Origin of the sequence: Mangrovicoccus ximenensis, from assembly GCF_003056725.1 — a bacterium.
GTDB lineage: Bacteria > Pseudomonadota > Alphaproteobacteria > Rhodobacterales > Rhodobacteraceae > Mangrovicoccus > Mangrovicoccus ximenensis.
The window spans coordinates 505,753-561,357 of the sequence record NZ_QBKZ01000016.1; the positions used below are offsets into that span (position 1 = coordinate 505,753).

The window sequence follows — 55,605 nt, forward strand, 5'->3', positions numbered from 1 at the left end:
GCGGAGCGCCGCGCATTCCGGGCGTGACGCATGTGTCCCGCACGCGCAGCGGTTGACCTCGGCAAGGGGCGCATCTACCGAGGTCGGCAGCGACACATTCAGGAATTCCGCCCATGCGCCACCGCCCGGAGATTGACGGCCTGAGGGCCTTTGCCGTTCTGCCCGTCATTCTCTACCATGCGCATCTGGGCCCGTTCACCGGCGGCTATGTCGGCGTCGACGTGTTCTTCGTGCTCTCGGGCTTCCTGATCACCTCGCTCCTGGCGGAGGATCTCGAGAAGGGGCGCTATTCGCTGGCGGGCTTCTACGAGCGCCGCGCGCGGCGGCTGGTCCCGGCGCTTGCCGTCGTGCTTGCCGCGACCACGATCGCCGCCGGGTCGATCCTGTTCCCCGCCCAGCTCGAAGGCTATGCCCAGAGCCTGCTGGCCTCGGCGCTGTTCTATGCGAACATGCATTTCTGGCTGACCAGCGGCTATTTCGCGCCTACCGCCGAAGAGCTGCCGCTGCTGCACATCTGGAGCCTGGCGGTCGAGGAGCAGTTCTACCTGCTCTTCCCGCCGCTGCTGGCCCTGCTGTGGCGGATGGCGCAGAAGCAGCGGCTCCGGCTGCTCTGGGGGGCGGCGGCGCTGTCCTTCGTTCTTTGCGTCGCCGGGATCGCCGACTATCCCACCGCCACCTTCTTCCTGCTGCCGACCCGCGCCTGGGAACTTCTGGCGGGCAGCCTGCTGGCGCTGCACCTGCACGGGCGCGAGCGCAACGGCCGCGGCCTTCCGGCGGCGATCGGGCTGGGCCTGATCCTCGTGGCGGTCTTCGCCTTCAACGAAGGCACGCCCTTCCCGTCGCATTTCGCGCTGCTGCCAGTGCTCGGCACGGTGCTGGTGCTGCGCTACGCGGCGCCCGGCCAGGCGGTGTTCCGCGTGCTGACCTGGAAGCCCTTCGTCTGGGCCGGGCTGATCTCCTACAGCGCCTATCTGTGGCACCAGCCGGTCCTCGTGCTGGGCCAGGCCGCAAGCTATGACCCGCTGGGGCATTGGGCCCGCGCCGGCCTGGTCCTGCTGTCGCTGGCGCTGGCCGCTCTGACCTGGAAATTCGTCGAACAGCCCTTCCGCGGCCGTCCCGCAAAGCTTCTGCCCGGCCGCAACGCGATCCTCGGCGCCACCGCCGCCGTGCTTTGCGCCATCTCGCTGGCCGGAGCTTCCGGCATGGCCAGCGGCGGCTGGGCACGGCTCTGGGAAGCGGCGCGCTCGAAGGACATCGTCGCGACCTACCGCCTACTGGCCGCGCGCAACTACACCGCCGACGATCCGATGCCGGGCGACTGCCGCTTCGGCCTCTACGTGACCGAAGACGATCGGGCGGAGGTGTCGATGATCGCGCAGCGCATCCGCGACTGCCAGAGCCGCCACGGGCCCGGGATTGCGGTGCTCGGCGACAGCCACGGCTCGGATCTCTACCGCGCCGTGCTGGCCAGCAGCGACGAGCCCTTCATCGTCGGCCTCGCCCGCGGAAGCTGCCGGTTCCATGACGGCAAGCCCGGCTGCCCCTACGAGTCGCTGGCGCGGTTCCTGCGCGAAAGCCCCGATGCCTTCCGCGCGATCATCTTCGAGCAGGCCGCCTATCCGCTGCTGCGCTCCGAAGAGTTCGGCGAGTCCACCCGCGACATGTTCACCCAGCTCCCCCTCGATGCCGAGGTTCCGGACTACAAGCCGGTCCGCAAGCGCATCGCGGAGCCGCGCGACTACCTCGCCGAGCTGCCGGGCAATGCGCGGATCATCTGGTTCGGGCCGCGCCCGGTCCATTACATCCCCGACCAGTTCATCCTGAAGAAGGGCTGCGAATATCCCTACCGGCTGCGCACCAATATCGAAGGGCCGATCCGCAATCTCGACGCGGCGATCCGCAAGGCCGTCGAGGGAACCAGGATCGAATACGTCTCGCAGCTCGAGCTGATGCAGCCCGACTTCCCCGGCGACCTGCTGGATTGCAGCGCGATCTACTGGACGGATGGCGACCATTTCAGCGCCGAAGGCGAGGTCCGCTTCGGCAAGCGCTACGATCTGGTCAACCGGCTGGGTCTCTGACCCGGCCGGTCACTCCCCGCCGGAGGACGGTCCGCGGCGCAGCACCGGCTCGGCCCGGCCGCGCGGATCGCGCGGTGCAGGCGCCGGCGGGACCGCGGCTCAGCCCGCGCCGCCCTGCCGCGCGTCGCGGATCTCCTGCTGGCGCAGCGGCAGCTTGTCGATCACCCGGGTCAGTTCGCGCACGTCCCAGGGCGCGGGCTTGCGCAGCTCGACGCGGCCGTCCTTGCCGATCAGCACCACCGAGAAACCGCGCGGGCGCAGCTGCTTGCGCAGCGCGCTGACCGTGTCCGGATCGGTGTCGGTCAGCACGACCACGTCGCGTTCGATCAGCGGATCGGGCCGGGCGCGCAGCATGTCCATCTGCAGGACGAAGCGCGGGTCCTCGGGCGTGTCGGCAAAGACCACGACCGGCCGCTTCAGCCAGAGGAAGTCCGACAGCTCGGCCGGTCCCTCCACGAAGGGCCCCTCGGCCGGGGCGGCCGAGGCGGAGATTGCGAGGGCAAGGGCGGAGAGCAGGGAACGGATGCGCATCTTCATGCTCCAGATATAGGCGCTCCGCGAACTGAAACGAAATACAAAGCCGCGTCAGGACGGTGACAATCGCGTTGGCGCACATTGCATCGTGGCGCGGTTCCGGCATAACCGGCGCCATGTCGATCTGGTCCCGCATAGCCCAAGCCCTGTCTGCGCTCGCCTCCGGAGAGCCGCTGGCGCGGCTTTTCGAGCGTCTGCGCACGCCGCCGGAACGCTCGGTGGCCTTCACCATCGCGGTGATCGCGCTGGGGGCGAAGATGGCCAAGGCCGACGGCCAGGTGACCCGCGACGAGGTCCGCGCCTTCCGCGAGGTGTTCCAGATCCCGCCGGGCGAGGAGGCCAATGCCGCCCGCGTCTTCAACCTGGCGCGCCAGGACGTGGCCGGGTTCGAGGAATACGCCCGCCGGGTGCGCGCGATGTTCGGCGCGGGCGATCCGGTGCTGCGCGACCTGATGGAGGGGCTGTTCCACATCGCCGTGGCCGATGGCGACTACCATCCGGAAGAGGCCGAGTTCCTGTCGCGTGTGGCATCGATCTTCGAGCTGGGCCCGCGCGAGTTCCGCGCCATGCGGGCGCGCTTCGTCCGCGATGCCGATGCCGATCCCTATGACGTGCTGGATGTCGATCCCGACGCGCCGATGCCCGAGATCCGCAGCGCCTGGCGGCGCCTGGTGCGCGAGACCCATCCCGACCGGATGATCGCCCGCGGCGTGCCGGAGGAGGGCGTGAAGCTGGCCGAGGCGCGGCTGATCGCGATCAACCGCGCCTGGGAAGAGATCTCCGGCTCCGACCGCGCCGCCTGAGACGGCTCCGGCCGGGAGCGTCCCCGCCGCCGGAACCCACACCAGGCGTGCCGCCGGCGCGGCCGTGAGTCGCCCGGCCTCCGGCGGCCCGGGTCAGCCGGCCCGCCGGAATGCCGCCCTGCCGGACCCCGCAAAACTCGTTTGTACAAAAACGAGTATTTTGCGGGCAGACCTGCCCGAATTTCGGCCTCGAGGGGTGGAATCGGGCAGAAAAACCGGTCCGGAGCCTTAAAAATGATGCAAATCAAATATCGTTTGTGTACAAACAAAAAAGTCAGAGGACTTCAGGAAGGACAGACAGAATGACGTCGGTGGAACAGATCGATATCGCCGTGATCGGTGCGGGCCTCGGCGGGGCTGCCGCCGCCGGGTTGCTGGCCAAGGCCGGCTTCTCGGTGCACAGCTTCGAGCAGGCCCCGGAATTCACCCGTCTCGGTGCCGGCATCCATATCGGCCCGAACGTGATGAAGATCTTCCGCGAGCTCGGCCTCGAGGAAAAGCTTTCCTCGATCGGCTCGCATCCCTCGCACTGGTTCTCGCGCGACGGCAATACCGGCGAATACCTCTCCGAGATCCCGCTGGGCGAGTACGCGCTGAAGGAATACGGCGCGCCCTACATCACCATCCACCGCGGCGACATGCATGCGGTGCAGATCGAGGCGCTCGACCAGTCGCGCGTCCATTTCGATCACCGCCTGACCGATATCGAGGAACGCGACAGCGACGTTCTCTTGAGCTTCGCCAACGGCAAGCAGGTCGCGGCCAAGCTGGTGGTCGGTGCCGACGGCATCAATTCGGTGATCCGCGAGAAGCTCCTGGGCGCCGAAAAGCCGCGCTTCTCGGGCTGGGTCGGGCACCGGGCGCTGGTCAACATGGACAAGCTGCGCGCCACCGGCCTGGAATACGAGCGCTGCGTGAAATGGTGGTGGGAACACTCGCGCCACATCATGGCCTATGCCACCAAGCATGACGCCTCCGAATACTACTATGTCACCGGCGTGCCGGTCGACAGCTGGGACCACGAGACCGGCTTCGTCGACAGCTCGCGCGAGGAGATGGAAGCGATCTTCGGCGGCTCGCACCCGATGGTGCAGGGGCTGATCGACGCGACCGAGACCGTCACCAAATGGCCGTTCTGGAACCGCGACCCGATGGGCCTGTGGTCGCGCGGCCGCCTGGTGATGATCGGAGATGCCTGCCACCCGATGCGCCCGCACATGGCGCAGGGCGCCTGCATGGCGATCGAGGACGCGGCCGTTCTGGCGCGCTGCCTGTCGGAGACCGGAACGGGGGATTACGCCACGGCCTTCGGCATGTATGAGCGCACCCGCAAGGACCGCGCGACCAAGGTGCAGACCATTTCCAACGCCAATACTTGGCTCAAGGAGCCCGAGGACCCGGCATGGGTCTATGCCTACGAGCCCTTCGGCGTCGAACTCGCCTGATCCATGACGCGGGTCCGGCGGGAGGTTCAGCCCGCCGGACCCGGAACAGACCAACAAACCGACAGGGAAACGCAATGACCCGCAAGACAGCCCTGGTGCTGATGGCAGTGCTCATAGTCGCCTGCTACGCCGTGCCCTATCTCTTCATCGGACAGATCGCCTCCTGGCAGGCGAGCTTCCTCTTCTGGTCGCTGGCCGGCGTCGCCGTGATCATCCTCAACGCAGTGGCCATGGCCGGCTACGGAAAGGACGGCGAATGACGACCTCTCTCGTGATCTGGGGGATCGTGATCTACATTCTCCTCTCCTGCGTGGTGGCCTACCTGTCGCGCGGCGGCTCGGACAAGGCGACCTCGACCATGTCCGAATACTTCCTCGGCGGCCGCGGCATGGGCGGCATCCTGTCGGCGCTGTCCTATTCGGCGACCACCTACTCGGCCTTCATGATGGTCGGCCTCGCGGGCCTGACCTATCGCGGCGGCGTCGGCGCGCTCGGCTTCGAGATCGTCTATTTCGCCGGCGTCTCGCTGGTCGCGATCTTCGGGCCGCGCTTCTGGAAGGCGGGCAAGCTGCATGGCTATGTCACCCCCTCCGAGATGCTCGGCCACCGCTACGGCTCGCGCTGGGTCGCGGTCGCGGCCGGGATCACCAGCCTGGTCTTCCTGATCCCCTATTCCGCCGTGCAGCTTTCTGGCGTCGGCTACCTGCTCTCGGGCATGACCGACGGCGCGATCTCCTTCTCGGCCGGCATCATCGTCGCGACCGTCCTGGCGATCTTCTTCTCCTATGTCGCGGGCATCCGCTCGGTCATGTGGACCGACAGCCTGCAGGCGCTGGTGATGATCGTGGCCTCCGTGCTCGTCGGCGTGCTGGTCGTGTCGGAACTGGGCGGCTTCACCGGCATGTTCGGCACCATCGCCGAAACCCGTCCGGAGATGCTGCAGGTCCCCGGACCGGGCCTCTTCTCCTTCACCACCTTCCTCGGCCTGACCCTGCCGTGGTTCTTCTTCTCGATCTCCAACCCGCAGGTCAGCCAGCGCCTCTTCATGCCGGCGTCGCTCGGCGCGCTGAAGCGCATGCTGCTGATCTTCCTCTGCTTCGGCCTGGTCTACACGATCGTGTCGGTCACCTGGGGCTTCTCGGCGCTGGTCGCCTTCCCGGATCTGGAAAGCCCGGACCTCGCCACCGCGACGCTGCTGTCGTCGGATTACGTGCCGCCGGTGCTGGGCGTGGTCGTGATGGTCGGCATCCTGGCCGCCGCGGTCTCCACCATCGACTCGATCCTGCTGACGCTGAGCTCGATCTTCGCCCGCGACGTCTACGGCAACCTGGCCCAGGACACGGATGACGCGCACCAGCTGAAGATCGGCAAGTTCGTCATCCCGGTCATCTCGGTCCTGGCGCTGGTCTTCGCGGCAATGGAATTCTCGATGATCGCCATCCTCTCGGTCGCGGCTTCCGCAGGCCTGATCGTCGCCGTCCCCGCCATCATCGGCGCCTTCTTCTGGAAGCGCGGCACGGCGGCAGGCGCGCTGGTCTCGATCGTCGGCGGCGTGGCCTTCGTGCTGTGGATGTACATCACCGGCGTCAAGCCCTTCGGCCTGAGCGCCGGCATCCTGGGCCTGCCGGTCTCGGCGATCCTCTTCGCCGCGGTCAGCCTGGCGACCCGTCCGGCCGCGTCTGCGGTGACCTCGGGCTTCCTCGACGAGGAAGGCGCCGCGCCGGGCGCGGTGGCCTCTCCGGCCGAGTGACCTGATCCGCTGCCGGGCCTGCGGGTCCGCGGCCGGAAAGCCCCGCCATCTCCGGATGGCGGGGCTTTTTGCCGTCCGGCCGGGATGCAGGAAGCGGCGGTGAAACATGCGCCGCCGCCGGGGCTTGCGCGAAAACCGGGCAGCGTGGCAAGATTCGCTGCGGAAACCTGTTTCGCGGGAGAAAGCCGACATTTTTCGCGAAATTGTTGTTGTAGCAGCAAGCGGGACCGCCGCGCCAAGACGGCGGACCGATCCGACCCAACAGCGGAGCGAACATGACGAACGACTTTTCCGGCAGCCGGGGCGTGACGCGCCGCCGCCTGCTTCGGGGCGTGGCCGCGGGCGGCGCCGTCCTGGCCGCGGCCGCCCGCTGACCGGGCGCCGCGTCCTCAAGCGTTTCGGCTTCGGCGGAGGCTGCTCCGGCATCCGCGAAGAGGTCGCCGAGGCCGTCCTCGGCGGCGGCCTGTTCGTAGGCATCCTGGAATGTGGCGGGCGGATGGGCGCCGGGCTCCGCCGCAGCCTCGCCTGAAGGGAGGTCTTCCTCCCGGCGGGGATCGTCATCGTCCGCCGCGCCGCAGATTTCGTCGGCATCGTTCTGCGCAGGCGCGGTCGGCGGTTGCCATTCCGGCGCCTCCGGCTCCGGCCCGGCGGTTGCGTCAGAGGCTTCGGGAAGCGGGACTGCACGGTCTCCGGGCGGGGAGGCGTCCTGTCCGTCCGACGGCTCCTGCCCGCGGGATCCGGCCGAAACGCCTGGATGGTCTGCCTCTGCATCCTGCTCGCTGCCGGCGGAATGCGCCGCGAAATTCAGGCGGTGGACCGGGCGGCCTGCCGCGCCGCTTTCCAACGCGGCAGGCGGTGCCATGTCCGCGACGGCGCCGGCGCCTTGGGCGGCGAGCAGTTCCTGCACGTCGCGGATGCTCTGGCCGCGGACATGCAGCAGCTCCTTGATGCCGCCGAGCAGGCGCACATCCTCGGGCCGGTAGTAGCGGCGGCCGCCCGCGCGCTGCACCGGCGCCAGTTCGGGAAACCGGCTTTCCCAGAACCGCAGCACATGCGTCGGCGTGTCGAGCCATTTCGAGACTTCGGAAATGGTGCGGAATGCGTCCGGGGACTTTTCCATGATCTGCCTGCCAGCCAAATGTCTAAAGGCCCGCCGCCGCGGGGGCGGCGGCCGGCCGGGTCATGGATTGTTAACCGGGATCAGGTTTCCGAACGGTTACCTTGGGCCACGCGTTCCTTCATCAGGTGCGAGGGCCGGAAGGTCAGGACGCGGCGCGGATGGATCGGAACCTCCTGGCCCGTCTTCGGATTGCGGCCGACGCGGGCGGCCTTCTCGCGGACGTTGAACGTGCCGAAGGAGGAGATCTTCACGCTGTCGCCGGAGGCGAGCGCATCGCTGAGATGCGCCAGCACCGACTCCACGAGCTGCGCGGATTCGTTTCGGGACAGCCCGACTTCTCGGAACACGGCTTCGCTCAGGTCCATCCGTGTCAGCGTCTTTCCGGTCATGCTGTCCCCCCGTCTTTTGCGGTCTTCGGTTTCAGGAGCATAGGAACGGCGCGGATCGAGAGTCAATATCCCCGGAACTCAATGGCTTGGGGGAANGACCCTCTTTACCACCGGATGACCGCCGATCCCCAGGCCAGTCCGCCGCCGATCGCCTCGACAACGACGAGGTCGCCTTGCTTGATCTTGCCCTCGGCCTTGCCGACCGAAAGCGCCAGCGGAATCGACGCGGCGGAGGTGTTGCCGTGGTCCTGGACGGTGACGATGACGCGCTCCATCGGCACGCCGAGCTTGTGCGCGGTGCCCTTGATGATCCGCAGGTTCGCCTGGTGCGGGACGATCCAGTCGATGTCGTCGCCGCTCAGCCCCAGCTTGCCGAGCGAGGTTCTCGCCGTCGAGGCGAGCTTTTCCACCGCATGGCGGAAGACTTCCTTGCCCTGCATCCGCAGATGGCCGGTGGTCTGGGTCTCGGAGACGCCGCCATCGACATAGAGGATGTCCTTGTAGCGGCCGTCGGAATTCAGGTCGGAGGCGAGGATGCCGCGATCCGCGACGCTGCCCGCGCCCTCGGCGGNCCTCGAGGATCAGCGCGCCCGCGCCGTCGCCGAAGAGCACGCAGGTGCCGCGGTCGGTCCAGTCCATGATGCGGGAAAAGGTCTCGGCGCCGATCACCAGCACGCGCTCGGCCTGGCCCGACAGGATCAGCCCGTTGGCATTGGTGAGCGCGAAGATGAAGCCCGCGCAGACCGCCTGGACGTCATAGGCGAAGCCGCGGGTCATGCCCAGCTTGGCCTGGACCATGGTCGCGCAGGAGGGGAAGGTAAGGTCGGCGGTGGAGGTCGCCACCACGATCGCGTCGATGTCGTCCGGTTCCAGCCCGGCATCCTTCAGCGCGGCCTGTGCCGCCCGTGCCGCGAGATCGGAGGTCTTTTCATCCTCGGCAGCGAAATGCCGCCGTTCAATGCCGCTGCGCGTCCGGATCCATTCGTCCGAGGTGTCCACAAGGCTTTCGAAGTAGCTGTTGGGGACGATGCGTTCGGGAAGGCAGTGGCCCACCCCCCGGATCATCGCGNCGTGTCGTCATTTCTGGTTACCGTATAACTGCCCGAGTTGCTGCNGCACCTTGGCGCGCCTCGTCGAGGGATGCAACCCGATGGGCCAGCTGGCCGGGCAGGTCCGCCTTGGCCAGCTCGAAGGCGAGCTTGACGGCGGACTGCACGCCCATCGCATCCGAGGAGCCGTGCGATTTCACCACGGTGCCGTTCAGCCCGAGGAACACCCCGCCATTGACCCGGCGCGGGTCGATGCGCTTCCTCAGCCGCAGGAGCGAGGTCAGCGCCAGGAGCGAGGCGATGCGCGACAGGATGGAATGGCGAAAGGCCTGCTTCAGCGCGTCCGAGATCAGCCGGGCGGTGCCTTCGCCGGTTTTCAGCGCGATGTTGCCGGTGAAGCCGTCGGTCACGACCACGTCGATCTTGTCCGAGGGAATGTCGCCGCCTTCGACATAGCCGACATAGTCGAACAGGCCGGATTTCGCGGCCTCGATCAGCATGTCATGCGCGACCTTCAGCTCGGCGCGGCCCTTGTGCTCTTCGGTGCCGACATTCAGCAGGCCGATGCGCGGGCGCTCCAACTCCAGCGCGATCTGCGNCATAGAAGGCGCCCATCAGCGCATACTGGACCAGGTCCTCGGCCTCGGCGCGGATATCGGCACCGACATCGAGCATGACGTTGAAGCCCGCCGCGTTGCGCGACGGCCAGAGGCAGGCGATGGCGGGACGGTTGACGCCGGGCAGCTTGCGCAGCCGGATCATCGACAGCGCCATCAGCGCGCCGGTATTGCCGCAGGAAACGCAGGCGCTGGCTTCGCCCTCGCGGACCGCGTCGACCGCAGCCCACATCGAGGTGCCCTTGCCGTGGCGCATCACGTGGCTCGGCTTCGAGTCCATCGTGACCACGCCTTCGACATGGCGGATCTCGCAGCGTTCCCGCAGAAGCGGGCGCTTCTCGAGAAGCGGCTCGAGCTCGGCCTTGTTGCCGAACACGAGGAAGCGCATGCGCCTGTTGCGCCAGAGGGCCTTGTTCAGGCCGCTCATCACGACGGCGGGGCCGTTGTCCCCGCCCATCGCGTCAATGGACAGGACGATAGCACCGGAGTCGCCGTTGCCCTTTCTGGGCTGTGCCGCCTTCNGTCATGTCCTNGCTTCTGCGCGTGGCTTATGCCGCGTCGTCTTCGAGATCGACTTCTTCGGCTGCCGCGACGACTTCGCGGTCGTCATAGTGGCCGCAGGCGCCGCAGACGTGGTGCGGGCGCTTCAGCTCGCCGCAGTTCGGGCATTCCGCGGGGTTGCCGGCGGTCAGCGCGTCGTGCGAACGGCGCATGTTGCGGCGGGATTTCGTGACTTTATTCTGGGGGACTGCCATGTCTCAACCTCAGGTAGGCCGGGGCATGCCCGGGTTTGCTTGCGTTCTGGACCCTCGGGGCCCGGCGGATAGGGACGGCAACAGGGCCGGGGCCCATGGCTGACCAGCCCTGAAAACGAGACCGGTTCAATACTCTTCTCCGGCANGAAGTGCAACCGTTTTTTTTTTTTTTTTGGCCGGATCCNGGGCTATTCTCCGNCCGTCTTCCCCGGNAATTCCCGTCCGAAAGCTTGCTGCGCAGCGCGGCAAGCCCGGCAAAGGGCTTCACTTCCTCGTCGGTCATCGGCGCCTTGCCCGGTTCGGTGACGGCGGCGGAGCCGAATCCCGCCCCTTCGGCGCGCGGATAGAGCGGCAGCGCCAGCGCCAGCGCCTGGGCATGGCTGACGTGATGCCGCTGTCCTTGCCGGACAGCACCGCGGCAGACGGCGGGACGATCCTCGCGGCGACATGCTGGCCGCGCAGCAGAACTGCGTGTTCCACCTTGGCCGCGCGGACCGCATTCCCGCCCATGGCGTCTTCCTGAGCGCGGAAATGGGCGGGCAAAACCGGCATTTCATCGTGGCGCGGGCCGCGGGCCGCTCAGCGCTGACATCGCTGCGGCAGCAGATCCTGGCGGCGACCCGCGGGCGAGGAACCTGCGCGAGAAATGCGCCGGGCCGCTCCTTTCAGTGGAGCCCGACGAAGTCGCCCCGGGATGGGCGCGGCGGATCGGCCGGAGAAGCGGCCCCGCGTTTCCCGGCGAAGGGCGCAGTCCGGTAGCAGCGGGCAAGCCGGTCCGGAGCCGAAAGCCGTCCTTGACGGGATGGCCGCCGGACCCGGTGCGCCGGGCCTTGGCGGGGACTGTCCCGTTGCCCTGAAGGATCGGGGCGCCGCATCGGACCTTGGGACCGCCGGGTCCGTTCGGAGCCTTCCGGCGGCAGCCGGCTCCGGCATCCGTGCGAAAGCTGCCACCCCGCTCCGGCGCTTCGGGCGATTGCCGAGGTCTCCGGCAAGCCGTCATCCGGTGCGCCGCGCCGGTTCGCGCCGCCTGACGCCGGCCGCCCCGCCCGGTCCCGCCGCGGGCGAAGACCCGCGGCCTCCCGGCTGCTTCCCCTTGCCACTTCCGCAGCGATAGGCCAAACCGCCTGCAAGGACGACGGGAGACCAGCATGACACGGATCGACGACACCTTTGCGCGCCTCAAGACCGAAGGAAAGAAAGCCTTCGTCGGCTATGTCATGGCGGGCGATCCCGATTTCGACAGCTCGCTCGAGCTGGTCAAGGGCCTGCCCTCCGCTGGCGTAGACATCATCGAGCTCGGCCTGCCCTTCACCGACCCGATGGCCGACGGCCCGACCATCCAGCTCGCCGGCCAGCGCGCGCTCGACGGCGGCATGACGCTGCTGAAGACGCTGGAACTCGCGCGCCGCTTCCGCGAGACCGACGCGACCACGCCGATCGTGCTGATGGGCTACTACAACCCGATCTATTCGCGCGGCGTCGACCGCTTCCTCGAAGACGCGAAAGAAGCCGGGATCGACGGGCTGATCGTCGTCGATTTGCCGCCCGAGGAGGATTCGGAGCTCTGCATTCCCGCCCAGGCCGCCGGGCTGAACTTCATCCGCCTCGCGACGCCGACCACCGATGACAAGCGCCTGCCGAAGGTGCTCACGAACACCTCGGGCTTCGTCTACTACGTCTCGGTCACCGGCATCACCGGCGCCGCCGCCGCCGTGGCGGGCGATGTCGGCCCCGAGGTCGCGCGGATCAAGGCCAGGACCGACCTGCCGGTGATCGTCGGCTTCGGCATCCGCACGCCCGAAACCGCGCGCGAGATCGCCTCGGTCGCAGACGGCGCCGTGGTCGGCTCGGCCATCGTCAAGCAATGCGAGGAAAAGCGGCCCGTCGCCGAGATCCTCGCCTTCGTCAAATCGCTCTCCGACGGCGCGCACAGCGCCTGACGGCTCAGGGCCGGCAGTCGAGCTTCACCGTGTCGGCGAAATATTCGCCGACCTCCGGGAAGGGATCCTCCGGCCCCGCCTCTGCCGTGGGCAGGCCCATCGCCTCCAGCGCCTCGCCGAGCCGCCGCCCGGCCTCGTCCAGATCGGCTGGCTCCAACGACACCGCACAGGCCTCATCCGGCCCGGCCAGTTCCGCACCGTCGAGCGAATAGGCCGTGTAGAAGCCCGGATCGTAGACCTTGAGCAGCACCGGCCCCGCCGCCGGATCGAGAGGCGCCGCCAGCCGCCGGACATGGCGCAGCGTGATCCGCTCGTTCTCCCAAAGCGCCACCGGCTCGGCGATCGGCCCCAGCTCCAGCGCCCGGCCTGCCTGCTCCGCCGCCAGGTCGCCCGGCACGACCGCCCAGTCGATCTCGCGCGTGGCCAGCGCCTCAAGCTCCTCCGGGGTGACCACGCCATCCTCCAGATAGCCGCGGGAGCCGAGGATCTCCCGGCTGTCGGCGCCGCCATAGGCCCAGTCGACCTGCACCGCCACCAGCCGCCCGGCCCCGTCGGTCACCAGCGCCAGCGCCGCGTCGACATAGGCGTGCGGATGCGCAAAAGCCGCCGCCCCGCAAAGGGCAGCGGCCATCGCCACGGAGGAGATCCGGATCAGCCGAGGCATCCGGCCATGTTCCCGGCCAGCGTGCCGAGCAGCGCCGGATAGAAGTCCGGCCCCGGCTCCAGCCCCGCGCCCAGCGGGTCGAGCACCGCGTTGCGGACCTCGGTGCCCTCGGTCACGGTGCCGATCAGCCGCGTGTTGAACTGGGGCTCGGCAAAGACGCAGACCGCGCCGATCTCCGCGATCAGGTCGCGCACCTCGGCCAGCCGCGCCGGGGGCCGAAGGCGAAGCCAAGCCCGCCGCGCCGCGCCGCCGCCGCACCCCGCCGGCCGCGCCCAAGACCGACGGCACCAAGTAACCCGGAGATCCTTAGGATTTTCAGGGTTTTCCCGGAAGGCGTGTCATTCTTGGCACGCCTTTTCCCGTTCCCGGGCCTTGCGACATCACGGACTGGCAGGAAACGTCAACAAGTTTGCCATACTCTCGGGCAGCACGGTCCGCTCCGGGCCGGAAGGAGTTGCCATGTCCCTGATCGAGTCCCACTCCGAGACCGAGTACGCCGCATCCGTTCCACATGATGTCCTGAAGCTGGGCTTCGATCTGATGTGGCTGGGCGTCGAGTCCCAGGCGGTGATCGCGATGCGCCTGCTCGGGCTCGGGGGGCTCTGGCACATCGATGCCGGCGAGCCGGGCCTGATGGTGCTGGAAAAGCCGTTCGGCTTTGCCGAAGCCGCCGGGGCGGCACTGGCCGCGGCGCATCCGGGCGCGCGCCTCGACCAGGTGCTCTCGGCCGCGGTGGAGCCGCTGCCCGAGACGCTCGATGCGGCGGTGCGCGCGGCGCTGCCGCTGGCGGCGGCACCGGGGATCATTGCCGCGGTTCAAAGCCCCGAGGGCCGCTGGAGCGCCGCCTATGGCCTGGCCGATCCGGAGGCCGGCACGGCGATGGCCGAGGGGATGCATACCCGGATCGGCTCGATCACCAAAACCTTCACCGGCACCGCGCTGATGCAGCTTGCCGAAGAGGGCAAGCTGTCGCTCGACGATCCGATCTCGGACTATGTCGAGGGCGTGCCGAACGGCGACCGGATCACGCTGCGCCGCCTCGCCGACATGACCAGCGGCATCGCCAGCTACACCCAGACCGACGAATTCTGGAACGATTTCGCATCGGACCCGCAGCGGGTCTACGCCCCTGGCGACCTGCTGGCCTATGCCGTGCCGGTCTCGCCGATCTTCGAGCCGGGCGCGCGCTTCGACTATTCCAACACCAATACCGTGCTTCTGGGGATGGTGATCGAAAAGGTCACCGGACAGCCGGTCGGAGAGGTCTTCCGCAGCCGGATCTTCGAGCCGCTCGGGCTCGGCAACACGCTCTGGCCCGGCCGCTCGGCGGAGATGCCGGAGCCCTTGGCGCGCGGCTTCACGCTGCAGGGCAACGACATCTCCCCCGAGGACCCGGCCGACGCCACCTTCTGGAACCCGTCCTGGGGCTGGACCGCGGGCGAGATGATCTCGACGCTCGGCGACCTGCTGGCCTATGGCCATGCGCTGGCGACCGGGCAGGGGCTGCTCGGAGAGGAGGCCCAGACCGAGCGGCTGGCCTCCTTCCCGGAGGGCGGCGGCTACGGCATCGGGGTCGGCTGCGGCGGCGGCTGGCTCGGCCATACCGGCGAGCTGCCGGGCTACAACACCACGCTCTACTACCACGTCGGCAGCGCCACGACGGTGGTGGTCCAGGCCAACAGCGACATCCCCTCGGGCGATTGCGGCGATGCGGACGTGCTGCCGGAGAATCCCGGGGGCGTGGTCTGCAGCGGCCCGGCCACGCGGGTCTTCACCGCGCTGGCGCAAGCGCTCGGCGCCGCCTATGTCCAGCCCTCGGCTGACTGAGCGGGAGGCAGGACATGATCCGACTTCCCTCCCGGGCCGCCGCGACGCTGGCCGGCTGGACTGCGCCTGCCGTCCTTGTTCTGGCCGCGCCCGCACTCGCCCAGACCCCGCCCGCCTTCGACCGGGCGGTGGCCGGGCAGACCACGATCCTCGAACGCTTCACCCCGCCGCCGCGCGTCGGCCAGGTCGAGCTGACCGTCGAGGACCAGAGCCGGCAGATCCCGGGCCCCGAGGCCGAGGCGGTCCGCTTCCGGCTTGCCGCGGTCGATGTCGCGGGCGTGCAGTCCGTGCCGATGTCCGATCTCGCGCCGCTCTGGCAGGACAGGCTGGGGACCGAGGTCAGCCTGGCCGATCTCTACCGGCTGGCCGAGGCGGTCGATGCCGCCTATCTGCGCGCGGGCTATTTCTCGAAGACCGTGGTGCCGGTGCAGGACGTGACCGAGGGCCGGGTTTCGCTGCAGGTCTACGAAGGCTATCTGCAGCGCGTCGAGATCAACAGCGCCATCCCCGGCATCGACCAGCGCCTGCGGCCCTATATCGACCGGCTGATGGCGATGCATCCGATCCGGGTGGCCGAGGCCGAGCGGGTCCTGCTGCTGATGAGCGATCTCGGCGGGCTCCAGATCGAGGGCACCTTCCTGCGCCCCGACACCGCCTCGGGCGGCGGCGTGCTGGAGCTCGATGTCGGATTCGTCCGCCATGCGGCGATGCTGGGGCTCGACAATTTCGGCACCGACGAGGTCGGGCCGCTGGAATTCTCGACCATGCTGTCGGTCAACGATCTCTTCGGTGCCTTCGACACGCTGACGCTGGTCGGCGTCACCGTGCCCGACAGCCCCGAGGAGATGGGCCTGCTGCAGCTGTCGCACGACATCCCGATCGGCCATGACGGGCTGAAGGCCGGCTACGGCGTGACCTGGATCTCGCAGGAGCCGGGCGGCGATCTCGAGGATCTCGATGTCAGCGTCGAGACGGCGATGGGCTCGGTCTATCTGGAATACCCGTTCCTGCGCCGCCTCGACCGCAACCTGCGCGGCCGCGCCGAACTCAACCTGCGCAATGACGAGATCGACATCCTCGGCACGCCCGAGCTGCGCAGCCGCACCCGCTGGGCGACGCTGGGCCTGTCCTATGACCGCGAGTTCGGGAAGGGCGCCTATGCCGTCGGGATCGAGGCGGGCCAGGGGCTTGACGTGCCCGACCTGCGCCAGGACCTGCCCGCGGATTACCGCTTCCTGCGGCTCGATCTCGATGCCAGCCGCGCGCTGGCTCCGCGCACGGAAATCCGCCTGCGCGCGGTCGGCCAGGAGGCCGGCGAGGCGCTGCGACCTCGCCCGATCCCGGCAGCACGCCGTGGCGCTCGAGCGCCATGACGCAGAGCATCGCCGTGTAGCCCGCGGTGCCGATCTCCATCGCCTGGCGCATCGACAGGGCGCCGGGCAGCGCCACCAGCCAGTCGCCCTTGACCCGCGCGGTTTTGGCCAGCCCGCCCCAATGGGTCTCGCCCACGCCCCATCCGTTCAGCACGACCCGGTCGCCGGGGGCCCAGTCGGGATGCGCGCTTTCGGTGACCACGCCCGCGAAATCGATGCCCGGCACCATCGGGAAGCTGCGGACCACCGGCGCGCGGCCGGTGATGGCCAGCGCGTCCTTGTAGTTCAGCGTCGTCCAGGCGACTGCCACGGTCACGTCGCCCTCGGGCAGCTGCGCTTCGTCCACCTGCGTCAGCGACACGGTCTGCGCGTCGCCGGGCTTCTCCACCAGGATGGCGTCGAACATGGGGGTCTCCTCCGGTTTCATGTCTTGGGGATCATTTCGAGAAAGGCGGCGGCGAAGCGGCGGAGCGGCGCGGGTCCGGCTTCGAGCTTGGCGCGCAGCACCGCGCCCTCCCAGCCGGTCCAGAACACGGCCGCCAGCCCCGCGGGATCGGCCGAACTGCAGTCATCAGCTGATTTGTCCAACAACGCCCCTTCCGGCAGTTCAACCTGTTCCCTCACATGAGCGCGGTGAAGAACGTGATGCTCGGCCTCGTGAAGACCCGGAAAATGGCCGCGGACGAGGCGCGGGCGCTGGCCGAGACCTGGCTCGACCGGGTCGGCATGCTGGCGCGCAAGGACCATTTCCCCGGCCAGCTCTCCGGCGGCCAGCAGCAGCGCGTCGCCATCGCCCGCGCCATCGCGATGAACCCGCAGCTGATGCTCTTCGACGAGGTGACCTCGGCGCTCGACCCGGAGCTGGTCAGCGAGGTCCTGGCCGTGGTCCGCGATCTGGGCCGCGACGGCATGACCATGCTGCTTGTCACCCACGAGATGCGCTTTGCCCGCGACGTGTCCTCGCGCGTGATCTTCATGCACCAGGGCCGCATCCACGAGGAAGGCACGTCCGAAGACATCTTCGGGGCGCCCAAATCCGAGCGCCTGCAGGCGTTCCTGTCCAATTCCCAATCCTGAACGAAGAAACGAACGGAGCAACCGATGACCATCAAGCGACACGGCGTGGGCGATGCCAAGGGCAACGGCCGGAAGGCGCTGCCCTTCGCCAAGGCCACCGAGGCCGACGGCTGGCTCTATGTCTCGGGCCAGACCCCGATGGTGGATGGCGAGGTCTCGGGCCACGGCATCGTCGAGCAGTCGCATATTGCCATCCGCAACATGCTGAAGATCGTCGAGGACGCCGGCTACGGCCCCGAGCACGTGATGCGCGTCGGCGTCTGGCTCGACGATCCGCGCGACTTCTGGTCCTTCAACGGCGTGTTCGAGCAGTACTTCGGCGACAATCCTCCTGCCAGGGCTTGCGTCCAGTCGGCCATGGTGGTCGATTGCAAGGTCGAAGTGGATTGCATCGCCTACCGTCGCGGCTGACGGCGCGGCCAGAGCGAGGTGAGGGGCCGATGACCGACGATACGGGGCGCAAGCGGGCGCGCGGGCTGGACCGCGCGCTCGACATTCTCGACCATCTGCGCGCGGTGAAGGCCCCCCGCCGCCCGGCAGAGATCGCCCAGGCGATCGGCGCGCCGAAATCCACCGTCTACGACTTGGTGGCATCGCTGGTCGAGCACCGGATGCTCGAGGAGACCGGCGAGGGCGGCGTCTATCTCGGGCGGCGGCTGTTCTTCCTCGGGCTGGCCTACCAGGACCATTTCGACCTGACCCGCCAAGCCGAGACGGTGCTGCACGCGCTGACCGCCGAGACCCGGGAGATGACGCAGTTCTGCATGCTCGACGGCAACAAGTACACGGTGGCGGTGCAGGTCGAGGGCCGCCGCCCGTTCCGGATCAGCGCCGATGTCGGCCAGCTGACGCCGATCCCATGGACCGCTTCGGGGCGGCTGCTCCTGGGCGGCATGAGCGAGCGCGAGATCATGGACCTGGTCCCGGCAGAGGATTTCACGCTGCCCGACGGCACGCAGCTCGACGTCCCTGCCTGGCTCGCCGAGATCCGCAAGGCCCACGCCGAGGGCTTCTTCTCCTTCGACAGCATTGTCGACACCTTCACCCACTGCTTTGCGGCGCCGGTCACGGACCGCCAGGGCGCCTGCGTCGCGACGGTCTGCATCGTCGCGCCGAAGCAGGATGCGGAAGAGAACTACGATCTCTACCGCCAGCGCCTGACCGAGGCCGGCCGCAAGCTCTCCCGCTGCCTGGCCTGAGGCGGCGGCGAATGCGTGGATCTGGGCCTCTGCCATCTGACGGTCGAAATCCCGGGACATCAGCCGCTGGCCGACATGCCGGGCCATTGCCGTCCGAGGCAATCGGCCGACCGGGATGCGGCGTCGACGATCCCGCCCTATATTGAGCGGATCAGCGGTTTCCGGAGAGCGGTCGTGACAGCCATTGACGAGGAAAAGGCCCCGGAGATCGCGCGTCTTTACCTGGATTTCGACAGCTTCTTTGCCTCGGCCGAGCAGCATTTCAACCCGTCGCTCCGCGGAAAACCGGTGGGCGTGGTGCCGCTCGACTCCCCACATACCAGCTGCATCGCCGTCAGCCGCGAGGCCAAGGCGCGCGGCGTGAAGTCCGGCTTTTCGGTCCGGGCGGCGCGGCAGGTCCTCCCGGACATGGTCTTCGTTCTGGCGCGCCACGACGTCTATGTCCGCCTGCACAGGCGCATCCTCGCCGTCGTCGACACCATCCTGCCGGTCGCCGAGGTCCGCTCGATCGACGAGATGGTCTGCGCACTGCTGCCCGAGGAGGCGCGGCAGGGCGAGGCGCTGGCGCTGCGGATCAAGGCGGCGCTGGCGGAGGCCTTCAGCCCCGGCCTGACCTGCTCGATCGGCATGGCCCCGACCGAACTGCTCGCGAAGATCGGCGCCGAGATGCACAAGCCCGACGGCATCGCGGTGATCCGCAGCACCGAGTTGCCGGAGCGGCTGGCGGGGCTGGATCTCGCCGCGCTGCCCGGCATCTCGAAGGGCATGCAGGCCCGGCTCGCCGCCGCCGGGGTCACGGACTTCACCGCGCTCTGGCGGCTCGCGCCGAAGCAGGCCCGTGCGATCTGGGGCAATGTCGAGGGCGAGCGGTTCTGGAACGGGCTGCACGGCCTCCATTCGGAACGCCCAGAAGCGGCGAAGAGCATGTTCGGCCACAGCCGCAATCTGCCGCGGGACTGGCGCACGCCCGAGCGCGTCGCGGCCTGCGTAGCCGGGTGTCCGGATTTTGGGGACCACCTCAGGAGGCTTGCCGACGGGAGGTGCGCTCGGCCGCGCGGATATCGCCGGTGGCGGCATCCATCGCCAGATGCATCCTGCGCCATTCACGCCTGCGCGTCGCGCCAGGCTTGCGCGCGGGCCATTCTCCATCGCCACGGAAGCGGAGCCCCGTTCGGCGCTGCGCTTGGCCCGGTGGCGCTTGCGCCTCATTGCCGGTCAACAGGTTCAGCGGCGACCGGAGCACCGATCCGGGATTTGGACGGCGATCCGCGCCCGGCGCCGACACAACGTCGAAAGGCCTGGCACGGGCCAGCCGGGTCCGGCCATCTCGATCAGGCTTGCGGCGGGGCCGCCTGCATGCCGGAGCTCCAGGCTGAACCGGGCCTTCGATGCCAGGCAGGTCCGGACGGCAGCCGCCGGGGAAACAGTCTCCGACCGTTCCCTGACCCGCCTCACTCGGAACGGGTCTCGCGGGGCCCCCGCCTGCCCCGGCCATGCGCCCTCCACTCCATCTCGGGACCGACGCAGATCGCGAGCGAACCACGCGGTTTCAGCGAAGCGTTGCAGCCGGACCAGTTCGCCGTGCGGCAGTTCGGGGAGGCAGGCTTCGGCATGCCGCCGATCCAACCCGTGGGATACCCGAACGGAGTCCCTCTCGCCGATATGTGCAACGAGCCCCCGCCGGGCTGAATGCCAATGTGATGCCTTTTTCCAAGGGGGCAATTGGGCTCCCAGTCCGGGAGCCGGGGGCAAGGCCAATGCCCCATGGAGCCAGGCGCCGGACACCAGGCCCGGAGAGGACCTCTTGCATGATATTTGAATAAAATTCCGAGGAAACATGAGGGCCTGTGCGTGCGCGGCTTCGCGCCGAATTAACGCGCGGGCGTCACCTTCCAGCCAACTGCCGGTCGCTGCGGACGTCCGGCGGCATCGGGGAACGGAGGCTGTGCGACGTGGTCATGGAACTTGCCGGGATGGCGGCGGCGCACAATCCGGTGACCCTGGCGGCCGCCTGTGCACTCTGCTTCGCCAACGGCTATCTGATCGCCATCTACCTGCAGCAGATGAGGTCGCTGACCCTGAGGCGGCGCTTGGCCCTGCTCGTCATCGCCAGTTCCGTCTCGGGCCTGACGATGTGGACGGTCTCGCATCTGCTGGTGGCCTCGTATGTGCCGCACCTTCCGAAATCCTTCGACGGCATTTCCGTTGCCTTCCAGATCGCCGTCTGCGTTCTCTACTATACGGCCCTGAGCGCCAGCTCCTTTTCCGCCGTGCGATGGCATCACCGGGCGGGGCTGTTTCTCGTGCCGTTCTTTCCCGCGCTGCTCAATTTCTGGGCCGTGAACAACCTGGTCGGCACCGGCGTCGCGGATGCGGGCGTCTTTCTCAGGGCGAGCGCCTGGTTCGCGTTCGGCGGAGGGCTCATGTCGCTGACCGCGCCGAAGAATCCTGCCCGGGACGTCGCCCCGCCGGTCCCCTTCGCAGCGGTGCAGGTCGGCGTCATGCTCATCCTGCATTTCTCCATGCTCATGGCCTACGGGCTGGGACCCGATATGGTCGCGCAGCTCGGGAAATCTCCGGACACGATTGCCAGCATGACGCTGCTTCTGCCGGTGGCCGTTGCCAATGTCCTGATGATGGCCGTGTCCTCGGCCAGCTTCTTCGCCGATCACGAGGCGACGCAGGAGGCCGTCCGCCGCTACCGCGCGCTGGCGCTCCGGGACCGGCTCACCGGCCTGCCGAACCGCGCCGCCATGCATGCCGAGATCGAGGACCGGCTTGCTGCCGGGAGGTCCCCGGACCGGTTCGCGGTGGCGCTGATCGATCTCGACCGGTTCAAGGAAGTGAACGATATTCACGGCCATGCGGCCGGCGACGAATTGCTGATCTCGCTGTCGCGCTTCCTGCTGTCGCGGTTCGGCCAGGGCGAGGCCCTGTACCGGCTCGGCGGCGACGAATTCGTGGCGCTCAAGCTTCCGGTGGGGAGCCGCGGCGAGGCGCTGGCCTTCGGACAATCGGTCTGCGATGCGGTGCGCGCCTTCGAAACTCCGGTGACCGGCGACATCAAGGTGGGCGCCTCGATCGGCGTCAGCGTCCATCCCGAGGACGGCACCACCGCTTCCGAGCTGCTCTCGCGCGCGGATCTGGCGATGTATGCCGCCAAGCGCGGCGGGCGGAACCTGAGCATCGGCTTCGATCCCGACATGGAGACGGACCTGCGCCGCAAGACCGAATTGAGTTTCGAGCTGGCCGGTGCCATCGCGCGCAAGGAGCTGGCGCTGCACTACCAGCCGCAGGTCGATGCAGTCAGCCGGGACATCGTCGGCTTCGAGGCGCTGCTGCGCTGGAGCCATCCGCGGCTCGGGATGGTCGAACCGTCGGAATTCATCCCGATCGCCGAGGAAAGCGGCCAGGTCATCGAAATCGGGGAATGGGTCCTGCGCGAAGCCTGCAGGGAGGCCGCGACCTGGCCAGGGAACCGCCACGTCTCGGTCAACATCGCGCCGGGCCAGCTGGCACGGGACAATTTCGCGGCGGTTCTGCAGGACGCCCTTGCGGCGGCTTGCCTGCCGTCATCCAGGCTGGAGCTCGAGGTCACCGAAGCCGGCTTCAAAAAGGACCGGGGCAAGGCCGTCGCCGTCCTCAAGAGGTGCCAGGGGATGGGCGTGACGGTGACGATGGATGATTTCGGAACCGGCCAGTCCTCCCTGTCCATGCTGCTGGAATGCCGCTTCGACCGGCTGAAGATCGACCGGCGGTTCATCCGCCAAGTGACCTGCGACGACAGTTCCTCGGTCATCGTCAAGGCTGTCCTCGCGCTCGCCGCCGCCAACGGGATCAGCGTGGTGGCCGAGGGGGTCGAGACCGAGGCACAGCGCGACTTCCTGCTCGCGGAGGGCTGCGACCTCCTGCAGGGATATCTTTTCGGGGCAGCCGTGAGCGCGGAGGACCTGCGCAGCCGGTTTCCCGCATCACCGGAGGCCGGAGCCGGGGCGCCCCGGCAGGTCAGCTAGAACGGCTGCAACGCCCCGCGGCGCAGGCCGCCGGTGCCAGTTGCCGCAACCGGCCTCATGCGGGCATGATGCGGACCGGAGCTTCGACGGTCCGGCGATCGCGATCTCGCGGCAGGAGCCGCCCGCACATGCGCTGCAGGCGGTTCATCTCGGCCTGAACGCGATTCCGGACTTGATGGCGGGGACCGGTCTGCCGGCGCGCCCGGCCAAGGCATCGGGTGCCCGCAGGAACTCGTTGCCGGCTGATTTGAAAGAGCTGGCTGCGGGAGCCCGGATCATCTGCCGAGCTTGGCCAATGGCGCCGCAGGAGAGCGATCCGGGCGCGCCGGACCGCACATGCTGCAGGATCGGGATGGCGATTCTCCGGGCCCCGGAAAGGCGCGCGATCCCCTTCGCAGCATGGCGCGCACGCTCGCTTTCCGGCGGTCCGACCAGTCCCAGTTCTCTGGCGCGGCGATTTCCGGAGTTGCATGACGCGATCGCCGCGGCGGCCTCGCCTGCGGCCGCGGCGGAGGCCCCGGCGCACAGAACCGTCACGTCGCCGAGCTTCGCGGCGGCGGTCATTGCCTTTGCGGTGGCGTCGAGCATCAGCTCGCCGCCGGTCACTTCTGCAAGAAGGAGAACTGCCATCAGACCAGACCCTTTTCCTTGAGTTTCGCCACCAGCTCGTCGACCGAGCCGACCATCTCGCCGCCCGCGCGGGCCGGCGGCTCGGCGGGCTTGACGACCGTCAGGCGCGGCGTGACGTCGACGCCCAGATCGGCGGCCGTTTTGGTGTCGAGCGGCTTCTTCTTCGCCTTCATGATGTTGGGAAGGCGGGCATAGCGCGGCGCGTCGAGGCGCAGGTCGGCGGTGACGATCGCCGGCAGCTTGACCTTGATGGTCTGCAGGCCGCCATCCGCCTCGCGGGTGACGGTGGCGGCGTCGCCCTCGACCGACAGCTCGGAGGCGAAGGTCGCCTGGGACCAGCCCAGGAGCGCCGAGAGCATCTGCCCGGTGGCGTTCATGTCGTTGTCGATCGCCTGCTTGCCGGCCAGGACCCGAACGCGCCGCGGTCAAGCGCGCGCTGACCCGTGCCGGCGGCAATGTCTCGGCGGCCGCCCGCGATCTCGGGCTCGGCCGCGCCACGCTCTACCGCCGGATGAAACGGCTCGGGATCGGCGAAACCGCCGCCCCGGTGTTTCACTCCTGAGACAGTCCGGGGCCGGCATCTGCGCCGCCCCCGGTGACCCGCCGGAAAAGCTCCGGCACATTTCGAAGCAAGCGGCACTTGCCGCGCCAGTTTTGGCTCCAGGGAGGACCATTCATGAACGAGATGACCCAGATCGACGCGAGCCGCACCTCGCCGTTCAAGACCCGCTACGACAACTTCATCGGCGGCAAGTTCGTCGCGCCGGTCGGCGGGCAGTATTTCGACAACATCACGCCGATCACCGGCGAGGTCGTCTGCCAGGTCGCCCGCTCCGGCGCCGCCGATATCGAGCTGGCGCTCGATGCCGCGCACGCAGCCAAGGATGCCTGGGGCCACACCTCCGCCGCCGAGCGCTCGAACACGCTCCTGAAGATCGCCGACCGCCTGGAAGAGAATCTCGACCTGCTGGCGCGCGCCGAGACCTGGGACAACGGCAAGCCGATCCGCGAGACCACCGCCGCCGACATCCCGCTGTCGATCGACCACTTCCGCTATTTCGCCGGCGTGCTGCGCGGCCAGGAAGGCTCGATGTCGGAAATCGACGCCGACACCGTCGCCTACCACTTCCACGAGCCGCTGGGCGTCGTCGGCCAGATCATCCCGTGGAACTTCTCCATCCTGATGGCCGCCTGGAAACTGGCGCCGGCGCTCGCGGCAGGCAACTGCATCGTGATGAAGCCCGCCGAGCAGACCCCGGCCGCGATCATGGTGCTGATCGAGTGCATCGCCGACCTGCTGCCGCCGGGCGTGCTGAACATCGTCAACGGCATGGGTGCCGAGGTCGGCGCGCCGCTCGCCAGCTCGCCGCGCATCGCCAAGATCGCCTTCACCGGCTCCACCGCCACCGGCCGCAAGATCATGCAGGCCGCGACCGAGAACCTGATCCCGGTCACGCTGGAGCTGGGCGGCAAGTCGCCGAACATCTTCTTCTCGGACGTGATGGCCGAGGATGACGCCTTCCTCGACAAGGCGGTCGAAGGCTTCGTGCTCTTCGCCTTCAACCAGGGCGAAGTCTGCACCTGCCCGTCGCGTGCCCTCATCCAGGAGGACATCTACGAGGAGTTCATCAAGCGCGCCATCGCCCGCGTCGAGGCCATCGTCCGCGGCGACCCGCGCGACATGGCCACCATGGTCGGCGCCCAGGCCTCGCAGGAACAGCAGGAGAAGATCCTGTCCTACCTGACCATCGGCGTCGAGGAAGGCGCGGAGGTCCTCACCGGCGGCAAGGCGGCCGTGGTGCCGGGGCTCGAGAACGGCTTCTACATCGAGCCGACCATCCTGAAGGGCCACAACAAGATGCGCGTCTTCCAGGAGGAGATCTTCGGGCCGGTCGTCTCGGTGACCACCTTCAAGGACGAGGAAGAGGCGCTCGCCATCGCCAATGACACGATGTACGGCCTCGGCGCCGGCGTCTGGACCCGCGATGCGAACCGCTGCTACCGCTTCGGCCGCAAGGTGCAGGCCGGCCGCGTCTGGGTGAACAACTACCACGCCTACCCGGCCCATGCAGCCTTCGGCGGCTACAAGCAGTCGGGCATTGGCCGCGAGAACCACAAGATGATGCTGGACCATTACCAGCAGACCAAGAACATCCTGATGAGCTACAACCCGAACAAGCTCGGCTTCTTCTGATCCCTCCCTCGTAACCGAGCTTCAGGCGCGGCGGTCCCTCCCCGGGGCCGCCGCTGCCGCATCCGGGTTCAGCCGCCGAGGGCGCGCACCGTGACAGGCGAGGAAGCGCGCCGCCATGCCCGGCACCAGCCCCACGCAGATTTCCCAAGAGAAGCCGACCGGCGACGGCACATGGCCAATCATCGCCGCGACGCTGCAGTTGATCGCCGGTTCCCCCGCGACCGCAGGCGCGAAGGGGAAGGTCGAGCGCCCCCGGATGACGAGGCTGGCGGTGAAGATGACCGCGCCCGCCCGGCCCGGGACCACGCCCCGGATCTGCCCAAGCTTGAAGTCGGGCAGGCCCAGCACCAGCGGCGCGGCGGTCTCGTGGGACCGGAAGATCATCTGCCCGGCAAAAGCCACGGCCAGCGCCGAGACCGCACCCGCCGCATGGAGGCCGAACTTCGCCAGCCCAGGCATCCCGATGCCGAAACCGAGGGCCTTCGCCGGAACGAAGGCGCCGATCCGCAGGGCGCAGACCGGGAACCGCGCCGCGCAGGTCATCAGCGGCGCGATCAGGATCGTGGTCCGCCGGTCGCGCCGGTCGTCGATCACCCGCGCCGCCATGAGGCCGGGACTGGCCCAGGCGAAGCTCGACAGCAGCGGGACAGAGGCGCGGCCATGCATCCCGGCGACGCCCATGATCCGGTCCATCAGGAAGGCGGCCCGCGCCATCTAGCCCAGGTTTTCGAGGATCAGGATCTGCGGCAGGAAGACGATGACGCTGCCGCCCCCGGCGATCGCGCCGTCGGCCACGAGGCCTTCGGTCAATCCGCCGGACATCCCCGCGGACGCCGCCCCGGCGAAGACCGCCTGAAACATCGCAAACATGGCCGCCAGCAGGATCACCGGCCCGGCAACCGGATGCATCGCCCCGTTCCGTCACGCTGCGGCTGCGCTCGGGCTGGATCACCGCATCTGCGATCATCCGGTCCGCCTCGCGCAGGAGCGCGCACTGGTCGGTCGCCGAGGGATCGGCCAGCCCATCTCGCCGTGCGCGGGCAGCTTGCGGCGATCATCGCGTCGAACCCGGTCCAGGGCGCGTCCATCCCCGCCTTGCGCAAGGCGGTGGAGACGACGACCGGCAGGCCCAGCTCTGCCGACAGGCGGCCGAGTTGGATCGCGGTGCTGCGGTGGCGGGCAATGCCGATCATGTTGACCGCGGCCACCAGCAACAGGCCGATCCGCCCCAATTCCTGCGACGCCGCAGTCCCTGCCACAGACGGGCCGCGTCGAGCACCACCATCATCATGCCGGTCCCCCCGCATCCCTGCGGTAGCCGAGGACGGTGCCGCGGGTCACCTGCGCATCGGGCTGCGCGCACGAAGGCTGTGCGTGCCGGGCAGGCCGACGATCTCGAGCGCCGCGCCCGCCGGGCTGGCGCCGGGCTCGGAAAGGCGCGCGACGGCCTGCTCCTTAAACTCAGCGGTGAAGGTCGTGTCGCGAATGTGGTGGAAATTGCCGAGCGGCATGCTCCGGGCATTTGAAATTGGCTCCGTTCAGGCGGCGAGGTCAAGGGACATCGGCTCGAGGGGCTGCGAGAGGGTTTCCCAGCCGTCGATCTTGCGCATTTGGATTTGGCCGGAGGCCAGCAGCGCCCAGAGCAGCATCGGCACCGTCCCGGCACAGGGCAGCACGGTCTGGGTCTTGATCCTGCGGCGGAACTCCTCGTTCAGTCGCTCTATCGCGTTGGTCGTGCGGGCCGATTTCCATTGCGACGGATCGAGCCGGGCGAAGCTGAAGAGGCGGTCGCCCGCTTCCTCGAGGCTTTCGGCCACCGCCCGGCACTTGAGGCGCCATTTGCGCAGGAACATCTTGCGCCTGAGTTCCACCCCGGCAGCGGTGTCGGCATAGATCATGTCGCGGTAGTCCTCGGTCAGTTCGTCATGGAGGCGCTTGGGGGCATGCGCCAGGAGATTCCGGTGCTTGTGAACGGTGCAGCGCTGGATCGGCAGATCCTCGCCCCAGAGCGAAACGAGGGCAGCTTCCAGGCCGGGCGCGCCGTCGACGATGGCGAATTCTGGCCGCTGCAGGCCGCGGGCATCGAGGTCCTCGAGGAACTGACGCCAGGCCGCGGTGCTCTCGCCACCCATGTTCTTGATGGATAACAGCACCTTCTGCCCGTCGCGGCGCACACCGATCGCCGCCAGCACCGAGATGTTCGTGGCCTTGCGGTCCAGCCGGGTCCGGATGACGGTGCCGTCCAGAAAGAGTCTGACGATATCCTCGTCGGTCAGATTGCGGGCACACCAGGCATCCCAGTCGACCTTCACCTTGCGCCAGGCGCGGCTGACCACGTCTTTGCCGACAGCGCCCTCGAACAGCCCGGACAGCGCCCGCTTGACTCGCCGGGTGTTGGTGCCCGCCAGGTAGACCCCCGCGATCAGCGCCTCGGCCTTTTTCGTGAGCCGCCTGTAGCGCCGCAGCGCCTTGGACCGCCATTCGGTGACCTTGCCCGCATTCTCCTTACGATCGATCCCCCGGATCGATCGCTTGACGGTCGAATTCTTCGATCCGGGCACGAGGAACGCGCACCGTCTCGGTGCCAAAGGTGCCCGTGAGCTGCCGCTCGCGGTGCCCGTGGCGGTAGCCCTTCTGCGCACCGCCGCCGCGGCCATAGCGACAGCGCCCGATGAAGGCTTCGAGTTCTTCTTCGAACATCGCCTCGATGGTGGCGCGGACGGTCGCCCGAAGGCGATCCTCGATCGGGTCGAACCCAGGCTCGTCTGCCAGTAGCGCAAAGCCCGCAGCGTCGTTAATCTCGGTCATGGCGTGATCTCCACGGCGGTTGCAGCCGCCGGTTGGGTGGGTTTCAGTTCATCCGGAGATTACGCCGCCAACCAATTTCCACCACTTCCGAGACACGACCGCGGTGAAGTGGCGGCGGGGCTGTCTGCTCATGTGGGATCCCTTGTCCCTGAGAGTACTGTAACTCCCAGTCCGCGATCCGGGGGCAAGCTCAGTCGGCCCTGTGGCCGCCATGCAGGACACCGACAAGCCGTCAGGACCGGAACGCGCCGGTCAAGGCCGATCCCGCAACCTCAGGAGCGCAGCAGGACCTTGTTTGAATCCACCGCCTGGGCGATCTCGGTGAACAGGGCCTGGCGCTCCACCGAGCGCGCCGCCGACCGCAGCAGCACCGTTTCGGTTTCCTCGAGGATCCGCGTGGCCTCGGCCTGGACGGCAGGCATGCGCTCCACCTGCACCGGGCGCAGCGGCCGGCTGGTCTGCACATCGGCATCGGCCGCCCGTGCCGTGATCCGCGGCTTGTCGCGGTCCCAGGCATCGCGGGCCAGCGCCTCGAGCTGTTTCGAGGTGGAATCGACCGCGGCCCAAGCCTCGGCATATTCGCCGGTCTTCGGCATCTCGGCCGCCGCCGCCGCCAGCCGTTCGCTGAGGCAGTCGATCCTGTAGACCCCGCCGACCTGGCCGCAGAACCGGGCGGCATAGCGCATCGTGTCGGCCGCGCGCGACATCTGGGCCATCTGGCCAGCGGCGGTTCCGGCCTGCGCGCCGCCCGCTGCGGGGGCGAGGGCGGCGGCAGGCGGGGTGAAGACCGGGGTGAAAACCGGGCCGATCGATTCGACCGGCAGATCCCCTGCCAAGGCCGGGGCCGACAGGAGGGCGATGCCGATTGCGGCGGCGATGCGGGAGCGGAACGGAGCTTCAGAAGACATCGGCGGCAACCCAGTTGACGGAGAGAATGACGCGCTGCAGGTCGTCCTGGTCGAAGACGTCGCCCACCGTCGCGGTAAAGCCCCAGTTCTTCAGCGTCTTGAAGCGGTAGGAACCGCCCAGGTCGAAATGATCGCCGTTGAAGGCGAAGCTGGTGCCGAAGCTCTCGCTCAGGCCGATGCCGACCCCGGCGAACATGCCCGGCTCGGTGCTGTAGTCGCGCACCGCGTCGCCGCCGCCGAGCGTCATCATCAGCGGGTAGGACGCGCCGCCCAGCTGGATCACCGGAAAGATCGTCAGTGCTGCGTTGAAGCCTTCGTCACGGTCCTCGGAATCGCCCCAGGGGCCGAGGAAATCGGCGCCGACCGACACGAAGGTCGGCATGCCGCCATCGTCCAGCCGGTGCGAGGCCTTGATGCTGAAATAGCCGGAATCGCCGAAATCATCCTCGAAGGAGGTGACATGGGCGGTGAATTGCAGGTCGACCAGCCCGTCGCCGAGCCCGAGGCCGAAGCCCACCGCGCCCGAGGCATCGTCCTCGCGGTGGCGCTCGTCGCGGCGGTTGGTCCAGGCCCCCGAGGCAAAGATCAGCCCGTGCGGCGCCACCGTGGCCGGCGGAATGCCGAGCAGCGTGACATTCTTGCGGAAGGCCTCCGACACGTCGGGCGCAGCCGATGGCAGCGAGGCGGATTCCTGCGCCTGCCCCGCCGTGGCGGCCAGCGCCAGCATCGGCGGCGCGATCCATCCGGCCCAGGCCCGGCCCCGCCGGCCGGAACCGGTGCGCGAAAACAATTTATCCATGTCTTTACCCTGCCTCCCTCAACCTCGAAGGTAGCAAGCCAGTCCCGGCCTGTCCCCCGTTAATTTCTGCCCTGCGGCATTCCCGCAGGGCCGCGTCACTCCTCCTGGCCATAGGCGCGGCGCAGCCCGCGCCGCGTGCCCTCGCCGAACTGTCCGTCGATGCCCTGGTCGTAGAAATCATTTTCCCGCAGCAGCGCCTGCAGGGCCTTGCGGGTCTCGAGCTTGAACATGTCCGAGCGGGTCTCGAGGATGTCGAGCACATTGGCATTGCCCGAGCGCAGCGCCGCATAGAGATATTTCGCCGCGTCCTGCGGACCCTTGCCCGGCACCAGACCGTCATCGACCAGCGCGGCGAAATTGAACTGCGCCTCCGGATGGCGCTGGTCCGCGGCGCGCTCGAAATAGGCCAGCGCCCGCCTGCGGTCGACCGGAAGCCCGAGCCCGCCCTGGAAATAGAGATAGCCCAGATCGTTCAGCGCGTCGGGGAATTCCTGCGCGGCAGATTGCCGGTACAGCTCGAGCGCGCGGGCCGGATCGGGATCGACGCCGATGCCCTTCTCGTAGAGCTTGCCCAGCTCGAATTCCGCCACCGGCGACCCGGCTTCGGCGGCACGGGTGAAAAGCTCCACCGCCTCGGCAGGCCGGAAATCGCCGCTGGCCGCATTGAGCCGCCGATAGGCCAGCCCGACCATGGAGCGCGTGTCGCCCTGCGTGGCCAGCGCCGCCAGCTGCTCCTCCTCCTGCGGGCGCAGCGAGGCCCAGGCCAGCACCGGATCGGCCTCGGGCAGCCGGTCCTGGCCCTGCGCCGGACCGGCCAGGTAGAAGGGAACGCCGGAAAGCGAGCCATAGGTGTGGGGCTCCTGCAGGTTGCGCGTGCGCTCCAGCACCTCGTCGCGCACCTGGCGGAACATCAGGCTGATCTCCAGCCCCGGCACCGGCAGCTTGTCGACCAGCGCCGCGGCAAAGGGGCTGTTGCCGCCCGTGCCGTCGAGCGCGATCTGGCCGTCCTTGGCGGCGAAGGCGACGAGCGTGCCGCGCTCGGGCGAGGCCGGGGCCAGGGCCTGATCGCGCCGGACTGACCGGCGTCAGGCGCCCCGTGCCTGCGGCAGCGCCAGGGCCGGCTCCCGGCAGGACGCGTCCCCGCCGCAGCGCAGCGCGACCTGGTCGAGATCATCGGCAAGCGTGTCGGCGCGGGATTTCAGCGTGAACATCATCGCGGTCATGTCGTGCCGGTCCAGCGACTCGGGATCGGTCATGAACTGCGCCAACGCATAGGAAAAATTGCGGAGTCCCAGCGTCATCTCGGCGAGGTCCGCCGGCAAGTCCCCCGTCTGCTCAACTCTTCCCACGCGCGCATCCTCCCTGCTCATCCGGATGACGCGCACGGTAGGAGCCGGATCTTAATCGAACGTAAACAAACATTCTGCGATCACGATAAAGTTTCTGCAAAGCAGAAAGACCAGCGCGTCAGCCGCCGGCCTTCTCTTCGAGCACCAGCCATTCCTCCTCGGCGCCCGACAGCGCCTGCTGGCGCGCGACCAGCGCTTCGGCCGAGGCGCCCGAGCTTATGCTGATCGACGAACCGACCAACCATCTCGACATCGAGGCGATCGCCTGGCTGGAACGGACCCTGGCCGAGACCCGCGCGGGCTTCGTGCTGATCTCGCACGACCGGGCGTTCCTCAACAACCTGACCCGTGCGACCCTCTGGATCGACCGCGGCGAGGTGCGCCGCTCCGAGCAGGGCTTTGCCCGCTTCGAGGAATGGCGCGACAAGATCTGGGCGGACGAGGACGAGGCCCGCCACAAGCTGAACCGCAAGATCAAGGCCGAGGCCCGCTGGGCGGTCGAGGGCATCTCGGCACGGCGCAAGCGCAACCAGGGCCGGGTCCGCGCGCTGCAGGCGCTGCGCGAGGAGCGCTCGAGCCAGATCAAGCGCCAGGGCACCGCAGCCTTGAACCTCGCCGACGGGCCGCAATCCGGCAAGCGGGTGATCGAGGCGAAGGGGCTGGCGAAAAGCTTCGGCGACAAGCCCATCGTCAAGGATTTCNGACCTGCGCGTACTGCGCGGCGACCGGGTGGCCATGGTCGGCCCGAACGGCGTCGGCAAGACCACGCTCTTGAAACTGCTGATCGGCGAGATCGCCCCCGATGCGGGCACGGTGCAGCTCGGCACCAATCTCGAAATCGCCGTCTTCGACCAGAACCGCGCGCAGCTCGACCCCGAGGCGACGCTCTGGGACAGCCTGGCGAATGATCCGCAGATGGCGGTGTCGGGCCGCTCGGACCAGGTGATGGTGCGTGGGCAGGCCAAGCATGTCGTCGCCTATCTCAAGGATTTCCTCTTCGACGAGGCGCAGGCGCGCGCGCCGGTCAAGTCGCTCTCGGGCGGCGAGAAGGCGCGGCTGCTGCTGGCGCGGATCATGGCGCGCGAGTCGAACCTCCTGGTGCTCGACGAACCGACCAACGATCTCGATGTCGAGACGCTCGACCTGCTGCAGGACGTGCTGGGCGAGTATGACGGCACGGTGATTCTGGTCAGCCACGACCGCGATTTCCTCGACCGCGTGGCGACGACGACGATCGCCATGGAGGGCAATGCCCGCGTCACCGCCTATCCGGGCGGCTGGAGCGACTACCAGGCGCAGAAGGCCCCCGCCGCAGAGCCCGAGGCCGCGAAGCCGAAAGCCGATAAATCCGCGGCGGCAGCCCCCGCCGCGGCGACGAAGCAGGCGGCGAAATCCGGGCTGAGCTTCACCGAGAAACACCGGCTGGAAGAGCTGCCCGGCGTGATCGCGCGGCTCGAGGCCGAGATCGCCAAGCTCGAGGAGCTGATGGCCGATCCCGAGCTCTTCTCGCGCGAGCCGGTGAAGTTCCAGAAGGCGACCTTGCTGAACATGGGATCACTCGATGATCATCAGCGGCGCGCCGAACTCGACCGGGTTGCCGTCTTCGACGAGGATGCGCTTGACCGTGCCGGCCTTGGGCGCGGGGATCTGGTTCATCGTCTTCATCGCCTCGATGATCAGGACGGTCTGGCCGGCCTGGACGCTGTCGCCGACGGCGACGAAGGACGATGCGCCGGGCTCGGGCTGCAGGTAGACCGTGCCGACCATCGGCGAGGTCACCGCGCCGGGATGCGAGGCGGGGTCTTCCTGGGCGGGCGCGGCGGCAGCCGGTGCGGCCGGAGCCGGGCTGCGCGGCGCCGAACGGTTCCGGCTGAGGGCGTCTCTGCGCAGCCGCCGTCTGCAGCCGGGGGCACGGCTGCAGACGGGGTCATGGCTGCCGCGTGCTCAGGGGCGGACGGATTTCAGCGGCACGGCGCCGTCGCGGCCGCCGCCATGCGCGTCGAGGAATTCCAGCACGAGCGGGCGGATGTTGTCGCGCCAGCTCTTGCCCGCGAAAATGCCGTAATGCCCGGCATTGGGCTCCAGATGCGAGAATTTCTTGTCGGCGGGCAGCCCGGTCAGCAGGTCGAGCGCGGCCAGGCACTGGCCGGGGGCCGAGATGTCGTCCTTCTCGCCTTCGACGATCTTCACCGCGACATTGGTGATCTTGCCGATATCGACCTGGTGGCCGTCGACGACGAAGCGGTTCTGCGCGACCTCGCCGCCCTTGAACAGCCGTTCCACCGTCGAGAGGTAGAACTCGGCGGGCATGTCCATCACCGCGAGATACTCGTCGTAGAAGCGGTTGTGGTGGTCGTTGTCGCGGGCCTCGCCCTTCGCGGCGCGGAGGATCTGGTTGAAGAAGGCCTCGCCATGGCGGTCGGCATTCATCGACATGAAGGAGGTGAGCTGCAGCAGGCCCGGATAGACCATCCGTCCCGCGCCGGCATATTTGAAGCCGACCCGCTGGATGGCGAGCTCCTCGAGCTGGCCCATGGTGATGCGGCGGCCGAAATCGGTGACGTCCGTCGGCGCGGCGTCCGGGTCGATCGGACCGCCGATCAGGGTCAGCGTCGCCGGCTGCGCCTCGGGCTTTTTCTCGGCCAGGTAGGCGGTCGCGGCCAGCGTCAGCGGGGCGGGCTGGCAGACCGCGATGACATGGATGTCGGGTCCCAGATGCTCCATGAAATCGGCCAGATAGAGGGTGTAGTCCTCGACGTCGAACTTGCCGCAGCTGACCGGGATGTCGCGGGCATTGTGCCAGTCGGTCACGTAGATGTCGCAATCGGGCAGCAGCGACGCCACCGTGGAGCGCAACAGTGTGGCATAGTGGCCCGACATTGGCGCGACAAGCAAGACTTTGCGCGGCATGTCGGGACGGCCCTGGACCTGGAACTTGATCAGGTTGCCGAAGGGGCGCTCGACCACGGAATGGATGCTGACGAGGTGGTCGCGGCCGTCCTGGCCGACCACGCTGCGGATGCCCCAATCGGGCTTCGCAATCATGCGGGAGAACGATCTTTCAATTACTTCGCCCCATGCGGACATCAGGTTGAAGGCCGGGGTCGGGGCCAGGCCGGTGGCCGGGTAGGAGCCGAAGGAGCGGGCGGTCGAGCCGAGCCATTGGCTGGCATTCCGCACCGTCTCCATCATGTCGTAGGTCAGAAGGTACCGCATGGTGCACTTTCTCCGTAACGGAACAGCCGGGGCGGATGATCGTCCCGGTTCAATTCGCCGCTTTTCCCATTGGGGGTGCGCCGATAGTCTGGGGTCGCGGGAACGTACGGTGGAACGGACAAGATGACAACCGACGAAAAAGATAATGCGGCCAACCTGGACCGTTTGAACAACAATATTGCGCGCATGGAGGAATTGTCCCAGAGGCTGGTGCGTGCAATGGCCAGCAAACGCGCGATCGACCCCAATCTCCAAGCGCCCGACAGGGACGTGTTCGTCAAGGCGATGACCGCCTACATGTCTGAAATGATGAACAATCCCGCGAAGATCATCGAGCACCAAGTGTCATACTGGGGCAAGATGCTCAAGCACTATGTCGAGGCGCAGCACCTTTTGACGACCGGAAAGATCGGCGTGCCGTCCGATCCGACGCCGAAGGATCCGCGGTTCCAGAATCCGCTTTGGGACAGCCATCCCTATTTCAACTTCCTCAAGCAGAACTACCTGCTGACTTCGGACGCGATCTCGCAGGCGATCAACGGGCTCGAGGGACTCGACGGCGTCGACCGCAAGAAGATCGAGTATTTCACCCAGCAGATCATCAACATGATGTCGCCGACCAACTTCCTCGGCACCAATCCCGAGGCGCTGGAGCGCGCGGTGACCACCGAGGGCGAGTCGCTGGTCAAGGGGCTGGAGAACCTGGTCCGGGACATCGAGGCCAACAACGGCGAGGTCCTGGTGTCGCTGGCGGACAGCGACGCGTTCAAGGTGGGCGGCAACATCGCCACCTCGGAAGGCGCGGTGGTCTACCGCAACCGCATGTTCGAGCTGATCCAGTACGCGCCGAAGACCGAGCAGGTGCACAAGACTCCGATCGTCCTGTTCCCGCCCTGGATCAACAAGTTCTACATCCTCGACCTGAAGCCGAAGAACAGCCTGGTGAAATGGATCGTCGAGCAGGGCTACACGCTCTTCGTGGTCAGCTGGATCAATCCGGACAAGTCCTATGCCGATGTCTCGCTCGATGACTATGTAGAGGAGGGCTACCTGACCGCGATCGAGCAGGTGAAGGCGATCACCGGCGAGCCGAAGGTCAACGCGATCGGCTACTGCATCGCGGGCACCACGCTGTCGCTGACGCTGGCGCTGATGGAGAAGCGCAAGGACAAGTCGGTCAATGCCGCGACCTTCTTCACCACGATGACGGATTTCGAGGATCCGGGCGAGATCGGGGTCTTCCTCGGCGACGATTTCGTGGATGCGATCGAACGCGAGGTGTCGAAGCAGGGGATCCTCGACAAGTTCTTCATGACGAAGACCTTCTCCTTCCTGCGATCGAACGACCTGGTCTACGGGCCGGCGATCAAGAGCTACATGCTGGGCGACACGCCCCCGGCCTTCGACCTGCTCTACTGGAACGGCGACGGCACCAACCTGCCGGGCAAGATGGCGGTGCAGTACCTGCGCCAGCTTTGCCAGCACAACGAGTTCTGCGACGGCGGATTCGAGATCTGCGGCGAGAAGGTGCAGCCCTCGGACATCAAGCTGCCGGTCTGCTCGATCGCCTGCGAGACCGACCACATTGCCATCGCCAAGGGCTGCTACAGCGGATTCTCCAAGTTCGGCAGCCGCTCGAAGACCTTCATCCTGTCTCAGTCCGGCCATATCGCGGGAATCGTCAACCCGCCCTCGAAGGGCAAGTACGGCCATTACACGAATCCCGACCTGAAGCTCGATTTCCAGGAGTGGAAGGAAAAGGCCGAGTTCACCCCGGGCACCTGGTGGTTCCGCTGGGAGGAATGGCTGCGCAAGAAATCCGGGGCGAAGGTCCCGGCACGGCCGGTCGGCAATGTGTCGCACCCCGCGCTCGCTCCGGCGCCGGGCACCTATGTGGTGAAAAAGCCGGAAGCTGCTTGACCTGCGAAGCCGCATTTCGCTAGTGAATCGAGGGACCCGCCGTTTCGGCGGGTCCTGACTTTGCGGAAGGCAAGCGCCTGTAACGAAACGGAAAGTTTCCAGGTGGTGTTTTTGCTGCGATGCAGCAAGATATTTCCGCTCATATTCTTCGCGCTCGCAGCAAGAATCTTGCGCGTCCATTGATGCACTATTCTTGCATGTTCCTGTGTTTGCAGGGGTTTTGGCGCAATCTGCAAATGGTCCCTTGACTTGGCGGCTGCCGCATCGCAGCGAATTTCTCTTGATTTGCTGCGCCGCAGCATATATGAATATGGACAGGCGCAGGAGGCGGGTCCTTCCCGCCCCAGTTTAGGAGAGAGACTATGGCTACCAAGACCAACGACCTGACCAAGATGATGCAGGACATGATGAGCGCGTTCCCGATGGACACCAAAGCCATGCAGGACGCCTTCAAGACCCAGGCCACCCTCGGCGAGAAGATGTCGAAAGTTGCGCTCGAAGCAGCTGAGAAGTCGACCGACATCTCCTCCAAGTTCGCCAAGGAAACCCTGACGAAGATCGCCGCGCTGTCGACCGTCAAGGAAGAGCCGACCGACTACACCAAGGCGATGACCGATTTCGCCTCCGCGCAGGCCGAGATGACCGCCGAGACCATGGCTGCCTTCGCCGAAGTCGCGAAGAAGGTTCAGATGGAAACCGTCGAGCTGATGCTGGCCGCCGGCAAGGACATCTCCGAAGACGCGACCGCAGCCGTCAAGAAGGCCACTGCCGAAGTGACCTCGGCTGCCAAGAAAGCAGCAGCTTCCTGATTGCGGCCGGAACCGCGCGGCGCGTTCCCCCGATCGAGAATTGACGGTCCCGGCCCCTGCGGCCGGGCCGAAGGAAGGGCGGGCGCAAGCTCGCCCTTTTCTTTTTGAATCCGCTCCCCTACTCTGCAACGCAGCACTTGAAGGGAGGGCTTAGAGTGGCCGACAAAGACCAGCCGCTTCTGATAAAGCGATACGCCAGCCGCCGGCTCTACAACACCGAAACCAGCGACTACGTGACCCTCGAGGACATCGCGGGTTTCATCCGGGAAGGCCGCGAGGTGAAGGTGGTCGACCTGAAGAGCGGCGACGACCTGACCCGCCAGTACCTCCTGCAGATCATCGCCGAACACGAGGGCCGCGGCGAGAACGTCCTGCCGATCGCGGTGCTGACCGATCTGGTGCGCAGCTATACGACCTCGGCCCAGAGCGTCGTGCCGCAATTCCTGGCGATGAGCTTCGACATGCTCCGCGAGGGCCAGTCGAAGATGATGCAGAACATCACTTCGATGCCCAACCCGATGATGCCGATGTCCGGCCTCGAGGCGATGAAGCGGCAGCAGCAGGCCTTCCTGTCCTCGATGATTCCCGGCTGGCCCGGCGCGTCCGCGGCGCAGGACAGCGAGGCGAAGCCCGCGCAGAGCGAGACCGAACTGGCCGACATAAAGCGCCAGCTCGCGGATCTGCAGGCGAAGCTGTCGAAGCTGAACCAGCCGGACTGACGGGCGGACCTCCCGCAGCAGGACCATGGCAGACTCGGCGGGACGAATCACGCTCTGGGCGGTGGAGGTGTTTGCCGCCATCGCCGAAGAGGGCAGCATCTCCGGTGCGGCGCGGCGGCTCGGCGCCAGCCCCTCGGCGGTCAGCCAGCAGCTGGCCAATCTCGAAAGCGCCCTGGCCACGCAGCTCGTCGACCGGGCGGCGCGGCCCTTCCGCCTGACGCCCGCGGGCACGACCTTCCGCCGCCGCGCGCTGAACATCCTCGGCGAGGCCGCCCTGGCCAAGGCGGAACTCGCCAATGGCGGCCTCAGCCACCTCTCGCATCTGCGACTCGGCATGATCGAGGATTTCGACGCCGACGTGACGCCGCGCTTCCTCACCGATCTGGCGGGCGATCTCGGCAGCTGCCGATTCCTGCTGGAAACCGGCGCCAGCCACGCGCTTACCGCGCAGCTCGCGGCGCGCTCCCTCGACATGATCGTCGCGGCCGACATGGGCGGGACCGAGCCCTGGATGGAGGTCCATCCGCTGATGGACGAACCCTTCGTCGCGGTGACCCCCGCCGGGCGCGAGCCCGATCCCGCGGCGCTCGCCGATCTGCCCTTCATCCATTACACCCAGCGCCACCACATGGGCCGCGCCATCGCCGCCCATCTGGCGCGCCACGGCCTGGCGCTCGACCACCGTTTCGAGCTCGACAGCTACCACGCGATCATGGCGCTGGTCTCGGAAGGGGCGGGCTGGACGATCGCGACGCCCTTGGGCGTGCTGCGCGCGCAGCGGTTCCTCGAGCGCGTCTCGATGGCGCCGCTGCCGGTGCCGCCGCTGTCGCGCAGCATTGGTCTTCGGCGCGGCCCTCGCGCAGGGGGCAGGCACGGCGCTGCGTTCGCTCGCCGATCCTGCCGCGCTCGACGCGATCCGCCTGACGCTGACCGTCGCTGCGATCTGCCTGCCGGTGAACCTCGTCACCGGCCTGGCCGCGGCCTGGGCCATCGCCCGCTTCGACTTTCCGGGCAAGGCCGTCCTGGTGACGCTGTTCGACCTGCCCTTCTCGGTGTCTCCGGTCGTCGTGGGTCTCTGCCTCGTGCTGCTCTGGGGCGCGAACGGCGCGGCGGGGCCGCTCCTTGCCGCCCTCGGGGCGAAGGTCGTCTTCGCGCTGCCAGGCATCGTGCTGGCCACGCTCTTCATCACCTTCCCCTTCGTCGCCCGCGAGCTGATCCCGCTGATGCAGGAGCAGGGCGCCGCCGAGGAAGAGGCGGCGCTGACGCTCGGGGCCTCGCCGCTGCGGATGTTCCTGACCGTGACGCTGCCGAATATCCGCTGGGCGCTGCTTCACGCCGCGCTCCTGTGCAATGCCCGTGCGATGGGCGAATTCGGCGCCGTTGCCGTGGTCTCCGGCAAGATCCGCGGCCAGACCGCAACCATGCCGGTGATGATCGAGATGCTCTACAACGAGTACCTTTCCGCCGCCGCCTTCGCCCTGGCCGCCGCGCTGGCGCTGATGGCGCTGGCGACGCTCGGCCTCAAGGCGGCGCTGGAGCGCCGCCATGCCGATGCCCTGGCCGCCACCCGCCGCCACTGATCCCAGGAGACGACACATGCAGATCGAAATCGACGAGATCGCCAAGGACTTCAACGGCAGCCCGGCCCTGGCCCCGGTGCAGCTCGCCATTCCGTCGGGGGCGCTGGTGGCGCTGCTCGGGCCGTCGGGCTCGGGCAAGACCACGCTGCTGCGCATTCTCGCCGGGCTCGAGACCGCTTCGTCCGGCCGCGTGCTCTTCGACGGCGAAGATGCCACCGGCCTTCCGGTGCAGGCGCGCCGGACCGGCTTCGTGTTCCAGAACTACGCGCTCTTCCGGCACATGACCGTGGCGCAGAACGTGGCCTACGGGCTCGAGGCGCGGCCGCGCCGCATCCGGGGCAGCATCTCCTCGGGGTCGATCGCGCCGCGGGCCACCTCGGCCATGCCCAGCCGGTTGAGGCCCGCCATCGCAAGGAAGGTCGCCTGCGCCACCCCGTCCTGGAGCTTGCGCATCCGGGTCTGCACGTTGCCGCGGAACTCCACGAGCTGCAGGTCCGGACGACGGTTCGCCAGCTGCGCGCGGCGGCGCAGCGAGGACGAGCCCACGACGGCCCCTTCGGGCAGATCGGCGATGGAGGCGGCCACCGGCGAGACGAAGGCGTCGCGGACATCCTCGCGCGGCAGGTAGCAATCGAGGATCAGCCCCGCGGGCTGCTCGGTCGGCATGTCCTTCATCGAATGCACCGCGATGTCGATGTCGCCGCGGGTCAGCGCCTCTTCGATTTCGCGGGTGAACAGGCCCTTGTTGCCGATCTCCTTCAGCGGCCGGTCGGCGGCGATCAGTGCGCGGTTGTCGCCCGTGGTGTGGATCACCACCACCTCGAAGGCCTCCCGCGGCAAGCCATGCGCCGCGGCCAGCCGGTCGCAGGTCTCGTTGGCCTGCGCCAGCGCCAGCGGCGAGCCGCGCGTGCCGAGTTTCAGGGGGTCAGCGGGGGTGGGCATGTCCTTTTTCATGCCGCCCGCTTTAGCGCCCCGTTCGGGCGGTGGCAATCGCCCCTGCTGGCACGCCGCATGCTTGGCCGGAACGGTGCGCCGGGCGGAACGCATTGACTTTGCGGCCCCGCCCCGGCAGTCACGGCATGTCGAGCATGAGGACCCCATGGCAGAGAAGAAGAAGCTGCTCCGCAGCCTGAACGGCGAAACCCTGGACGTGCCCCCGATCTGGATGATGCGGCAGGCCGGGCGCTACCTGCCCGAATACCGGGCCACCCGCGAAAAGGCCGGGGATTTCCTGACGCTGTGCTACACGCCGGAGCTCGCCGCCGAGGTGACGCTCCAGCCGATCCGGCGCTACGGCTTCGACGCGGCGATCCTGTTCGCCGACATCCTGCTGATCCCCGATGCGCTCGGCGCCGAGGTCGGCTTCGTCAAGGGCGAGGGTCCGAAGCTCTCGACCATCACCACCGAAGCCGATTTCGCCAAGCTCGGCGATGCCGCCGACATCCATTCCAAGCTGGCGCCGGTCTACGAGACGCTGTGCATCCTCAAGGAGGAGCTGCCCGCCGAGACCGCGCTGATCGGCTTTGCGGGCGCGCCCTGGACGGTGGCGACCTACATGATCGCGGGCCACGGCACGCCCGACCAGGGCGCGGCCCACAAGCTCAAGGACGAGAACCGCGCGCTCTTCGAGCAGCTGATGCTGCGGCTGACGGCGGCGACGATCGAGTATCTCTCGGTGCAGATCGAGGCCGGGGCCGAGGTGGTCAAGCTTTTCGACAGCTGGGCGGGCTCGCTCAAGGGCGCGGATTTCGCGGCCTATTCGCTGTCGCCGATGCGCGCGATCACCCGGGCGCTGCATGCGCGCTATCCGCATGTGCCGGTGATCGGCTTCCCGCGCGGCACCACGCCGGAGAACTACGTGAACTTCGCGAAGAGTTCCGGCGTCCAGGCGGTAGCCATCGACGAGACGCTCGACGCGGACTGGGCCGCTGCCGAACTGCAGCCGCTGACCTGCGTCCAGGGCAACCTCGCCTCGAGCCACATGGTGACCGGCGGCCAGCCGCTGGTCGACGAGGTGCGCCGCATCCGGGAGACCTTCTCGAAGGGTCCGCATATCTTCAATCTCGGCCATGGCATCACCCCGGACGCCGATCCGGAGAATGTCGCGCTGATGATCGAGACGCTGCGCGAAACCGCCTGACGCCGTCCGGAACCGCCGGTGCCGCGACCCCCGCGGCGCCGACGCGCCGACGCGCCTCGCGATATCCCGCCTGCGTCTCTGCGCCGCTGGGCCATCTGCGAGGGCATCGTCTGCGGCACATCTTGTGCGAGCGGCGGGCGGATGTTCCGCCGCATCCCGCTCCGGCAACCGGTGCGCGGCGGTGCCGCTGCTGCCTGCCGCGCCGCCGGGGCCCGCCGGGCCCGAGTCGCGCGGATGTGCGGATTTCCGCACAACCCGTCCTGCTGGCGTGCGGAAATCCGCACAGGGCGGTCCGCCATGTTCTGGGCGCAACCCGGCTATGCAGCGGAAAACCGTGATCCGTCAGGATGTTAAGCGATATTGGCGCAAGATTGTTGCACGGTTCTTGCCGCGATATGGCCGATCGTTGCCTAACGGTGCCACGCCCTGCGGGGCCCTGACATCGTAACGAGGGAGGACATCTCGTGAAATTCCTGACCACCGTGGCCGTTCTGGCGCTTTCCGCCTCTTCCGCTTTCGCCGCCTGCGACGAGGGCGAGATCGTCATCAAGTTCAGCCATGTCACCAATACCGACAAGCACCCCAAGGGCATCGCGGCATCGCTGCTGCAGGAGCGCGTCAACGAGGAGATGAACGGCAAGGCCTGCATGGAGGTCTATCCGAACTCGACGCTCTACAACGATGACCAGGTGCTCGAGGCGATGCTGCAGGGCGACGTGCAGATGGCTGCGCCCTCGCTGTCGAAATTCGAGAAATTCACCAAGAAATTCCGCATCTTCGATCTGCCCTTCATGTTCGTGAACATGGAGGCGGTCGACGCGTTCCAGACCTCGGATGCGGGCCAGGAGATGCTGCACACGATGGAGCGCCGCGGCCTCGTCGGCCTCGGCTTCTGGCATAACGGCCTGAAGCAGTTCTCGGCCAACAAGCCGCTCGTGATGCCGGAAGACGCCAAGGGCCTGAAATTCCGCGTCCAGCCTTCCGACGTCCTCGTCGCCCAGATGCAGGCGCTCGACGCCTCGCCGCAGCCGATGGCCTTCTCCGAGGTCTACGGCGCGCTGCAGACCGGCGTCGTCGACGGCCAGGAGAACACCTGGTCCAACATCTACGGCCAGAAATTCTTCGAGGTGCAGGACGGCATCACCGAGACCAACCACGGCGTGCTCGACTACATGCTGGTGACCTCGACCGACTGGTGGGACAGCCTGCCCGAGGACGTGCGCACCCAGCTCGGCAGCATCGTCACCGAGGTCACCAACGAGCGCAACGCGGCGATCGCGCAGGTCGATGCCGACAACCGCCAGGCGATCCTCGATGCCGGCGGCGTGATCCGCGAGCTGACCGCCGAGCAGCGCGCTGCCTGGGTCGAGGCGATGAAGCCGGTCTGGACGCAGTTCGAAGGCGATGTCGGCGCAGACAACATCGCGGCCGCGCAGGCGATCAACGACAGCATGTAATCCGCGCAAAGCGGGCAGGGGCCGGGCGTCGCGTCCGGCCCCCTTTCCGACTGCAACACCGGGGGAGAGCCCATGAGCGGGCAGAGACACCAACCACAGACCATGTTCGGGCAGTTCGTCGCCCGCGCCGAAGAGGTCATCATCGCCTTCCTGCTGGGCGCGATGGTGCTTCTGACCTTCGTCAACGTCGTGCTGCGCTACGTCTTCAACCACTCCATCATCTGGGGGCTCGAGGTCGTGCTGGTGCTGTTTGCCTGGCTCGTGCTCTTCGGCATCAGCCATGCCTTCCGGATCACCGCCCATCTGGGCGTGGATGCGGTGCTCAACATCGTGCCGAAGGACACCCAGAAGATCCTCGGCGTGATCTCGGCGCTGGCATGCGTCGTCTATGCCTTCCTGCTCCTCAAGGGAGCCTGGGACTACTGGGCGCCCTTCGCGGGCTTCGACGCCACCTCGGGGCGCTGGTTCCCGACCGGGTTCGAGAACAGCCGCGACCAGGCCTGGTACGAGACCGACCAGATCCCGATGATCGACTGGCTGCGCTGGATGGAGCCGGTGTTCAATCAGGGCGAAAGCTACGAGAAGCTGCCGCGGATGGTCCCGTACCTGATCCTGCCGGTGGGCTGCCTGCTCCTGCTGGTGCGCGTGGCCGAGGCGCTGGTCGGCGTGCTGAACGGCACCCATGACAGCCTGATCGTCAGCCACGAGGCCGAGGACCAGGTCGACGACCTCTCCGCCACCCATCACGACCACGACCACCCCTACTACAAGGACTGATCCGCGATGGAAATCGTTCTCCTCTTCGTCGTGATCGTGGCGATGCTGCTGATCGGCGTGCCGATCGCCGTGTCGCTGGGTCTCAGCTCGATCCTGTTCCTGCTGGTCAATTCCGAAAGCTCGCTGGCCTCGGTGTCGCAATCGCTCTACCAGGCGATGGCCGGGCACTACACGCTGCTGGCGATCCCGTTCTTCATCCTGGCATCGTCCTTCATGTCGACGGGCGGCGTCGCCAAGCGGATCATCCGCTTCGCCATCGCCTGCGTCGGCCACCTGCCGGGCGGCCTGGCCATCGCCGGCGTCTTCGCCTGCATGATCTTCGCGGCGCTCTCGGGCTCGTCCCCGGCGACCGTGGTGGCGATCGGCTCCATCGTCATCGCGGCGATGCAGAAGGTCGGCTATTCCAAGGACTTCGCCGCGGGCGTGATCTGCAACGCCGGCACGCTCGGCATCCTGATCCCGCCCTCGATCGTGATGGTCGTCTATGCCTCCGCCACCGATGTCTCGGTCGGCCGGATGTTCCTGGCGGGCGTCATCCCGGGCCTGATGGCCGGCCTGATGCTGATGATCGCGATCTATGTCATGGCCAAGGTCAAGAACCTGCCCAAGGGCGACTGGCTCGGCTGGGACGAGATCGGCGCATCCTTCCGCGACGCCTTCTGGGGCCTGATGCTGATCGTCATCATCATGGTGGGCATCTACGGCATCCCGGGCATCACCGGCGCGATCTTCACGCCGACCGAAGCGGCCGCCGTGGCCTCGGTCTACGCCTTCATCGTCGCCTGCTTCGTCTACCGCGACATGGGTCCGCTCTCGGGCGGCGAGTCCGGCCGCGCCAAGAGCCTGCTCGACCGTCCCTATGCGCTGGTCACCGCCTTCTTCCACCGCGACACGGTCAACACGCTCTATGACGCGGGCAAGCTGACGATCACGCTGATGTTCATCATCGCCAACGCGCTGATCCTCAAGCACGTGCTGACCGACGAGCAGGTGCCGCAGCATATCGCCGAGGCGATGCTGAGCTACGGTCTGGGGCCGATCGGCTTCCTGATCATGGTCAACGTCATCCTGCTGATCGGCGGCCAGTTCATGGAGCCGAGCGGTTTGCTGGTGATCGTCGCGCCGCTGGTCTTCCCGATCGCGATCGAACTGGGCATCGACCCGATCCATCTCGGGATCATCATGGTGGTCAACATGGAGATCGGCATGATCACCCCGCCGGTCGGCCTGAACCTCTTCGTGACCTCGGGGGTCGCGGGCATGCCGATGATGGCCGTGGTGCGCGCCGCCGCGCCCTTCCTGGCCGTGCTCTTCGTCTTCCTGATCCTGGTGACCTACGTGCCCTTCCTGTCGACCTGGCTGCCGACGCTGATGATGGGACCGGAGATCATCACCAACTGATCCGGGCCGCGACCCGAAGGACCAAGGGGGCCGCCGACGCCATGTCGGCGGCCCTTCCTGCATTCAGCCTCCGCACGGCCATCGGCCGTTTCCGAAGCCATCGTCTTCCATGATGGGCGGCGGCGCCTTTGGCGCCATCGCGCGGGCGGGGACCGACAGGTCCGGCTCCGCGCCGCCAAGGCTCAGTTTGTGCCGGTGCCCGAGCTGTGGCTGTTGTTGTCGCTCGAGGCGACGGCCACCGCGACGCCGATCGCGGCGGCGGCGGCGGCCGTTGGATGGGGCATCCACCGCATCAGTTCATTGTGCTTCTCAACGCTAGGAAGGTTGTCTCCGATCTTAGCCACCTCCCCCCTTTCCTGCGCCGCATCGTACTCGTCCGCGAGCCGCTGCTTGGCGGTGGCCTCCCATAATTTTGCCAATTTGGTAAATTATAGCGCTACACAACTAGCACGATAGTTGACGGATGGTTCACTCGCGGTGCTGAATGGGAATCATAGCGATAAACTTTTCTCCGAAATCATGTTCAGACCTTCCCAAGGTGCATGTGCCGTCATGGTTCCCCCTGTGGCGGCACATGCATGGGATGAGCGCTTCGGGTCCTTCCAGGCACCAGCAGCCAAGGGTATTTCGGCACCTGGAGGGTTCCCCTGTGCGTGCCCCGGAAAACGGCAGACTATTACTATTAGTCTAGACATATACATATAAAATGCGAAGCGCGGCGCCACGCACACCGGAACCATCGGAGTGCTGAAATACCCACGGTGCCCCAGGGCGGGAAGGACCCGGCCGGGCCACGCGAGCCCGGCCAGACCGTCACACGAAGCGGACCCCGCGGTCGCGCGCTTCCCTCATCAGGGCCTCGAAAAACAAGCCGATCTGCGGGCCTGAGGCGAGGTCGCCAACTCCGAAGGTCGGCAGGCGCACGTCGAGCGGGGCCTGCGCTGCAGGGGCAGCCTGCGCTGGCGAGCTGGCCGCCGATCCGCCCCCGCGAGAAGATCGCCCGCCGCCGCCCCCGTTCATGCTGACGCTGTTGATGCTGTCCCAGGCGCCGAGGCCGGCCGCGAGCACCTGACCAGCAGCAGGGATGCGCATCCACCAAGGCAGCGTCGGGTCCCGCAGCGTTGCGTTGTGCGCCGCCCAGGCATCCATCAGCGCCTGCCCGGCAGCCAAGCTCTTTGCGACAGCGAAGATCTGCTTCCCGCGCTCGCCCATGAGGTTGCCGAGCTGAGTGAAGTACCCGCCCCAAGCGCCGAGCATCTGCCCTGTTCCTGCCTCTGTGAGGTTCCGCAGCACCTGCATGTGCTGGCCAACGGCGTTCTCGCGATCGGCCAGCTTTTCCCGCAGCGCATCGCCCATGGACTTGCCGCTGCCGTCTTCGCCTTCACCGCCACCGAAGAGAACGCCGTTCAGCGACAAGTTCTCGTCCTTCATGCTGGCCAGCAGATCCCGAATCCTCTGCACGCTCTCGAAGGACTCCGTCATCTGCCCGGCAAGCGTGCCGGATTGCGAAAGCGCGGCGCCAGCCTGTGCGGTCAGTCCATCCGCGACACCGCCGAGGAAGTCACCCACGCCGGATTGCAGGTTGAAGTCCCGGCCGAACAAGCCGCCGATCGCGTTGACGCCTGAATAGACCTTGTTCAGCAGGGCGTCGTACTGGCGGCCGATCATGGCGAAAGCTTCCACGAAGGCCGCAGAGACGCCGAGCGCCGCCGCCTTCATGGCCATCCGCATGGACTGCGCCCCGAGCCGGAGCCGCTCCCACGTCTCAGCGGCCACGGCCCCGACCAGGGAAAAGGCTTCCCCCATGCTGCCCGTAACCTTGGCAAGCCGGGTGAACTGGTAGACGGCCTCCCCGGCGCCTATCACCAGCGCGCCGATGCCGGTCCTGATCAACGCCGTCCGCAGTGTCGTCAGCGCCCCAGCCAGAGAGAAGGTCGCCACCCGCGCCGCCACGAAGGACGCCACCAGCGGCCCGGCGAATGCCGTAGCCGCCACGCCTGCCGTGATGATGATCCGGTCGAGGTTGTTCACCACGATCTCTGCGAAGTCGATCGCGAGTTCACCGATCCTCTGGAAGCTGCCAGCCACCGCCTGCGCAGCCGGGGCGAGGGTGCCGAAGACCTGCGTCACGTCCTGCCCGCTGCTGGCCATCCCCCGCATGGCGACGGTCAGCGGAATGGCCACTGCGGCCACGGTGCCGACCGCCGCGCCGAGCGCGCCGAAGCCACCGAGAAGCTGGGGAAGCTGCTGGGCAAGCGCGGTCGTCGCCGCGGTCCCGGCGCAAGCGGGCTGGTCCTGCATTCCGACCGGATTGACGACACCGATGGCGGCACGGTTCTGTGGCTGGCCGATGTGGCGCGGGTGGAACGCGGCGTCTTCGCCTTCAAGCCGGCCAATGGCGTGGTGGTGTCGCTGCGCCGCCGCGGCAGCCTGCGCTGGGTGCCGGGGCTGTGGTGGCGCACGGGCGCGCGGGTCGGCATCGGCGGCATGACCCCGAAGGGCCAGACCAAGGCCTTTGCCGATCTCCTGCAGCACCTGATCGCGGAAACTTCGAAAAACGGTTAGCATAACCTTCATCGATCGCGGAAGATCCTCTGCGAGGCCGGTCTCGGGGCTTCTGAGTCGCCCCGGTGCCGAGCCCGGGAGGAGACCGCATGAATGTGCCAATAACCGGACAGACGGCCCCGCCGGAGCCGAGCTTCCGCCATTCCGTCGACATGATGTTCAACCACGCGGTGGGCCTGATGGACCTGCCCTCGGGGCTGAAGGAGAAGATACGCGTCTGCAACGCGACCTACACGGTGCGCTTCGGCGTGCGGCTGCGCGGCCAGATCCAGACCTTCACCGGCTACCGCGCCATCCATTCCGAGCATATGGAGCCGGTCAAGGGCGGCATCCGCTTCGCGATGGGCGTGGACCAGGACGAGGTCGAGGCGCTGGCCGCGCTGATGACCTACAAATGCGCGCTGGTGGAGACGCCCTTCGGCGGCTCGAAGGGCGGGTTGCGCATCGACCCGCGCCAATACGAGGAGCACGAGCTGGAGGCGATCACCCGCCGCTTCGCCTATGAGCTGATCAAGCGCGACCTGATCCATCCCAGCCAGAACGTGCCCGCCCCCGACATGGGCACCGGCGAGCGCGAGATGGCCTGGATCGCCGACCAGTATGCCCGCATCCACACCACCGACATCAATGCCCGCGCCTGCGTCACCGGCAAGCCGCTGAATGCCGGCGGCATCCATGGCCGGGTCGAGGCCACCGGGCGCGGCGTGCAATACGCGCTGCGCGAATTCTTCCGCCATCCAGAGGACGTGGCGGCGGCGGGCCTGTCGGGCCGGCTCGACGGCAAGCGGGTGATCGTGCAGGGGCTCGGCAATGTCGGCTACCACGCGGCGAAGTTCCTGTCGGAGGAGGACGGGGCGAAGATCACCGGCGTGATCGAGCGCGACGGCGGCGTGATCGACCCTTCGGGCATCGACATCCAGTCGCTGCGCGACTGGATCGCCGACAATGGCGGGGTGAAGGACTACCCGCATGCCCAGGTGATCCCCGAGGGCGCGCTGCTCCTGGAGGAAGAGTGCGACATCCTGATCCCGGCCGCGCTGGAAGGGGTGATCAATCTGGGCAATGCCGAGCGCATCCGGGCGCCCCTGATCATCGAGGCGGCGAACGGGCCGGTCACCGCCGGGGCCGACGAGATCCTGCGCCGCAGGGGAACGATCATCATTCCCGACCTCTATGCCAATGCCGGCGGCGTGACCGTCAGCTATTTCGAATGGGTCAAGAACATCAGCCATATCCGCTTCGGCCGGATGCAGCGCCGCCAGGAGGAGGCGCGCCACCAGCTGGTGGTCGACGAGCTGGAGCGGATCGTCTCCGCGATGGACAACGGCACGGCGCTGTCGGAGACGTTCAAGACGAAATACCTCAAGGGCGCCGACGAGCTGGAGCTGGTCCGCTCGGGGCTCGATGACACGATGCGGGTGGCCTACCAGTCGATCAGCGAGCTCTGGCACCGGCGCAGCGACGTGCCCGACATGCGGATCGCCGCCTATATCGTCGCCATCGGCCGGGTGGCGAACAGCTACCGCACGAAGGGGCTCTGAGCGCACCGGGTCCTCTGGCGTCCGGCACGGGCTTGGGCCATAGTGCCGGGCATGAGTCTTCCTCCCGGTTTCCTCGACGAGCTGCGCACCCGCGTGAGCCTGGCCCATGTGGTCGGACGCAAGGTCATGTGGGACACCCGCAAGTCGAACCAGGGAAAGGGCGACATGTGGGCGCCCTGTCCCTTCCACCAGGAAAAATCCGCGTCATTCCATGTGGATGACCGGAAGGGCTTCTATTACTGCTTCGGCTGCCACGCCAAGGGCGACGCGATCAGCTTCGTCAAGGACACCGAGAATGTCGGCTTCATGGAGGCGGTGGAGATCCTCGCCCGCGAGGCCGGGCTGCCGATGCCCCAGCGCGACCCGCAGGCGCAGAAGCGCGCCGACCGCCGCACCGAGCTGGCCGAGGTCATGGAACAGGCGGTGCGGTACTACCGGATGCAGCTGGGCAGCGGTGCCGCCGAGGAGGCGCGCGCCTATCTGGACCGCCGCGGGCTGGGCCGCGAGGGCCAGGACCGCTTCGGCATCGGCTTCGCCCCGAACAACCGCCGCGGCCTGTTCGAGGCCCTGAAATCCAAGGGCATCGACGAGAAGCTGGTCATCGATGCCGGGCTTGCCGCGCGGCCCGACGATGGCGGCGCGCCCTATGACCGCTTCCGCGGCCGCATCATGTTCCCGATCCGCGACGCGCGCGGCCGCTGCATCGCCTTCGGCGGCCGCTCGATGGCTCCGGACGCGCGGGCGAAATACCTGAACTCGCCCGAGACCGAGCTCTTCGACAAGGGCCGCAACCTCTACAATCACGGCCCCGCCCGCGAAGCGGCCGGGAAGGGCGCGGCGCTGGTCGTGGCCGAGGGCTACATGGACGTGATCGCGCTGGTCCAGGCGGGGTTCGGCGGCGCGGTGGCGCCCCTGGGGACAGCGGTGACCGAAGACCAGCTCCAGCTGATGTGGCGGATTTCGCCGGAGCCGGTGATCGCGCTCGACGGTGACAAGGCCGGGCTGCGCGCCGCGATGCGGGTGATTGACCTGGCGCTGCCGCTCCTGTCGGCGGGCAAGTCGCTGCGCTTCGCGCTGATGCCTGCGGGCAAGGACCCGGACGACCTGATCAAGGCCGAAGGCCCGCAGGCGATGCAGGCGATCCTGGACAAGGCAAAGCCGCTCGTCGACCTGCTGTGGCAGCGCGAGACCGAGGGCCAGGAGTACGACAGCCCCGAGCGCAAGGCCGCGCTCGACCACCGGCTGCGCGAGCTGATCGGCCGCATCCAGGACCCGTCGCTGCGCCAGCATTACGGCCAGGCCATCAAGGACCTGCGCTGGGGCCTGTTCCGCTCCGGCCGCGCGCCGCAACAGCGTGCGGGGGGGGCGCGCGGCAGAGCGCCGATCCGCCGCCGCGCCGTCCGCGCGCCGGGGCGGTTCCATGCGGGCGGCCGCGGGACGCCCGGATTGACCCCGCCGCCTGCTTTGCCTACACCGCCAGCGATCAAGATCTGCAATTCCGCCTGTCCGGGATGCGGCCCAGCCGCCGGGCAGGACCAGACGAGGCCCGCCATGACCGACCGCCCCACCTGCTTCCAGGATATCCTGATGCGCCTCCAGGCCTATTGGGCAAAGCAGGGCTGCGCCGTGCTGCAGCCCTATGACATGGAGGTCGGCGCGGGCACCTTCCATCCGGCGACCACGCTCCGGGCGCTCGGCTCGAAATCCTGGGCCGCGGCCTATGTCCAGCCCTCGCGGCGGCCGACCGACGGGCGCTACGGCGAGAACCCGAACCGTCTGCAGCACTACTACCAGTACCAGGTGCTGATCAAACCGAGCCCCGCGAACCTGCAGGACCTCTATCTCGGCTCCCTCGAGGCGATCGGCATCGAGATGGACCTGCATGACATCCGCTTCGTCGAGGACGACTGGGAAAGCCCGACGCTGGGCGCCTGGGGCCTCGGCTGGGAAGTCTGGTGCGACGGCATGGAAGTCAGCCAGTTCACTTATTTCCAGCAGGTCGGCGGCCATGACTGCAAGCCGGTCTCGGGCGAGCTGACCTACGGTCTCGAGCGCCTCGCGATGTACGTGCTGAACATCGACCATGTCATGGACATGCCGTTCAACGATCCGTCCTCGCCGCAGCCGCTGACCTATGGCGACGTGTTCCGCCAGACCGAGGCCGAGTACAGCCGCTTCAACTTCGACCAGGCCGATACCGAGAAGCTGCTGCAGCATTTCGAGGATGCCGAGGCCGAGTGCCAGGCGATCCTCGCCGCCGCGCATGACGACCCGAAGACCGGCAAGCGGATCGTGATGGCGCATCCCGCCTACGACCAGTGCATCAAGGCGTCGCATCTGTTCAACCTGCTCGATGCGCGCGGCGTCATTTCCGTGACCGAGCGGCAGGCCTATATTGGCCGGGTGCGGGCCTTGGCGAAGATGTGCGCCGATGCCTTCGTGCAAACGGAAGCCGGAGGCTGGGCGGCCTGACGACGCCCTGCGCATGTCCGGCGGGAGGAGGCCGGAAATGTGGTTCAGGAGGCTGGCCCGGCAGGCCAGGTACAGGGCGCTCAGCCGCTACCAGTACTACCGCGCCGGGCAACTCAAGGGCAGGGCGAAGCAGCGGCGGCGCGATCTGGCCAAGGCCCTGCTGAAAGTGCCCTGCGACCTCGAGTTCCGTGACGCGATGGAGGCGGCGCGCGGGCTCCCGGCGGTCGATCTCGGCGCCAATTTCGGCGAGGTGGCGCAGCGGCTGGCGGAGACCGCCTCGGTGGTGCATGCCTTCGAGCCCGATCCCTGGACGGCGTCGCGGCTGCGCGCCAATGTCGGCCATCTTCCGAATGTGGTGATCCACGAGGCGGCGGCCGGGGCCGAGGCGGGCGAGATCGAGCTGTTCCGCCATGTCGATTTCGACGAATCTACCGGGCGGCACTGCGAGTCCGCGACCGTGGTCGCGGCCAAGGACGGGGCGGACCGCGGCAATTCGGTGCGGGTGCCGATGCTGGCCGTGCCGGAGTTCCTCGAAACCCTCGGGCCCGAGATCGGCATCCTCAAGATCGACATCGAGGGCGCCGAAGTCGCGCTGATGGAGGCGCTGCTCGAGCATCCGGTGTTGGCCCGCGTGCGCTATGTCTTCGTCGAGACCCATGAGGACAAGATCCCCGAGCTTGCGGCGCGGACGGCGGCGCTGAAGCGGCGGGTGCGCTGGATGCGGCACCCGCATGTCAACATGAACTGGTGGTAGCCCTCAGGGTCCGGGGCGGCGGGCGACGTCGAACCAGGCTGCCAGCCGCCGCGGCTGCCAGCTTTCGGCGATCTCCAGCCCTGCCGCATCGAGCCAGCCGAGATACTCCTCGCGGCCGAAGACCGAGAGCTGCGGAAACACGCCGATCGTGGCAAAGACCGGGGCCAGCTTGCGGGCGATGGCCGAATTGTCGGCGATGCAGGTGGTCGAGGCGACCAGCACGCCGCCGGGCTTCACAAGCGAGGCGAGATGCTCCACCGCCGCCTGGGCATGCGGCAGCTGGTGGAAGAAGTTCAGCGCCAGCACCGCGTCATATCCGCCGCTCAGCTCGTCCCACCAGGCGGTGCGGAAGGTGACATTGCCGATCCCGGCCGCAGCCCGCTTCTTCTCGGCGATCGCGATCATGTTCTCGGCGAAATCGGTGGCCTCGACATGGGCGGCATGCGGGGCATGGGCCAGCGCGGTCGCCCCGGTGCCGCAGCCGGCCTCGAGCACCCGCGCCTGAGTCGTCAGGTACTTGCGGGTGCGCCGCAGCTTCTCGCGATAGGCGGCCTCGTCGCGCACCGGGGTGGCCGCGTAGCGCTTGGCGAGCTTGTTCCAGAATTTCTGCGGATCCCTCATGCGGCGCCTCCGGCCAGGCCGGGCAGCAGGCTGCGCAGCCCGGCGGCCATCATGCCGACGGCGATCGCCGCGAGGATCATGCCCATCAGCCGGGACATGATCGCCCGCGCGGTCTGGCCGAGCAGCGCGCCGAGCGGCCCGGCGAAGAGCAGCACCGCGCAGAGAAGCCCCAGCACCGCCGTCAGCACCCCGGCATAGAGCGCGGCGTCGCGCGGCCCGGCCACCTGTCCCGAGAACACGATCAGCGTGGTGATCGTGCCGGGGCCGACGATGATCGGAAAGGTCAGCGGATAGAAGGCCAGCTCCCGTGCGCGGGCGAAGCCGTCCTGTTCGTCCTCGCTGCCGTGATGGGTGCTGCTCTGTTCGCCATGCAGCATGTTGAGCGCGATCAGCAGCAGGACGAGCCCGCCCGCGACCCGGAAATCCTCGACCGAGATGCCGAAGAAGCGCAGGATCGGCGCCCCGGCCAGCGCGGTGACGGCGCACATCACCGCGGAATAGAGCCCGAGCCGGAGCGCCGCCGTGCGGCGCAGCGGCTTCGGCATCCCGTCGGTCAGCCCGAGGAAGACCGGCAGGTTCACGAAAGGGTTCATGATCGCGAAAAGCGCGCCGAAGAAGGTCACTGCCGAAATATGGTCCATGCCGCCCCGCAACCGTTGCAGGACATTCCTGCGGAACCGGGCGGCCCGGGTCAACTGCCGCGATGTCGGGGGAGAGGTTTCAGGTCCCGGGGCTCCGCGGCGTGGGGGCTATGGGTGCTCGGCCCCGGGACCAGTGCATCGCGTCGTTGCGATGGGGCGGGTCTAGCTGCGGGGCATGGCGGCACGAGGGAGCGGAGCAGGCGCGGACCGGGTCATTTCAAGGCGGAAATGCGGCGGGGCGCGCAAGGGAAAAGGCGGGGCCGCCGGCCCCGCCCTGTCGATGTCAGCCGGCCACCGTGACCAGCGCGTGGCGCTTCTTGCCGGCCGAGAGCTTGACCGGCGCGGCCAGCGCGGCGGCGTCCAGCATCAGCCCGGCATCGGTCAGCGGCTCGTCATTGATCCGCGCGCCGTTGTCGGTGATCAGCCGCTTGGCCTCCTTGCCGGATTTCGCCAGCCCGGCGCGCACGATCAGCTGCACGATCGAGATGCCGCCGCCGNACTTCCTCGGCCGAAAGCTCCAGCGTCGGCAGGTCGTCGCCGACGCCGCCCTTCTCGAAGACCTCGCGCGCGGTGGCCTCGGCCGCCGCAGCCGCCTCGGCGCCGTGCAGCAGCGTCGTGACCTCGCGGGCCAGGATGATCTTGCCCTCGTTGATCTCGGAACCCGCCAGCGCGCCGAGGCGCTCGCATTCGTCCACCGGCAGCTCGGTATAGAGCTTCAGGAACCGGCCGACATCGGCATCGGTGGTGTTGCGCCAGAACTGCCAGAACTCGTAGGGCGACAGCATCTCGCCGCTCAGCCAGACCGCGCCGCCTGCGGATTTGCCCATCTTGCGCCCGTCCGAGGTGGTCAGGAGAGGCGAGGTCAGGCCGTAGATCTCCTGGTCGGCCACCCGGCGGGTCAGGTCGATGCCGTTGATGATGTTGCCCCACTGGTCCGAGCCGCCCATCTGCAGCACGCAGCCATAGCGGCGGTTCAGCTCCAGGAAGTCATAGGCCTGCAGGATCATGTAGTTGAATTCGAGGAAGCTGAGCGACTGCTCGCGGTCGAGGCGCGACTTGACGCTCTCGAAGCTGAGCATCCGGTTCACCGAGAAATGGCGGCCGATGTCACGCAGGAATTCGAGGTAGTTCAGGCTGTCGAGCCATTCGGCATTGTTCAGCATCAGCGCGCCGCCGTCCTCGCGGTAGTCGAGGTAGCGGTCGAAGACCTTCTGCATCCCCGCGATGTTCGCGTCGATCTGTTCCGGGCCCAGGAGCGGGCGTTCGTCCGAGCGGAACGAGGGGTCGCCCACCTTGGTGGTGCCGCCGCCCATCAGCGTGACGGGACGGTGCCCGGTCTTCTGCAGCCAGCGCAGCATCATGATGTTCAGCAGATGCCCGACATGCAGCGAGGCCGCGGTGGCATCATAGCCGATATAGGCGGTCACCAGGGCTGGGAGATCGGCTCGGGCGCCTTCGTGGCGGGCCACTCGCTGGGCGAGTATTCGGCGCTGGCCGCGGCCGGGGCGCTGAGCGTCGCCGATACCGCGCGGCTGCTGCAGCGGCCGAACCCGATCGGCACCTCGGTCGTCCGACTCGAGCGCATCGAGGGCGGGGTGCTGCATGTGCGCGGGCTCGACTGCCTCGACGGCACGCCGCTGCTCGACCTGAAGCCCGACCGCGCCGCTT

At 67.8% G+C, this 55,605-nt stretch carries 43 protein-coding genes and 19 pseudogenes (1 of these 62 only partly in view); 33 read left to right on the forward strand and 29 right to left on the reverse strand.

Going from position 1 to position 55,605, the window contains the following annotated elements:
* Positions 1 to 113: 113 nt before the first annotated feature.
* Positions 114 to 2,081 carry an acyltransferase family protein gene (locus C7T91_RS22755; RefSeq protein WP_108261405.1) on the forward strand — a complete coding sequence of 656 codons (1,968 nt, stop codon included), beginning with the start codon at positions 114 to 116 and terminating at the stop codon, positions 2,079 to 2,081.
* Between the two features lie 99 nt (positions 2,082 to 2,180).
* Here the strand turns inward: C7T91_RS22755 and C7T91_RS22760 are convergent, their stop codons facing one another.
* Positions 2,181 to 2,618, reverse strand: a complete 438-nt coding sequence (locus C7T91_RS22760) for a DUF4174 domain-containing protein (protein WP_108261407.1) — start codon at positions 2,616 to 2,618, stop codon at positions 2,181 to 2,183.
* Between the two features lie 113 nt (positions 2,619 to 2,731).
* Here C7T91_RS22760 and C7T91_RS22765 point away from each other — a divergent pair, with 113 nt between their 5' ends.
* The 4 genes from C7T91_RS22765 (at position 2,732) to C7T91_RS22780 (ending at position 6,613) form a co-directional block, all read left to right on the forward strand.
* Positions 2,732 to 3,418: a molecular chaperone DjiA gene (locus C7T91_RS22765; protein ID WP_108261409.1), complete on the forward strand. Its 687-nt coding sequence runs from the start codon at positions 2,732 to 2,734 to the stop codon at positions 3,416 to 3,418.
* Between the two features lie 302 nt (positions 3,419 to 3,720).
* Positions 3,721 to 4,863, forward strand: a complete 1,143-nt coding sequence (locus C7T91_RS22770; protein WP_108261411.1) for an FAD-dependent monooxygenase — start codon at positions 3,721 to 3,723, stop codon at positions 4,861 to 4,863.
* Positions 4,864 to 4,937: 74 nt separating this feature from the next.
* Positions 4,938 to 5,123 (forward strand): hypothetical protein, encoded by a 186-nt coding sequence (locus C7T91_RS22775; protein WP_108261413.1) that lies wholly within the window; start codon positions 4,938 to 4,940, stop codon positions 5,121 to 5,123.
* Complete coding sequence (locus tag C7T91_RS22780; protein WP_108261415.1) at positions 5,120 to 6,613, forward strand: sodium:solute symporter family protein; 1,494 nt, start codon at positions 5,120 to 5,122, stop codon at positions 6,611 to 6,613. Before C7T91_RS22775 ends, C7T91_RS22780 begins: the two co-directional genes overlap by 4 nt.
* An 898-nt stretch (positions 6,614 to 7,511) precedes the next feature.
* Here the strand turns inward: C7T91_RS22780 and C7T91_RS36615 are convergent.
* The 5 genes and pseudogenes from C7T91_RS36615 to rpmF all read right to left on the reverse strand — a co-directional run.
* A pseudogene (locus C7T91_RS36615) lies at positions 7,512 to 7,733 on the reverse strand (MerR family transcriptional regulator); the annotation flags it as partial.
* A gap of 80 nt (positions 7,734 to 7,813) precedes the next feature.
* Positions 7,814 to 8,188, reverse strand: coding sequence for an integration host factor subunit alpha (ihfA, locus tag C7T91_RS22790; RefSeq protein ID WP_407943325.1), 375 nt, complete (start codon positions 8,186 to 8,188; stop codon positions 7,814 to 7,816).
* Positions 8,189 to 8,226: 38 nt separating this feature from the next.
* Positions 8,227 to 9,187 (reverse strand): annotated as a pseudogene (locus C7T91_RS22795) (beta-ketoacyl-ACP synthase III).
* Positions 9,188 to 9,209: 22 nt separating this feature from the next.
* Positions 9,210 to 10,245 (reverse strand): annotated as a pseudogene (gene plsX, locus C7T91_RS22800) (phosphate acyltransferase PlsX).
* A 91-nt stretch (positions 10,246 to 10,336) separates the two neighbouring features.
* Complete coding sequence (gene rpmF / locus C7T91_RS22805) at positions 10,337 to 10,543, reverse strand: 50S ribosomal protein L32 (RefSeq protein ID WP_108261419.1); 207 nt, start codon at positions 10,541 to 10,543, stop codon at positions 10,337 to 10,339.
* Between the two features lie 447 nt (positions 10,544 to 10,990).
* Here rpmF and C7T91_RS22810 point away from each other — a divergent pair, with 447 nt between their 5' ends.
* Both C7T91_RS22810 and trpA read left to right on the forward strand, forming a co-directional pair.
* Entirely contained in the window at positions 10,991 to 11,302 is a 312-nt protein-coding gene (locus tag C7T91_RS22810; RefSeq protein ID WP_108261421.1) for a hypothetical protein, read from the forward strand.
* A gap of 389 nt (positions 11,303 to 11,691) precedes the next feature.
* Positions 11,692 to 12,483 (forward strand): tryptophan synthase subunit alpha, encoded by a 792-nt coding sequence (trpA, locus tag C7T91_RS22815; protein ID WP_108261423.1) that lies wholly within the window; start codon positions 11,692 to 11,694, stop codon positions 12,481 to 12,483.
* A 4-nt stretch (positions 12,484 to 12,487) separates the two neighbouring features.
* Here the strand turns inward: trpA and C7T91_RS22820 are convergent, their stop codons facing one another.
* Together C7T91_RS22820 and C7T91_RS22825 are read right to left on the reverse strand one after the other, a co-directional pair.
* Positions 12,488 to 13,147: a DUF1007 family protein gene (locus C7T91_RS22820; protein WP_108261425.1), complete on the reverse strand. Its 660-nt coding sequence runs from the start codon at positions 13,145 to 13,147 to the stop codon at positions 12,488 to 12,490.
* The gene (locus C7T91_RS22825; protein WP_407943333.1) at positions 13,135 to 13,350 is read right to left on the reverse strand and encodes a metal ABC transporter solute-binding protein, Zn/Mn family; all 216 of its coding nucleotides are present in this window, start codon (positions 13,348 to 13,350) and stop codon (positions 13,135 to 13,137) included. The genes C7T91_RS22820 and C7T91_RS22825 overlap by 13 nt, the downstream gene beginning before the upstream one ends.
* A 256-nt stretch (positions 13,351 to 13,606) precedes the next feature.
* Here C7T91_RS22825 and C7T91_RS22830 point away from each other — a divergent pair, with 256 nt between their 5' ends.
* A complete protein-coding gene (locus tag C7T91_RS22830) occupies positions 13,607 to 14,974 on the forward strand; it encodes a serine hydrolase domain-containing protein (RefSeq protein WP_236638421.1) in 1,368 nt (455 codons plus the stop codon).
* Between the two features lie 14 nt (positions 14,975 to 14,988).
* Positions 14,989 to 16,347, forward strand: a complete 1,359-nt coding sequence (locus C7T91_RS22835) for a ShlB/FhaC/HecB family hemolysin secretion/activation protein (RefSeq protein WP_108261429.1) — start codon at positions 14,989 to 14,991, stop codon at positions 16,345 to 16,347.
* On the opposite strand, the pseudogene C7T91_RS40455 reads toward C7T91_RS22835, so the two are convergent.
* Positions 16,301 to 16,753 (reverse strand): annotated as a pseudogene (locus C7T91_RS40455) (alcohol dehydrogenase catalytic domain-containing protein); the annotation flags it as partial. The gene C7T91_RS22835 and the pseudogene C7T91_RS40455 sit on opposite strands and share 47 nt — an antisense overlap.
* 17 nt (positions 16,754 to 16,770) lie before the next feature.
* Positions 16,771 to 16,935, reverse strand: a complete 165-nt coding sequence (locus tag C7T91_RS22845) for a TetR family transcriptional regulator C-terminal domain-containing protein (protein ID WP_236638422.1) — start codon at positions 16,933 to 16,935, stop codon at positions 16,771 to 16,773.
* Between the two features lie 24 nt (positions 16,936 to 16,959).
* Here C7T91_RS22845 and C7T91_RS22850 point away from each other — a divergent pair, with 24 nt between their 5' ends.
* The 4 genes and pseudogenes from C7T91_RS22850 to C7T91_RS36625 all read left to right on the forward strand — a co-directional run.
* A complete protein-coding gene (locus C7T91_RS22850; protein ID WP_269102435.1) occupies positions 16,960 to 17,424 on the forward strand; it encodes an amino acid ABC transporter ATP-binding protein in 465 nt (154 codons plus the stop codon).
* A 24-nt stretch (positions 17,425 to 17,448) separates the two neighbouring features.
* On the forward strand, positions 17,449 to 17,835 hold the full coding sequence (locus C7T91_RS22855) for a RidA family protein (protein ID WP_108261431.1): 387 nt from the start codon (positions 17,449 to 17,451) through the stop codon (positions 17,833 to 17,835).
* Between the two features lie 29 nt (positions 17,836 to 17,864).
* A complete protein-coding gene (locus C7T91_RS22860; protein ID WP_108261433.1) occupies positions 17,865 to 18,623 on the forward strand; it encodes an IclR family transcriptional regulator in 759 nt (252 codons plus the stop codon).
* A 75-nt stretch (positions 18,624 to 18,698) separates the two neighbouring features.
* Positions 18,699 to 19,274 (forward strand): annotated as a pseudogene (locus C7T91_RS36625) (Y-family DNA polymerase); the annotation flags it as partial.
* Between the two features lie 376 nt (positions 19,275 to 19,650).
* Here C7T91_RS36625 and C7T91_RS36630 read toward each other — a convergent pair.
* A pseudogene (locus C7T91_RS36630) lies at positions 19,651 to 20,236 on the reverse strand (transposase); the annotation flags it as partial.
* Between the two features lie 345 nt (positions 20,237 to 20,581).
* Between C7T91_RS36630 and C7T91_RS22875 the strand changes: the two are divergent.
* Positions 20,582 to 22,636: a putative bifunctional diguanylate cyclase/phosphodiesterase gene (locus C7T91_RS22875; RefSeq protein WP_108261435.1), complete on the forward strand. Its 2,055-nt coding sequence runs from the start codon at positions 20,582 to 20,584 to the stop codon at positions 22,634 to 22,636.
* A 477-nt stretch (positions 22,637 to 23,113) separates the two neighbouring features.
* Here the strand turns inward: C7T91_RS22875 and C7T91_RS22880 are convergent.
* Positions 23,114 to 23,266 (reverse strand): annotated as a pseudogene (locus tag C7T91_RS22880) (electron transfer flavoprotein subunit alpha/FixB family protein); the annotation flags it as partial.
* Positions 23,266 to 23,676, reverse strand: a pseudogene (locus tag C7T91_RS22885) (electron transfer flavoprotein subunit beta/FixA family protein); the annotation flags it as partial. The pseudogenes C7T91_RS22885 and C7T91_RS22880, both read right to left, overlap by 1 nt.
* A 2-nt stretch (positions 23,677 to 23,678) precedes the next feature.
* On the opposite strand from C7T91_RS22885, the pseudogene C7T91_RS22890 reads away from it, so the two are divergent.
* Positions 23,679 to 23,828, forward strand: a pseudogene (locus C7T91_RS22890) (helix-turn-helix domain-containing protein); the annotation flags it as partial.
* Between the two features lie 114 nt (positions 23,829 to 23,942).
* Positions 23,943 to 25,460: an aldehyde dehydrogenase gene (gene adh / locus C7T91_RS22895; protein ID WP_108261437.1), complete on the forward strand. Its 1,518-nt coding sequence runs from the start codon at positions 23,943 to 23,945 to the stop codon at positions 25,458 to 25,460.
* A 21-nt stretch (positions 25,461 to 25,481) separates the two neighbouring features.
* On the opposite strand, the gene C7T91_RS22900 is transcribed toward adh, so the two are convergent.
* The 9 genes and pseudogenes from C7T91_RS22900 to C7T91_RS38090 form a co-directional block, all read right to left on the reverse strand.
* The gene (locus C7T91_RS22900) at positions 25,482 to 26,174 is read right to left on the reverse strand and encodes a nucleoside recognition domain-containing protein (protein WP_108261439.1); all 693 of its coding nucleotides are present in this window, start codon (positions 26,172 to 26,174) and stop codon (positions 25,482 to 25,484) included.
* A complete protein-coding gene (locus tag C7T91_RS32835; RefSeq protein ID WP_161556059.1) occupies positions 26,175 to 26,348 on the reverse strand; it encodes a hypothetical protein in 174 nt (57 codons plus the stop codon).
* Between the two features lie 449 nt (positions 26,349 to 26,797).
* On the reverse strand, positions 26,798 to 26,971 hold the full coding sequence (locus tag C7T91_RS32840) for a hypothetical protein (RefSeq protein WP_161556061.1): 174 nt from the start codon (positions 26,969 to 26,971) through the stop codon (positions 26,798 to 26,800).
* Between the two features lie 27 nt (positions 26,972 to 26,998).
* Positions 26,999 to 28,268, reverse strand: a pseudogene (locus tag C7T91_RS22915) (IS256 family transposase).
* Positions 28,269 to 28,540: 272 nt separating this feature from the next.
* A complete protein-coding gene (locus C7T91_RS22920; protein ID WP_145962987.1) occupies positions 28,541 to 29,176 on the reverse strand; it encodes a hypothetical protein in 636 nt (211 codons plus the stop codon).
* On the reverse strand, positions 29,166 to 29,975 hold the full coding sequence (locus tag C7T91_RS22925) for a hypothetical protein (protein WP_108261447.1): 810 nt from the start codon (positions 29,973 to 29,975) through the stop codon (positions 29,166 to 29,168). Before C7T91_RS22925 ends, C7T91_RS22920 begins: the two co-directional genes overlap by 11 nt.
* A gap of 95 nt (positions 29,976 to 30,070) precedes the next feature.
* Positions 30,071 to 31,033 carry a caspase family protein gene (locus C7T91_RS22930; protein WP_108261449.1) on the reverse strand — a complete coding sequence of 321 codons (963 nt, stop codon included), beginning with the start codon at positions 31,031 to 31,033 and terminating at the stop codon, positions 30,071 to 30,073.
* A 27-nt stretch (positions 31,034 to 31,060) separates the two neighbouring features.
* Positions 31,061 to 31,297: a hypothetical protein gene (locus tag C7T91_RS22935; RefSeq protein WP_108261451.1), complete on the reverse strand. Its 237-nt coding sequence runs from the start codon at positions 31,295 to 31,297 to the stop codon at positions 31,061 to 31,063.
* Between the two features lie 145 nt (positions 31,298 to 31,442).
* Positions 31,443 to 31,577, reverse strand: coding sequence for a hypothetical protein (locus C7T91_RS38090; protein WP_269102445.1), 135 nt, complete (start codon positions 31,575 to 31,577; stop codon positions 31,443 to 31,445).
* Between C7T91_RS38090 and C7T91_RS22940 the strand changes: the two are divergent.
* Positions 31,525 to 32,863: pseudogene (locus tag C7T91_RS22940) on the forward strand (ABC-F family ATP-binding cassette domain-containing protein); the annotation flags it as partial. The gene C7T91_RS38090 and the pseudogene C7T91_RS22940 overlap by 53 nt on opposite strands.
* Positions 32,864 to 32,878: 15 nt before the next feature.
* On the opposite strand, the pseudogene C7T91_RS22945 reads toward C7T91_RS22940, so the two are convergent.
* Positions 32,879 to 33,181, reverse strand: a pseudogene (locus tag C7T91_RS22945) (acetyl-CoA carboxylase biotin carboxyl carrier protein); the annotation flags it as partial.
* A gap of 87 nt (positions 33,182 to 33,268) precedes the next feature.
* Positions 33,269 to 34,540, reverse strand: coding sequence for a polyhydroxyalkanoate depolymerase (gene phaZ / locus C7T91_RS22950; protein ID WP_108261455.1), 1,272 nt, complete (start codon positions 34,538 to 34,540; stop codon positions 33,269 to 33,271).
* A gap of 123 nt (positions 34,541 to 34,663) precedes the next feature.
* On the opposite strand from phaZ, the gene C7T91_RS22955 reads away from it, so the two are divergent.
* The 6 genes and pseudogenes from C7T91_RS22955 to C7T91_RS22980 form a co-directional block, all read left to right on the forward strand.
* On the forward strand, positions 34,664 to 36,460 hold the full coding sequence (locus tag C7T91_RS22955; protein WP_108261457.1) for a PHA/PHB synthase family protein: 1,797 nt from the start codon (positions 34,664 to 34,666) through the stop codon (positions 36,458 to 36,460).
* A gap of 362 nt (positions 36,461 to 36,822) precedes the next feature.
* Positions 36,823 to 37,269, forward strand: a complete 447-nt coding sequence (locus tag C7T91_RS22960) for a Phasin (RefSeq protein ID WP_108261459.1) — start codon at positions 36,823 to 36,825, stop codon at positions 37,267 to 37,269.
* Positions 37,270 to 37,424: 155 nt separating this feature from the next.
* Positions 37,425 to 37,988, forward strand: a complete 564-nt coding sequence (gene phaR / locus C7T91_RS22965; protein WP_108261461.1) for a polyhydroxyalkanoate synthesis repressor PhaR — start codon at positions 37,425 to 37,427, stop codon at positions 37,986 to 37,988.
* A gap of 25 nt (positions 37,989 to 38,013) precedes the next feature.
* A pseudogene (locus C7T91_RS22970) lies at positions 38,014 to 38,772 on the forward strand (LysR family transcriptional regulator); the annotation flags it as partial.
* Positions 38,773 to 38,821: 49 nt separating this feature from the next.
* A pseudogene (gene cysW, locus C7T91_RS22975) lies at positions 38,822 to 39,568 on the forward strand (sulfate ABC transporter permease subunit CysW); the annotation flags it as partial.
* Between the two features lie 16 nt (positions 39,569 to 39,584).
* Positions 39,585 to 39,905: pseudogene (locus C7T91_RS22980) on the forward strand (ATP-binding cassette domain-containing protein); the annotation flags it as partial.
* Here the strand turns inward: C7T91_RS22980 and hemC are convergent.
* A pseudogene (hemC, locus tag C7T91_RS22985) lies at positions 39,890 to 40,522 on the reverse strand (hydroxymethylbilane synthase); the annotation flags it as partial. The pseudogenes C7T91_RS22980 and hemC sit on opposite strands and share 16 nt — an antisense overlap.
* Before the next feature lie 145 nt (positions 40,523 to 40,667).
* On the opposite strand from hemC, the gene hemE reads away from it, so the two are divergent.
* The 4 genes from hemE to C7T91_RS23005 all read left to right on the forward strand — a co-directional run bounded on the left by hemE (position 40,668) and on the right by C7T91_RS23005 (position 45,343).
* The gene (gene hemE, locus C7T91_RS22990) at positions 40,668 to 41,708 is read left to right on the forward strand and encodes a uroporphyrinogen decarboxylase (protein WP_108261467.1); all 1,041 of its coding nucleotides are present in this window, start codon (positions 40,668 to 40,670) and stop codon (positions 41,706 to 41,708) included.
* A gap of 464 nt (positions 41,709 to 42,172) precedes the next feature.
* Entirely contained in the window at positions 42,173 to 43,165 is a 993-nt protein-coding gene (locus C7T91_RS22995) for a TRAP transporter substrate-binding protein (RefSeq protein ID WP_108261469.1), read from the forward strand.
* A gap of 72 nt (positions 43,166 to 43,237) precedes the next feature.
* Entirely contained in the window at positions 43,238 to 43,942 is a 705-nt protein-coding gene (locus C7T91_RS23000) for a TRAP transporter small permease (protein WP_108261471.1), read from the forward strand.
* Positions 43,943 to 43,948: 6 nt separating this feature from the next.
* On the forward strand, positions 43,949 to 45,343 hold the full coding sequence (locus C7T91_RS23005) for a TRAP transporter large permease (RefSeq protein ID WP_108261473.1): 1,395 nt from the start codon (positions 43,949 to 43,951) through the stop codon (positions 45,341 to 45,343).
* Between the two features lie 813 nt (positions 45,344 to 46,156).
* Here the strand turns inward: C7T91_RS23005 and C7T91_RS23010 are convergent.
* Positions 46,157 to 47,644 (reverse strand): hypothetical protein, encoded by a 1,488-nt coding sequence (locus C7T91_RS23010; protein ID WP_108261475.1) that lies wholly within the window; start codon positions 47,642 to 47,644, stop codon positions 46,157 to 46,159.
* Between the two features lie 60 nt (positions 47,645 to 47,704).
* Here C7T91_RS23010 and C7T91_RS23015 point away from each other — a divergent pair, with 60 nt between their 5' ends.
* The 4 genes from C7T91_RS23015 (at position 47,705) to C7T91_RS23030 (ending at position 52,675) form a co-directional block, all read left to right on the forward strand.
* Positions 47,705 to 47,908, forward strand: a complete 204-nt coding sequence (locus tag C7T91_RS23015; RefSeq protein ID WP_145962988.1) for a hypothetical protein — start codon at positions 47,705 to 47,707, stop codon at positions 47,906 to 47,908.
* 89 nt (positions 47,909 to 47,997) lie between these two features.
* A complete protein-coding gene (locus C7T91_RS23020) occupies positions 47,998 to 49,449 on the forward strand; it encodes a Glu/Leu/Phe/Val family dehydrogenase (RefSeq protein WP_108261479.1) in 1,452 nt (483 codons plus the stop codon).
* 51 nt (positions 49,450 to 49,500) lie between these two features.
* On the forward strand, positions 49,501 to 51,921 hold the full coding sequence (locus C7T91_RS39855) for a glycine--tRNA ligase subunit alpha (protein ID WP_108261481.1): 2,421 nt from the start codon (positions 49,501 to 49,503) through the stop codon (positions 51,919 to 51,921).
* 37 nt (positions 51,922 to 51,958) lie between these two features.
* On the forward strand, positions 51,959 to 52,675 hold the full coding sequence (locus C7T91_RS23030) for an FkbM family methyltransferase (RefSeq protein ID WP_161556063.1): 717 nt from the start codon (positions 51,959 to 51,961) through the stop codon (positions 52,673 to 52,675).
* A 3-nt stretch (positions 52,676 to 52,678) separates the two neighbouring features.
* Here the strand turns inward: C7T91_RS23030 and C7T91_RS23035 are convergent, their stop codons facing one another.
* From C7T91_RS23035 to tyrS, 3 genes and pseudogenes are all read right to left on the reverse strand, one after another.
* Positions 52,679 to 53,296 (reverse strand): class I SAM-dependent methyltransferase, encoded by a 618-nt coding sequence (locus tag C7T91_RS23035; RefSeq protein WP_108261485.1) that lies wholly within the window; start codon positions 53,294 to 53,296, stop codon positions 52,679 to 52,681.
* Positions 53,293 to 53,937 (reverse strand): MarC family protein, encoded by a 645-nt coding sequence (locus C7T91_RS23040; RefSeq protein WP_108261487.1) that lies wholly within the window; start codon positions 53,935 to 53,937, stop codon positions 53,293 to 53,295. The genes C7T91_RS23035 and C7T91_RS23040 overlap by 4 nt, the downstream gene beginning before the upstream one ends.
* A 283-nt stretch (positions 53,938 to 54,220) precedes the next feature.
* A pseudogene (tyrS, locus tag C7T91_RS23045) lies at positions 54,221 to 55,361 on the reverse strand (tyrosine--tRNA ligase); the annotation flags it as partial.
* Positions 55,362 to 55,382: 21 nt separating this feature from the next.
* Between tyrS and C7T91_RS39860 the strand changes: the two are divergent.
* Positions 55,383 to 55,479, forward strand: a pseudogene (locus tag C7T91_RS39860) (ACP S-malonyltransferase); the annotation flags it as partial.
* Positions 55,476 to 55,605 (forward strand): annotated as a pseudogene (locus tag C7T91_RS23050) (TrmO family methyltransferase domain-containing protein) (its annotated part continues 47 nt past the right edge of the window); the annotation flags it as partial. The pseudogenes C7T91_RS39860 and C7T91_RS23050, both read left to right, overlap by 4 nt.

Excerpts from the sequence above, each read along its gene's own strand:
- C7T91_RS22920 (WP_145962987.1), bottom strand. The coding sequence starts at position 29,176 with ATGTCTTCTGAAGCTCCGTTCCGCTCCCGCATCGCCGCCGCAATCGGC.
- phaZ (WP_108261455.1), bottom strand. The coding sequence starts at position 34,540 with ATGCGGTACCTTCTGACCTACGACATGATGGAGACGGTGCGGAATGCC.
- C7T91_RS22820 (WP_108261425.1), bottom strand. The coding sequence starts at position 13,147 with ATGCCTCGGCTGATCCGGATCTCCTCCGTGGCGATGGCCGCTGCCCTT.
- C7T91_RS22960 (WP_108261459.1), top strand. The coding sequence starts at position 36,823 with ATGGCTACCAAGACCAACGACCTGACCAAGATGATGCAGGACATGATG.
- C7T91_RS23000 (WP_108261471.1), top strand. The coding sequence starts at position 43,238 with ATGAGCGGGCAGAGACACCAACCACAGACCATGTTCGGGCAGTTCGTC.
- C7T91_RS22830 (WP_236638421.1), top strand. The coding sequence starts at position 13,607 with ATGTCCCTGATCGAGTCCCACTCCGAGACCGAGTACGCCGCATCCGTT.
- C7T91_RS22780 (WP_108261415.1), top strand. The coding sequence starts at position 5,120 with ATGACGACCTCTCTCGTGATCTGGGGGATCGTGATCTACATTCTCCTC.
- C7T91_RS23035 (WP_108261485.1), bottom strand. The coding sequence starts at position 53,296 with ATGAGGGATCCGCAGAAATTCTGGAACAAGCTCGCCAAGCGCTACGCG.
- hemE (WP_108261467.1), top strand. The coding sequence starts at position 40,668 with ATGGCAGAGAAGAAGAAGCTGCTCCGCAGCCTGAACGGCGAAACCCTG.
- C7T91_RS23010 (WP_108261475.1), bottom strand. The coding sequence starts at position 47,644 with ATGCAGGACCAGCCCGCTTGCGCCGGGACCGCGGCGACGACCGCGCTT.
- C7T91_RS22860 (WP_108261433.1), top strand. The coding sequence starts at position 17,865 with ATGACCGACGATACGGGGCGCAAGCGGGCGCGCGGGCTGGACCGCGCG.
- C7T91_RS23030 (WP_161556063.1), top strand. The coding sequence starts at position 51,959 with ATGTGGTTCAGGAGGCTGGCCCGGCAGGCCAGGTACAGGGCGCTCAGC.
- C7T91_RS22855 (WP_108261431.1), top strand. The coding sequence starts at position 17,449 with ATGACCATCAAGCGACACGGCGTGGGCGATGCCAAGGGCAACGGCCGG.
- C7T91_RS23020 (WP_108261479.1), top strand. The coding sequence starts at position 47,998 with ATGAATGTGCCAATAACCGGACAGACGGCCCCGCCGGAGCCGAGCTTC.
- C7T91_RS38090 (WP_269102445.1), bottom strand. The coding sequence starts at position 31,577 with ATGTCGAGATGGTTGGTCGGTTCGTCGATCAGCATAAGCTCGGGCGCC.
- C7T91_RS22775 (WP_108261413.1), top strand. The coding sequence starts at position 4,938 with ATGACCCGCAAGACAGCCCTGGTGCTGATGGCAGTGCTCATAGTCGCC.
- C7T91_RS22875 (WP_108261435.1), top strand. The coding sequence starts at position 20,582 with ATGGAACTTGCCGGGATGGCGGCGGCGCACAATCCGGTGACCCTGGCG.
- C7T91_RS22755 (WP_108261405.1), top strand. The coding sequence starts at position 114 with ATGCGCCACCGCCCGGAGATTGACGGCCTGAGGGCCTTTGCCGTTCTG.
- C7T91_RS22810 (WP_108261421.1), top strand. The coding sequence starts at position 10,991 with ATGCTGGCCGCGCAGCAGAACTGCGTGTTCCACCTTGGCCGCGCGGAC.
- C7T91_RS32840 (WP_161556061.1), bottom strand. The coding sequence starts at position 26,971 with ATGCCGCTCGGCAATTTCCACCACATTCGCGACACGACCTTCACCGCT.
- C7T91_RS22765 (WP_108261409.1), top strand. The coding sequence starts at position 2,732 with ATGTCGATCTGGTCCCGCATAGCCCAAGCCCTGTCTGCGCTCGCCTCC.
- C7T91_RS22925 (WP_108261447.1), bottom strand. The coding sequence starts at position 29,975 with ATGGATAAATTGTTTTCGCGCACCGGTTCCGGCCGGCGGGGCCGGGCC.
- C7T91_RS22835 (WP_108261429.1), top strand. The coding sequence starts at position 14,989 with ATGATCCGACTTCCCTCCCGGGCCGCCGCGACGCTGGCCGGCTGGACT.
- C7T91_RS22770 (WP_108261411.1), top strand. The coding sequence starts at position 3,721 with ATGACGTCGGTGGAACAGATCGATATCGCCGTGATCGGTGCGGGCCTC.
- rpmF (WP_108261419.1), bottom strand. The coding sequence starts at position 10,543 with ATGGCAGTCCCCCAGAATAAAGTCACGAAATCCCGCCGCAACATGCGC.
- trpA (WP_108261423.1), top strand. The coding sequence starts at position 11,692 with ATGACACGGATCGACGACACCTTTGCGCGCCTCAAGACCGAAGGAAAG.
- C7T91_RS23005 (WP_108261473.1), top strand. The coding sequence starts at position 43,949 with ATGGAAATCGTTCTCCTCTTCGTCGTGATCGTGGCGATGCTGCTGATC.
- C7T91_RS22900 (WP_108261439.1), bottom strand. The coding sequence starts at position 26,174 with ATGGCGCGGGCCGCCTTCCTGATGGACCGGATCATGGGCGTCGCCGGG.
- adh (WP_108261437.1), top strand. The coding sequence starts at position 23,943 with ATGAACGAGATGACCCAGATCGACGCGAGCCGCACCTCGCCGTTCAAG.
- C7T91_RS23040 (WP_108261487.1), bottom strand. The coding sequence starts at position 53,937 with ATGGACCATATTTCGGCAGTGACCTTCTTCGGCGCGCTTTTCGCGATC.
- C7T91_RS22955 (WP_108261457.1), top strand. The coding sequence starts at position 34,664 with ATGACAACCGACGAAAAAGATAATGCGGCCAACCTGGACCGTTTGAAC.
- C7T91_RS39855 (WP_108261481.1), top strand. The coding sequence starts at position 49,501 with ATGAGTCTTCCTCCCGGTTTCCTCGACGAGCTGCGCACCCGCGTGAGC.
- C7T91_RS22760 (WP_108261407.1), bottom strand. The coding sequence starts at position 2,618 with ATGAAGATGCGCATCCGTTCCCTGCTCTCCGCCCTTGCCCTCGCAATC.